This is a genomic window from Nocardia sp. CA-084685 (genome assembly GCF_050955785.1).
Taxonomy (GTDB): Bacteria; Actinomycetota; Actinomycetes; order Mycobacteriales; family Mycobacteriaceae; genus Nocardia.
The window spans coordinates 6,719,288-6,776,958 of the sequence record NZ_CP192094.1 but is presented as its reverse complement, the minus strand read 5'-3'; the positions used below and the strand labels follow the sequence as shown (position 1 = coordinate 6,776,958).

The 57,671-nt window shown below is 63.3% G+C and carries 23 protein-coding genes (2 of these 23 running past the window's edge); 12 read left to right on the top strand and 11 right to left on the bottom strand.

The annotated features are described in order from the left end of the window. Together ACQP2U_RS30155 and ACQP2U_RS30150 are read left to right on the top strand one after the other, a co-directional pair. Positions 1-67, top strand: partial view of a MerR family transcriptional regulator gene (locus ACQP2U_RS30155; RefSeq protein ID WP_433710570.1) — the end only. 668 nt of this gene lie to the left of the window's left edge; the window shows 67 of its 735 coding nt (coding positions 669-735); its start codon lies off the left edge, out of view; its stop codon occupies positions 65-67. A gap of 213 nt (positions 68-280) precedes the next feature. After that, entirely contained in the window at positions 281-862 is a 582-nt protein-coding gene (locus ACQP2U_RS30150; RefSeq protein ID WP_433710569.1) for a hypothetical protein, read from the top strand. 268 nt (positions 863-1,130) lie between these two features. On the opposite strand, the gene ACQP2U_RS30145 is transcribed toward ACQP2U_RS30150, so the two are convergent. The 4 genes from ACQP2U_RS30145 to ACQP2U_RS30130 all read right to left on the bottom strand — a co-directional run bounded on the left by ACQP2U_RS30145 (position 1,131) and on the right by ACQP2U_RS30130 (position 3,925). Further along, a complete protein-coding gene (locus ACQP2U_RS30145) occupies positions 1,131-1,418 on the bottom strand; it encodes a hypothetical protein (protein WP_433710568.1) in 288 nt (95 codons plus the stop codon). 275 nt (positions 1,419-1,693) lie between these two features. After that, positions 1,694-2,116 carry a threonyl-tRNA synthetase editing domain-containing protein gene (locus ACQP2U_RS30140; RefSeq protein ID WP_433710567.1) on the bottom strand — a complete coding sequence of 141 codons (423 nt, stop codon included), beginning with the start codon at positions 2,114-2,116 and terminating at the stop codon, positions 1,694-1,696. A 9-nt stretch (positions 2,117-2,125) separates the two neighbouring features. Continuing rightward, on the bottom strand, positions 2,126-2,659 hold the full coding sequence (locus ACQP2U_RS30135; protein ID WP_433710566.1) for a hypothetical protein: 534 nt from the start codon (positions 2,657-2,659) through the stop codon (positions 2,126-2,128). Between the two features lie 60 nt (positions 2,660-2,719). Then, positions 2,720-3,925, bottom strand: coding sequence for a phosphotransferase (locus ACQP2U_RS30130; protein WP_433710565.1), 1,206 nt, complete (start codon positions 3,923-3,925; stop codon positions 2,720-2,722). A gap of 210 nt (positions 3,926-4,135) precedes the next feature. On the opposite strand from ACQP2U_RS30130, the gene ACQP2U_RS30125 reads away from it, so the two are divergent. Continuing rightward, on the top strand, positions 4,136-6,916 hold the full coding sequence (locus tag ACQP2U_RS30125) for a helix-turn-helix transcriptional regulator (RefSeq protein WP_433710564.1): 2,781 nt from the start codon (positions 4,136-4,138) through the stop codon (positions 6,914-6,916). A 277-nt stretch (positions 6,917-7,193) separates the two neighbouring features. Here the strand turns inward: ACQP2U_RS30125 and ACQP2U_RS30120 are convergent, their stop codons facing one another. Further along, complete coding sequence (locus ACQP2U_RS30120) at positions 7,194-7,784, bottom strand: class I SAM-dependent methyltransferase (protein WP_433716620.1); 591 nt, start codon at positions 7,782-7,784, stop codon at positions 7,194-7,196. A 520-nt stretch (positions 7,785-8,304) separates the two neighbouring features. On the opposite strand from ACQP2U_RS30120, the gene egtD reads away from it, so the two are divergent. Together egtD and ACQP2U_RS30110 are read left to right on the top strand one after the other, a co-directional pair. After that, on the top strand, positions 8,305-9,282 hold the full coding sequence (gene egtD / locus ACQP2U_RS30115; RefSeq protein ID WP_433710563.1) for an L-histidine N(alpha)-methyltransferase: 978 nt from the start codon (positions 8,305-8,307) through the stop codon (positions 9,280-9,282). Beyond that, positions 9,279-10,685 carry an MFS transporter gene (locus ACQP2U_RS30110; protein ID WP_433710562.1) on the top strand — a complete coding sequence of 469 codons (1,407 nt, stop codon included), beginning with the start codon at positions 9,279-9,281 and terminating at the stop codon, positions 10,683-10,685. The genes egtD and ACQP2U_RS30110 overlap by 4 nt, the downstream gene beginning before the upstream one ends. Positions 10,686-10,978: 293 nt before the next feature. On the opposite strand, the gene ACQP2U_RS30105 is transcribed toward ACQP2U_RS30110, so the two are convergent. Continuing rightward, on the bottom strand, positions 10,979-11,707 hold the full coding sequence (locus ACQP2U_RS30105; protein WP_433710561.1) for a response regulator transcription factor: 729 nt from the start codon (positions 11,705-11,707) through the stop codon (positions 10,979-10,981). 716 nt (positions 11,708-12,423) lie between these two features. Between ACQP2U_RS30105 and ACQP2U_RS30100 the strand changes: the two genes are divergently transcribed. The 5 genes from ACQP2U_RS30100 to ACQP2U_RS30080 all read left to right on the top strand — a co-directional run bounded on the left by ACQP2U_RS30100 (position 12,424) and on the right by ACQP2U_RS30080 (position 15,073). After that, a complete protein-coding gene (locus ACQP2U_RS30100; protein ID WP_329411869.1) occupies positions 12,424-12,594 on the top strand; it encodes a hypothetical protein in 171 nt (56 codons plus the stop codon). 92 nt (positions 12,595-12,686) lie between these two features. After that, positions 12,687-12,941 (top strand): tail fiber domain-containing protein, encoded by a 255-nt coding sequence (locus tag ACQP2U_RS30095; RefSeq protein WP_396960191.1) that lies wholly within the window; start codon positions 12,687-12,689, stop codon positions 12,939-12,941. 44 nt (positions 12,942-12,985) lie between these two features. Next, positions 12,986-13,438, top strand: coding sequence for a cupin domain-containing protein (locus ACQP2U_RS30090; protein WP_433710560.1), 453 nt, complete (start codon positions 12,986-12,988; stop codon positions 13,436-13,438). 76 nt (positions 13,439-13,514) lie between these two features. Then, positions 13,515-14,690 carry a PLP-dependent aminotransferase family protein gene (locus tag ACQP2U_RS30085; RefSeq protein ID WP_433710559.1) on the top strand — a complete coding sequence of 392 codons (1,176 nt, stop codon included), beginning with the start codon at positions 13,515-13,517 and terminating at the stop codon, positions 14,688-14,690. Beyond that, complete coding sequence (locus ACQP2U_RS30080) at positions 14,687-15,073, top strand: hypothetical protein (protein ID WP_433710558.1); 387 nt, start codon at positions 14,687-14,689, stop codon at positions 15,071-15,073. The genes ACQP2U_RS30085 and ACQP2U_RS30080 overlap by 4 nt, the downstream gene beginning before the upstream one ends. A gap of 172 nt (positions 15,074-15,245) precedes the next feature. Here ACQP2U_RS30080 and ACQP2U_RS30075 read toward each other — a convergent pair whose 3' ends face one another. From ACQP2U_RS30075 to ACQP2U_RS30060, 4 genes are all read right to left on the bottom strand, one after another. Further along, positions 15,246-15,899, bottom strand: coding sequence for a Uma2 family endonuclease (locus ACQP2U_RS30075; protein ID WP_433710557.1), 654 nt, complete (start codon positions 15,897-15,899; stop codon positions 15,246-15,248). 185 nt (positions 15,900-16,084) lie between these two features. Further along, positions 16,085-16,294, bottom strand: a complete 210-nt coding sequence (locus ACQP2U_RS30070; protein ID WP_433710556.1) for a DUF397 domain-containing protein — start codon at positions 16,292-16,294, stop codon at positions 16,085-16,087. Between the two features lie 33 nt (positions 16,295-16,327). Continuing rightward, on the bottom strand, positions 16,328-16,537 hold the full coding sequence (locus tag ACQP2U_RS30065) for a DUF397 domain-containing protein (protein WP_433710555.1): 210 nt from the start codon (positions 16,535-16,537) through the stop codon (positions 16,328-16,330). After that, positions 16,527-17,411, bottom strand: a complete 885-nt coding sequence (locus tag ACQP2U_RS30060; RefSeq protein ID WP_433710554.1) for a helix-turn-helix domain-containing protein — start codon at positions 17,409-17,411, stop codon at positions 16,527-16,529. The genes ACQP2U_RS30065 and ACQP2U_RS30060 overlap by 11 nt, the downstream gene beginning before the upstream one ends. Before the next feature lie 216 nt (positions 17,412-17,627). On the opposite strand from ACQP2U_RS30060, the gene ACQP2U_RS30055 reads away from it, so the two are divergent. Both ACQP2U_RS30055 and ACQP2U_RS30050 read left to right on the top strand, forming a co-directional pair. After that, positions 17,628-18,344 carry a hypothetical protein gene (locus ACQP2U_RS30055; RefSeq protein WP_433710553.1) on the top strand — a complete coding sequence of 239 codons (717 nt, stop codon included), beginning with the start codon at positions 17,628-17,630 and terminating at the stop codon, positions 18,342-18,344. Further along, positions 18,337-18,603 (top strand): hypothetical protein, encoded by a 267-nt coding sequence (locus ACQP2U_RS30050; RefSeq protein ID WP_433710552.1) that lies wholly within the window; start codon positions 18,337-18,339, stop codon positions 18,601-18,603. The genes ACQP2U_RS30055 and ACQP2U_RS30050 overlap by 8 nt, the downstream gene beginning before the upstream one ends. A 291-nt stretch (positions 18,604-18,894) precedes the next feature. Here the strand turns inward: ACQP2U_RS30050 and ACQP2U_RS30045 are convergent, their stop codons facing one another. Next, positions 18,895-57,671, bottom strand: partial view of a LuxR C-terminal-related transcriptional regulator gene (locus ACQP2U_RS30045; protein ID WP_433710551.1) — the 3' portion only. The gene runs 4,501 nt beyond the window's last position; the window shows 38,777 of its 43,278 coding nt (coding positions 4,502-43,278); its start codon lies beyond the right edge, outside the window; the stop codon is at positions 18,895-18,897.

Below are 57,671 nucleotides of genomic sequence, written 5' to 3'. Positions count from 1 at the left end.
GAACCGATTTGTCGCAAGGTATCTCGAGCAGGACAGCGAACTGACCGAGGCGCTGCCCGACGCCTGACGCGTCGAGACCCATTTTCTAATCTGGCTTGCGGCCGATTTTTGGGTGCCGCATGTCCTCGGCCTGGTCTTTCTTCGTTCAACGTTCCCACGTGTGGTGATACTCAACCTAACGTGCCGTTAAATAGCGTTACATTAGGCAGCGGGAACAGCAGCTCCTGTCGGTCCGTATCGACGTCGGCCGGTGGGCGAGACAATGATGAAGGAGACGTCGATGGTCAACGTCAGCGAACTGCGCGGCACCACTAGACCTACGGAATGTCCCGATCGGGCACGTAATACCAAGGGACGCAATAAGATCCGAGCACTGTCATTGCTTGCGGCGATCGCGGCGGGAATCGGCGGATTCGGTATCGGCACCGAGACGCCCGCGGCCAATGCCGATATCGGCGTGCGCTGCCTGTGGGCCGGTCAGGCGGTGCCGCAGGGCGTTGCGATCGCGGCGGGCGGCTGGATGTTCCGGTGCCAGTCCGATTTCTTCGGCTTCGCGCGCTGGAACCGTGAGGGCTACGCTCCAGGTCGCAGCAGCGTGTACAACCCCGGCACCAACGGCAACCCCGCGGGCAAGTTCAGCCCGGGCGCCCAGCAGCCGGGCACCGACTATATGGACTACTGCGTCGGCAGTCAGCTGATCGAGGGACGCGAAGATATCTACGAAGCCGTTGCGGATGGTCGCGGCGGGCTGTATTGGCGTGCGGCCGGACCGGTTTCGGAGTGGACCTTCGATATGGCCGCGAATCGGCCGGGACCATCGTGGCGGTCGTCGAGTCTGTGCGTCGACGGCAACTTGACCTGAGTGGTCAACCGCGAAACCTCTTATAGCCAATGCCCTTTCGGGCGGCCGTGCAAGTCCGCACAGCGCCGCCCGGAAGGGCATTGAGCTGTGTGGGCATCAATTGGTCGCTGGTGGAACGCAATTGAGTGCGAGATCGCGATTTGCGGTTGCGCGTGGATAATGTGAACGCCGAGGCGGTCGATCGGGGCGGTGCGCATACGAGTACGACCGCCGCTCCGAAAGGAGCGACGGTCGCATTCGTATAATGAAGAGCCGCAGGGGGAGTCGGTCAGCGGCTGCCCTCAGCGGGCACCCAGACCCAGCGTCCGCCGTCGCCGCCACTTTCGTACGTGCCCCGGCTCGAGTTGTTGCCGGAGGCGGCGTGGTCCTGGTCGGCGACGCGGCGGTTACCCGAGTTGCTGTTGCTGTACCCGCCGCCTCGAGCGCCGCCGCCATTGCTGTTGCTGTGGTTACCGGGGGCCGCGATGGTCGACTGAATTGCCATCGCGGCGGGCGTGATCACCAGTGCGCCGGCGACCACACCAGCTATGACGACCTTCTTCGACTTGAGGTTCATGGTTACCGATATCTCCTTCGTCCCGCCGAGCCCGGACTTGGTCGGTAAGTGGGTGTGCCGGGGATGCAGGTTGTCCTGAGATCTATTGTGCCGCTATTCAGCGGCACAATCAATAGTGAGACGTTATTAGATTCGTATTTTTTCAGATTCGAGGGCTCAGGTGGAGGTTCGGCGCATGCTGATTCGAACGCCTGTGCGGCAAGTGGATTCGACCACGCACGCAGAGTAGTGGGCGCCGTACCAGGCTCCTTCTCAGGAGCGGGGACAATCCCGCTTCAGGAAGGCAGGTGCACGACCCGCTGTTCCCACTCGCCGTCGAGGACATCGGCCTGCCAGCGCTTGTTCCAGCCGAACGGCATGAGATGGACGCATGCACCGCGAGCCTGAAGAGAGTCGGCGAGATTCGTGAGCACGTGCAAAGCCGTGGGGACATCGGATCGTTCACCGGGGGTTGCCAAATGGGAGAACCCATTGATGACGATATGCGATGCATCCGTCTTGGCCGCGATCCGTCGCACGATCTTCGCGGCCGCCTTCGCCGAGGTCGAATCGCCGCGCTCCACGCCGACCATGAGCAGTAGACAGTCGGAGAAAGTGTTGGGCACGCCGATCGCCGCCGATTCCAGATCGACGGCAGCCGGACTTGCGGTCGTGACGATGTATTCGAATGTGCGGCAACGACTACTGAAGATCTTCATGCTCGGTGTTCAGCGTCGACCAAGCTCGGGGGTGACGCAAACCTTCCTTACCTGTGCGGCCAGCGCCGAATGCGCCAGGAACTGCGAGCGCGGGCCGGGCCACCGCAGCACCGGCTCGCACGGTCGGTTGTCGAGTGCCGACATATGGATCATGTGCTGCGTGCCGATCCCGTCGAGCGGGTCGACACGGCAATTCTTGTACCAGCCGAACGGCATCAGATGCACCTGATCACCGTGTTCCTCGAGCCGCTCGGTCACCTCGGTGAGCACGTCGAGAGCTTCGGCGAGTTCATCCAGCACATCGAATCCCGATGGCGTGCTGTCTCTTTCGTCGGGCCGGGGCAGACATGCGAAGCCTTCGACGACGATCGGTCCGGCATCGGATTCGGTGACGATGCGGCGCACCAACTGCACGGCGGTGCCCGTCAGTGCCCGATCGCCGCGGTCCACCCCGATCGTCACCAACAGGCAGTCGTGGAAGCATCTGCGTGCCCCGATGACCGACGGTTCGATATGAATGGCGCACGGGCTCGCTGTCGTCACCGTGTATTCGACAGTGCGGCAACGATTACTGACAATCCGCACCGGCTACCTCCCGTCCGTTCATCCGGCCGCCTCGACAGCGCCGGCGGCATCGAGATCGACAACGGCCGTCGCCGTGCGCTCGATGATGCCGAGGCAGATCTCATCGGGCTGGTACTTCGGCTGGATGGCGCTGTGGCCGATGGTCGAGAGCCAGATGAAGTACGGGTATAAGGCCTGCTGGCGGTAGGCCAGCCAGGCCGTGTCGAAGTCGGGCGCTGCGGTGCCGCAGGCCGCCAGGCGTTCCAGGTATACCGTGAGGAGCTCGCGTTCCCAGGCCCGCCGGTCGGCCACGTCCAGACCGGAGGCGACGACATATGCAAAGTCGTAGGCCCAGCTGCCGCGCAGCACAACCTGCCAGTCGGTGAAACCCATCCGGCCCGCTGCGGTGACATAGGTGTTGCCGATGTGGCTGTCGCCGTGCAGGAAGGTCTGCGGTCCGGTGCTGGCGATCTCGAGGGAACGTTCCAGCGCGCGGTACAGCCGATCATGCTGGGCGGGAAGTGCTTCGGGAATTACCGAGGCCGCGCGCCGAGCCCCGACCCGCGACCGTGTGGACATGCCGATCAACCGGTCGAGGTTGGCGAAATGCGAGCGCGGCGCCTTGAGCCACGTGTGCAGCCGCAGTCCTTCGTCGTCCCAGTAGCGGGCGTGCCAGGTAGCCATGGTGCGCAGCAGATCCTCGATCTGCTCGCGTGAGATGGCGGTGGCCGGGGTGCAGAAGCTGGCGCCCTTGGTGCTGACGATGTCCTCGAGCAGCGAGATCGAGCGTCCCGAGCGGCTGTTGACCGCGCTGTGATAGCCGCGTGGCGCCTCGATTTCGAGGTTGGGCCGCAGATGTTTGAAGAAGCCTGGTTCACCGTGCAGGATACCGGCCAGGTCGAGGGTCAGCCGCTGTTTGAAACCCGCTGTCGTCTTGGCGAACAGGTTTTCCGGTAGGCCCGCGACCTGGCCGATCTCGTTGTAGCTGACGGTGAGTTTCCACCGTGTCGAGGTGCCGCTGCTGTTATCGCCGATTTCGAAGGCCTCGACCACCGCCCCCCGATGGTCGTAGCACAGCACGGCGGTCAACCAGTCGGTGGTCAATTCTCGACCGGTCACCGGCACATCGGCCGCACGCATGGCCTGTGGGTGGGTGACCGCTTCCCGCGCGAGATGACCACCGATCCGGGTGATTCCACGCACAACCGCGAGTGCTGGGTGCCTGGTAGCTGCCTCGGACTGCAACGGTTTCTCCTCTGCTCGGCGGCCGATCGGACGCGCTGTAACAGCCGGAACCAGGGTCATGGGCGGCCGCAATCGCCGACCCTATGGCAGCCCCGCGCCGGGAACATCCGTCATAGCGGGTGGGAATATCCGCATCCAATGCCCGAATATTGCGCTGAGCGGGGGATGTGCATTCTGCGTAACAGCGCGCGGACGCCTAGGATCGCCTGCGTGCAGGGTCCCCTTACCTCCGTATTCGTTGGTCGCGATGCCGAGGTCGAGCGTGTGGTGTCGATAGGTCGGCGCGCCGCCGAGGGACAGGGGACGGTGATGCTCGTCGAGGGCGAACCCGGAATCGGCAAGACCGCGCTACTCGATGCGGCAGTTGCCGGACTCGCGGCCGACGGTCTGAGTGTGCGTCGGGGAGCCGCGAAGGAATTGCAGCGGCAGGTGCCGTTCGCGGCCGTATGTTCCTGGCTGGACAGTGATCGCGGATCCGATCCCGTGCGTGCGCTGCTGCGCAGTGGGGATCGAGCCGGTGACGGTGCGGCGACGCACGAGTTCGCGATCACCGAGGCGATCCTCGATCAGATCGATACCTGGTGTGCCTCCGGTCCGGTCGCATTGATCATCGACGATGTGCACTGGGCGGATCGGCAAAGTCTGGCGGTGCTGAACCGGCTCTGCGGCGTCGTCGGCGATGTGCCATTGCTATTGGTGCTGGCGACTCGGCCGCTGCCCCGGAACACCGGGTTGGTCGCGTTGACGGCGGAACTGTTGGAACGCCGCGCGCCGACGATTCGGCTCGGCGCGCTGCCGGAACCGGCTGCGGCGGAACTGGTTCGGCATATGGTCGGTGCGGCGCCCGGTCCCGGCCTGATGCGGCAGGTGGTCGGTGCGGGCGGAAATCCGCTCTACATCACCGAATTGGTGGCTTCGCTCCTGCGTGATGAGGCGATTACGGTGGTTGCCGATACCGCCGACCCAACCGAGCTGGCCGATGGTCCCTCCGCATCGCTGGCCGGGGCGATCGCGCAGCGGCTGGAATTCCTGTCACGGTCGGCACGGCAGGTGCTGCCGATGGCCGCCGCACTCGGTCCGACCGTGTATGTCGCGGAACTCGCTGCGGTGCTGGACAGTCCGATCCTGGAAATCTGGAAGGTGGTCACCGAGGCGACCGACGGTGGGCTGCTCACCCGCGCCGACTCCGAACTGGTCTTTCGGCACGACCTGATCCGTCAGGTGCTGGCCGATCAGCTACCGGATTCGCTGCGCGCCGGATTGCTGCGCCGGGCCGGGCAGATCCTCTTGGCCACCGACGCACCCATCGAGCGGATCGCGTACTACCTGTTGGCGGGGGAGAACGAGCTCGACAAGCCGACGCTCGACTGGTTGGTCGCGGTGGCCGACAAGCTGATCGTGCGCGCACCCGAGATCGCGGTGCAGCTGTTGCGGCGCGCGGCAGACACCGCGGAATTCGGCATGCGTCCGGTACTGCTGCGGCTGCACGCCCAAGCACTGCTGTGGAACGGTCGCGCGGCCGAGGCCGAGGCCCTCGTGCGCACCGCGCTGCTGAATCGTCCGGAGGACGATATCGAACTACGGTGGTTGCTGATGCAGGCCTGCCACGCGCGCGGTGATCTGCGCGAAGTCGTCGCCGTTGCCGAAAAGACACTGGCCGCATCGAATCTCACGGATGCGGATGCGGGGCGGTTCCACGGGTTGAGTGGCTTGAACAATGTCTTCCTCGGCCGGATCGACGCCGCGGAGGCGGCGGGTGCGCAGGCGCTGGCTATCGGGGATGCCATCGAGAATCCGCTCGTGACCGGATACGGACTGCTGACCGTGGGAGCTGTGCGCTACACCCAGGGCTATCTCGACGAAGCACTGGAACTGAGTAGTCGCATCCTGGCCGTCTCCGAGAGCGGATTCGGTTCCTACCAATTCGATCCCTACATTCTCTACGCCCACTGCTTGATCGAGCTCGATCGACTCGACGACGCGGAAGCGGTGCTGCACAAGGCGATCGGACACAGTCGCCGCATCCACGGTATCTATCTGGGTGCCAGTGTGGTCGCCAAGGCGCGGCTCTATGTATTGAACGGACGCTGGGACGATGCGCTCATGGAATGCGCTTCGGGTCAGTCGGTGCCCGACGCCTTCGGCTACACCCCGATCCTGCAGGGCCTGTCCGCGCTGATCGGCATCCACCGCGGCACCTTCCTACCGGATCCGGACACCGTCCCCGTACCCGACGACCAACTGGGCAGCAACGGTAACGGCCAGTTCTATCCGTGGATCAAGGCCCTGATGCTCGAGACCCACGGTGACCCGCGCGGCGCACTGGATCTTCTCGTCGATGCGCAGCAACGGCTCGTGGGTGGCCTGACCGCACCCACGCTGTACTACATCTTCCCGGATATCGCGCGGCTCGCCGTCGATGTGGGTGACGAGAAGGCGGCGCGTTCGGTGGTGGTGGCATCGGCTGAGATGGCCCGGCGGCAACCCACGGCTGCCCGCACCGGTACCGCGTTGCTGTGTCGCGGCGTCGCCGAGCGTGACCCCGCGATCCTGCGCGGCGCCGCCGCGGACTTCCGAAAGGCGGGACGACCGCTCTATGAGGCGCAGGCGTATGAGAACGCCGCCTTATTGTTCGCCGCAGACGGTCGTGGCTCCGATGCGCGCGGCGCCTTGGATGCCGCGGTCGAGCTCTACACTGGCCTCGGCGCTTCTTGGGATACCGCCCGCGCGGTCGCGCGCATGCGCCCGTATGGAATTCGCCGTGGCGTCCGCGGACCCCGCAACCGCCCCAAGTCTGGACGGGCCGCCTTGACCGATACCGAACGTAAGGTAGCCGCCTTGGTGGCCGAAGGCTTCTCGAATTCCGATATCGCGGCCCAGATGTTCCTGTCGCGCAGGACGATTCAGTCCCATGTGTCCAATATCCTGGCGAAGCTCGGCGTCGGATCGCGCCGCGACATTGCTGCCGCCCTATCGGGAACGCACCCCTGACAGCGTCGGCCTTCGCGGTTCGATACTCGCAGTGCGGACGTCGACGTGATCGGTTTATCGCGGCTACAGCGACCAGCATGGATGGGACAACATCACGCCGTCGAGGACGACGAGATCGGTCGCTACCGCATCTTCATCGCGATGTCCAGCCTCACCCTCAACCCAAGTACCCGGTCATCGCCAAAGTGACCGAACGGTGATAGCTGGAGACCGGGCAGTCCGCTGGCGGAACTTCATTGCCGCCACTCCGTCGAGATCACGACCTCGGACTGTGGAACTAGGCCCGTTCGACAGTCGCGAGCCAAGCAGGTGCACCGTCGTCGTGGTATCTCGTGTCGAGCCGATCCGGTTCGATCGTGACCACCTTCCACCCATTGCTCGAATCGAGCGCCGATGTCAGCTCCTCCCGGCTGACGGGGTGAGGGCCGGTATCGGGCCCTTCATCACTAAAGCACAACACATACAGCGTGCCGCCGTGCTCGGTCACCGTCGCCAGACTCTCCAGATACGCTCGCCGCTCCTCCCCGTCGAAGGTGTGGAACAGTCCGCAGTCCAGCACGGTGTCGAACTTGCGCCCCAAACAGTCCAACCGCAGCGCGTCGGCGGCGACGAATTCCACGTCTATCCGACGCGCGACAGCCTTCGACCGCGCCGTTGCCAACGCCGTTTCCGCCACATCGACGCCGAGCACCGAAAACCCCAGCGCCGCAATGTACAGCGCGTTCTCTCCGCTGCCACACCCCGCATCGAGCACCGATCCCGCGAACCCGCCCTGAGCAGCCAGTCGCACTATCGCCTGCTGCGGGCCGCCCACATCCCACGGCGCAGGCCCATCCTGGTACGACGCGTCCCAGGGCAGGCCCGTCATCCGTTCGTGACTCGTCGGCTGCCGCCGCCCGAACGAATCCCCTGACACCTCCATACCCAGATCCTCCCACCCCATCGTCGTGCCCAAAAGCCCCACCGCTCGCACAACAGTACCGCTGGTCAAGCGGCCACCGTACGTTCTGGGCGGTATCGGCCCCGAGAGGCGACAACACCAATGCATGGTGATGATCCGTCCATTTGCGCCGGGAATGCATGTCGCGGCGGCCCCGTGTCGCGACCGTCGGCAGCGAACCGATGCGCGGCCCGCGCAATACCGTGCTGCGCGTTCGGGACTGAGGCCCGGGCGTGCACCAGAAGATGGCCGTGAACCTCGCCGGACTCGGCATTGATCGCAGTGTATGGGGTGAGGGCGACCAATACTTAAGCCGATGTAAATGTGCGAATCGCCGGTTGGCGGGAGCCTGGTCGCTGCGTCAACAATTCCATTGTCGGAGAAGTGGACCGCGAGGTTTGTACTCCACACGTGATCCTGGCGATTCAGCATCGATCGGAGTAAGCCAGTGCGGCCTCACGTCAGTATCGATATCCAACTCACCGAGGACGATCTCGCGGCCGCATTGCGTGCCGATGTTCTCCGGGGGCTGACCGGGAGTCGGAAGTGGCTGCCGTCCAAATGGTTCTACGACGCGCAGGGCAGCAAGCTGTTCGAAGCTATTACCGAGCTGCCCGAGTACTACCCCACCCGCACCGAGCGAACACTACTTCGCGACTCGGCCGATGCGATCGCATCGGCGGCGGCCGAGGCCGGGGAATTGATCGAACTCGGCTCGGGTTCATCGGAGAAGACACGTCTGCTGTTGACCGCATTGCGGGCACATGGAGAACTGAAATCCTATCTGCCGCAGGATGTTTCCGAATCCGCACTGCGCGCCGCCGTGACCTGGATCCGCGAGGAGTACCCGGAGCTCGCGGTGCACGGAGTGGTCAGCGACTTCACCAGCATGCTGCACACACTGCCGCGCGGCGACCGACGGCTCATCGCACTACTCGGGGGCACACTGGGCAATCTGGTCCCCGAGGAACGCGCGGATTTCTACCGTTGCGTCCACGAGGTGACCGAGCCGGGCGAACAGCTCCTGCTCGGAGTCGGATTGGTGATCGATCCCGCCCTCATGGTTCCCGCGTACGACGATGCCGAGGGTGTGACAGCCGAGTTCAACCGCAACATCCTGCAGGTGGTGAACCAGCGGCTCGGCGCGGATTTCGAGCCGGACCGCTTCGCGCATATAGCGGTATGGGATCCGGAAAACGAGTGGATCGAAATGCGGCTGGAGGCCACGGCTGACATGTCGGTCACGGTCGCCGAGCTGGATCTCGTCGTCGACTTCGCGGCGGGAGAACAGATGCGCACCGAAATCTCGGCGAAGTTCCGGCTGACCGAATTTCGGCGGGAGCTGGAAACTTCCGGCTTCCAGGTGCAGCAATCGTGGACCGATCCGGACGATCGGTTCGCGCTGGTTCTCGCCAACAGAGGATGAGCGACCTCGTCGCACCGAATCGGGTCGCGCCCGCACCACCGCGGCTGCGTTCGGTCACCGGAGGCTGGGTTGTCACGGCGGCGGTACTCGGTTCGGCGGTGGTGGTGCTCGATGCGGCGGTCGTCAATATCGCTGTGCCGCGGATCGGTTCGAGTCTCGGCGATGATGTTGCCGATCTGCAGTGGGTGGTCGGTGGCTATACCCTGGCGTTGGCATCGCTGATACTGGTCGGCGGGGCGCTGGGGGACCGGCTGGGGCGACGGACGGTATTCATCTGGGGCAGTGTCGGTTTCGCGTTGGCATCGCTGTTGTGCAGTGTCGCGACCTCGATGGAAATGCTCGTCGCGGCGCGGGTGGTGCAGGGTATCGCGGGTGCGTTCATCACGCCCGGGAGCCTGGCATTGATTTCGTCATCGATCGATCGTCGCGACCACGGTGCCGCGATCGGCTTGTGGGCGGGGCTCATCGGCGTCATCGAGGCGGTTGGACCGATCGTGGGCGGCTGGCTCACCGAATTGGCCGGGTGGCGCTCGGTTTTTCTCATCAACGTGCCCTTCGCCGTAGCCGTGGCTGTCGTATCGGTGCGCTATCTTCCGGAATCGCGAGATCCCGATGCGCGGCCGCTCGACCTCCCGGGTGCGGCGACCGCCGTGGCCGGACTGGGTGCGCTGACCTATGGGTTCATCGGTGCCCGTGGGTGGATGTCGCTGCTCGGCGTGGCACTGCTCGCGATATTCGCGTGGATACAGCTGCGCGGTGATCATCCGCTGCTGCCGCCCGCACTGTTCTCCTCGCGGGTATTCACCGCGGCCAATCTGGTGACCGCTGCTGTATACGCGGGTCTCGGTGGTGTCTATTTCCTGCTGCCGCTGGAATTGCAGGTGGTGGCAGGGTATTCGCCGCTGGCGGCGGGCGCGGCGACGGTGCCGATTACCGGGATCATGCTGGTGTCGTCCGCATCGGCCGGTCGGTGGGCACAGCGGCACGGTGCACGCATTCCGATGATCCTCGGACCTGCGCTCGCCGGGTGCGGTGCGGTTCTGCTGAGCGGGATCGGCTCGCGCGCGAGTTATTTCAGTGCGGTATTCCCGGGGACCGTCGTGCTAGGGATAGGGTTGGCTGTCTTCGTGGCTCCGCTGACGGGTGCGGTGTTCGCCGCCGTGTCCGCAACGGATTCCGGGATCGCCTCCGGAGTGAACAATGCGGTCGCCCGCACCGCGCAGTTGCTCGCGGTTGCCGCGCTGCCGGGGCTGGCCGGCATTTCCGGCGCGAGGATCGCCGATACCGCGGCATTCGGCAGCGGCTTCCGAATTGCGCTGTTGATCTGCGGCGCACTGCTTCTCACCGGTGCGGTACTCGCGGCCACCTCGATGCCGCGACGGTGGGAATCGCCGGTGTCATGATCACGTCTGATGCCACGACGGTTGTGATCGCGGACGTGGTAGTCCGGTCGGGCCTGCGGTTACCGTCGCGGACGTGGAGGTTCGGTCAGGCTGTGGCTGACGACGCGATGATTGGAACTGCCGATCCGGTGATTGATCACGTGACCGAGTGTGGTGCCGCGGTTTGCGATCACCCTGGCCGCGAGTGCTCGGGTATCGAGTCCGATGAGAGGTGGTGGCGAACGCCGATCCGAGGACGGTTGCGTGGATTGCGTCGGATGCCGCGGCGGTGGCGATCACCGATACGCGACCCGTCAGGCGGTGCGACCTGCAAGGGCGCTCAGTGCCATCGACTCGTCTGCCGAATTAACCACGGCCGCAACCGGATTCCATCGATAACCATAGCTATGAATGGTCGTGATCAACCCCGGACGGTTCAACTTGGTGCGCAGTGCATTGACATGCACGTACAGCGAATGCGACACAGCGACGAACGCGTCGCCCCAAATCCGATCCAGCAGCTGCTGACGGCTGACCGCAGCACCGGGCTGCTCGAGCAGCGCCCGCAATACCGCGAACTCTACCCGCGTCAGCTGCACCTCATGCCCGGCGACCTCGACGGTATCGGCCTCCAGATCCACCCGAACATCGCCCGCTACGACCACTTTTGTCGGTTCGAGGTTCGTGGCGACGGGAAGGCGTCGCGTAATCGCGTACAGCCGAGCGGCCAACTCGGCCACGCGAGGTGGCTTCACGAGGTAATCGTCGGCGCCGCTGCGCAATGCGCGCACCACCGAACGCTCGTCGGTATCCGCGGTGAGCACCACCACCGGCACCGAGCTGACCTCGCGCAGCTTGCGCAGCGCCGCGAGCCCGGACATATCCGGCAGGTCGAGGTCGAGGATGACCGCGTGATAGCGGTGATGGGTAACCAGCAGGTCCGAACCCCGACGTTTGCGATCGACGTGATGCCCACGCAGGCGCAGCTTGTGCACCAGTGCGTCGCCCGCGTTGTCGTTGCCGTCGACCACGATCACTCGCATACCCGATCCCTCTGCGTTCGAATGCTCTGTGCCCGGCCGAATCCGAATGGTCGGGCGGTCGCATTTCGGACATTAGGCCAGTCGGGGTGTCGGATCATCCGCCATGTCGGGCGGGAATATCCGTATCCGTGGGCGATGTATCGCCCAGCAGTACATCATCCGGCCGTCGCGCCGGTCGGCGAGCTCGAACCGAGGAGGCACCACGGGCGATGCGGCGAACGTATAGTGCGGATATTTCTGTCCGGTGCGGCGGATGTTCCCGGTGGAGAGGTGCCATAGCGTTCGATTGCCGAGAACTCTCGGTCGAATACAGCGCGATCGAAGCTCGCCGAGTAGAGGAGTCATCCATTGGCGTCCTATGGCTTCGCCCTCCACCGGCAGCCGCACCGTCTAGCGGCGCGAACCTGGCAACTTCTATTGTGCCGATATCCAACGGTACATCAACTGTCGATTCGAAGTCCAGTTGCATGAGTCTCCATGAATGGGAATGGCCTGCAGTTCCGTCGGTCGCGCGTAGGCGAAAATTCACTTCGCTCCGCCGATTTGGCGAAGAGGGCGTTTCCGTCAATGCAGACGCTGTTTCACGAGCGGTACCTCGACATGTCCGGTGGCCAATTCGACAACCCGTTCCGGCGAGTGCCCGAATAGACGCGAGTGAGCACAGATACGTGGATCCGCAGCCGAAGGCTGGGACCTCGAGAGAAAGGAAACATCGGATGAAGAAGATCAGCGCGATGACCACGCACGCGGCTGTGCTGGCACGAATCGCAATTGTGGCCGCCGCCAGTACCGGCCTGGCCACGGTAGCGGCAGGCGTCGCCAGCGCGACCATCGAAAGCGATCGAGCGATAAAGCGTGACCGCGTCGCGGTGGTGTGGGATCGCTGAACGTGTTCGGTCTACCTTGGGGTCGGCGCCATCGGGCGCCGGCCCCGCAGATCCCGTCCGGACCAGCGGATGAACCGGGACATGAGCGAGCCGTGAATGGCTACGAAATCCTCGCCGAAGTCGTGCGGTTGCCGATCAGCACTTGGCGCTACGAATGGGAATCGCCGGATGTTCGACACCTGGGTCCGATGGCACAGGACTTTCGTGCTGCCTTCGGTTTCGGGGACAGCGATAAGAAGATCTACAACGTCGATGCCAGCGGTGTCGCGCTGGTTTGTATTCAGGCTCTGCACAACGAGATCGCCGAACTCCGCGCGGAGCTCGACCAGCTGCGTGCTAAGTCGTGAAATCGAGTATTCATGTCCAATACAATGATGTCTGGGATTGCCGAATGGGAAGTATTGCCAAGGCCGTGCGCGTGGTTGCCGCAGCCGACGTCGCGGAAGTGGTCGGACCGCAGGAGCAGCATCTGCTGCCCTGCATAACCAGGGATACCTGTGGTGCCGAAGGGATTTCGGCGGCGATGGTGAATATGGCGCCGGGGAAGGTGGCGCGGGCGCATCTGCACCAGCGCAGCGAAACCATCGTGTTCTGCGTGACCGGACGGGCGGTAACCCTGATCGGTCCGGAATTGGAGCCGTACGTGCACGGACCGGGCGAATTCCTGTACATCCCGGAGGGGGTGGTGCATGTGGCGGTGAATCTCAGCGACACCGACGGTTTGGTGGCGGTGGATGTGCGTACCGATCCGCTGTTCAGCGATGACCTCGTGCTGACGCCGGAATTCGACGCCGCGGCAGTCGAGATCGCCGCGCGACTGCGGCGGGAGCTGGCTCGGGTATGAGTGAGCGCAGCGAGCGAACAAACAACACAGCCACGAGCGTGCTCGTGCCGGAGCCGAGCGCCAGCGAGGTGGAGGCGTGAGCACGGGTGTCGCGTTCGGCCGGGAAGCGGCCATGCGCAGCGGGCCGATCGACGACGCGTTCGCGACATTGGCGCGCCGACCGGATGTGGTCTCGTTCGCGGTCGGTGCACCGGACCCGGCACTGCTGCCGGGTGAGCTGGTGTCGTCCTTGGCTGCGGCCGCGATCGCGAAGTACGGGAATACCGCGTTGCAGTACGGACTCACCCAGGGTTTCCCGCCGTTGCTCGAGCAGGCACGAATACTGTTGTCCGGCAGAGGAATCGGATGTTCGCCCGAACGGGTGCATATCGCAACGGGCGGATCCGGGGCATTGCACAACATCTGCATGGCGCTGTTGTATCCCGGCGCGGTGGTGCTCGTGGAGACCCCGACCTACGGTCCTGCCGTGAAGGTGTTCCGCAGCCACGGCGCGCTGGTGGTCGAGGTGGCCTCCGATGCGGACGGCATTCTGCCGGAAGCATTGGATAGCGCATTGGCACAACAGGATCCGGCGTTCGTATATCTCTTGCCGACTTTCCAGAACCCGACCGGACGGACCATGTCCACGGCACGGCGTGCGCAGGTCGCCGAGGTGATCACCCGGCACGACGCCTTGGTCGTGGAAGACGATGTGTACACCGACCTGCGGTATCGCGGTGAGTCATTGCCGCCGCTGTGGTCCTTCGCCCCGGACCGCACCGCTTACATCACCTCGCTGTCGAAAACTCTTGCCCCGGCATTGCGGATCGGCATTACGGTGCTGCCGGATGACCTGCTCGAGCCCGTACTGGCCCTGAAACAGGGCATCGATATGCAGACCTCCGCCTTCAACCAGGCGATCGCCGCCGAATTCCTCGGCACGCCAGTGGGATCCGAGCATCTGAGTGTGCTCGTGAAATCTTATGCGGCGAAACTTAATACGGTAGTGACCGCATTGGGAAAGTACTTCCCGCCCGGATTCAGTTGGACCGAACCCGATGGCGGAATGTTCGTATGGGTCGAGGGCCCAGCGGATTTCGACGCCGACATGTTGGTTGCCCCAGCGCTGAACAGGGGAGTCGCATTCCTGCCGGGATCCGCGTTCTTCGCGGCCCCCGACGCACCCCGCAACGCGATCCGGCTGAGCTTCGCCACCGTGCCCGAACATCGGATCGAACCAGGCATCGAACTGCTCGCCGGACTGTGCGGATGAGCATCGTCGGGGTCTGGGAGGTAGTGGCCGACGGCGCACCGTTTCGCTACCACGTCATGACCTTCCACGCGGATGGCACCATGGCGCAATCGAATCCGGATCACGGAAATCGCGCCACCAGTGACAGCAACGGGATGGGTACCTGGAACGCCAACGGCGCAACGGTCTCGGGTGCGTTCCTCGAATTCACCGTCGACCGCGCGGATCCCTCGTCGGTGCAGAAGGGAATCGTGCGCTTCGACCTGACCGTGCGTGGCGACGAATTCACCGGCTCAGCCAGCGCGACCTTCTACGACCTCTCCGGCACCCCACGCCGCGGCCCACTCCCCGCCACCCTCACCGGCCGCCGATTCGGCCATCCGGTGGCGTCGGAAACGGCATGAAAAACTCGTCACCCACTCGCATGATTGGAGGGCTGAACCGGATAACGATCAGCCTTCCCGATGCGATGAGTACCCGACTGCACGGTTCCCTGCGCTGACCAAGATCACCATGTGCTGGTGGCGGCGAACGACGATATCAGCCGCCCACAGCACATGGTGATCTTGGACTTGGTCAGTATTCGAGTTCGGTCCAGGGGATGGCTATGGGGAACGGGAAGTCGATGGCGATGCCGTCGGGGTTCTCGTGGGTCCATTCGCCAGCGAGGATGTAGTTGGCCAGGCGCAGTGGGTGAACACCATCCGGCAATTGCGCGTGCCCGATGTCGAGGCCGTAGGCGCGGACTGTCGCGATGGCGCTGTATTCACGGTCCAAGGTCACTTCCCAGTACCACGGAATGCCGGAGCCCGCGTAGCGGCCTTTCTTCGCCTCGATATCGGTTTGCGTGTTGGACGGGGACAGGACCTCCCCGACCAACACGACGTCAGCACTTCTAAGATCCTGGTACGGGGATCCAAGGCACCGGTGGACGAGGAAGTCCGGTGTCAGGAAATCGGACTTGCCATTGCGGCCGAGGAAGACGTTTGTCTCAGTCGTTACCTGCCAGCAGTGCTCTGTGTGGTCTGACATGTCCTTCCGGGCGCAGCTGCGCAAGCCGTTCCAAAACAGGTTCGAGAAGGTCTGATGTTCCGCAGGGCCGCGCCGCACCCATACCACGCGTCCATTCCACAACTCGATCTGCTGGGCGATCTCCTCGGGGAGTCGCTCCAGTTCCTCCCAGGTCATGTGCTCGGGGAGATCCGGACGCTCGATACGCGGCAGGGACATGCCGCAATGGTAGCGGTCGAATTCGCCGATTGACGTCCAGTTTCGACCCGGGGAAGTCGCAGCGTCCGAGGAGTCGGCTTGCCCATGATCACTGCCCGGCCCGCGAGTCACCTACGACGGCCGCTCCCCGAAACATATTCGGGGAGCGGCCGCATGGTTGCTCCACCTGGGTTCCTGGCTGTTTGTTAGGCAGGGCGGTTGAAGGCTCCAGCTTGGATGTCTGCGGTGAAGGCGTCCCATTCGGTTGGGGTGAAGGTCAGGGCGGGGCCGGTTGGGTTTTTGGAGTCGCGGACGCCGATGATGCCGGTGTCGAGGAAGGCGACCTCCACACATTCCTTGGTACCTCCGCTGCGGCTGCTCTTGAACCAGTGAGCTTCGGACAGATCAATGTTCACGGCTGGTACTCCTTGCCGTTCGGGCATAGGCGATCAGGCGTTGCCGTTGAATTCTCCGTCTTGCACGCGTGCGGTGAAGGCGTCCCATTCGTTCGGGGTGAAGGCCAGGGCCGGACCGGTTGGGTTCTTGGAGTCGCGGACGCCGACGATGCCGTTACCGAGGAAGGCAACTTCCACACATTCCTTGGTCGCTCCGCTGCGGCTGCTCTTGAACCACCGCGCTCCAGACAGGTCAACGTTCACGCTCATACTCCCTCGCTATCTTGCGCAGCAGCGCCCTGCTGGCGACCTCATCCAGTGCTGCTGCTCGGAGCTTTTGGTGCGCCTGCGTGTACCGCTGCACGATACCTACTTTCTCCGAATACATGTCGCCGGTGTAATTCTCGGCGTAAGCGATCGTCGGCTCGATCGGCTCTCCTCGACTGTCCATAGGGAACTCGAGAATCATGAACGGTCCGATCTGGTCACCCGTGGGGTAGCCCGCCGAGAACGGCAGCACATACAAGTTGACATTAGGCAGGGTGCTGGCGTCTGCCAACTTCTTTAGCTGCTTCGCCATGATCGACGGGCCGCCTACCACGCGGCGCAGCACGGCCTCACCGAGAATCACAGTGAGCGTGGCGGGCCTGGTGTTGCGGGTGACGAGATTCTGTCGGCGCATCTTCAGTTCGACGCGCCGCTCGATCTCTTCTCGAGGGACATTCGGGAGGGCGCTCGCCATGAGGATTCGGGCGTACTCAGGAGTCTGCAACAGGCCAGGAACCAGGTCTGGCTGGTAGCTGGTCAGTCTCGTGGCAGCGGACTCCAAGCCCATGTAAACACTGAAGTTCGCAGGAATCAGATCCCCGAACTCATGCCACCACGACTTCTCCGCCGCCTGTTTCGCCAACCCCCGAAGCCCTTCCGCGCGTTCGGGATCGATGCGATAGATATCGATCATCCCGTCGAGCTCACGCATCCGGATCTTCTGGTTCTGCCCCTTCTCGTACCGCTGAAGGGTGCTCTTACTCCACTCCATCAGCCGTGCGGCATCCTCCAGCGTCAATCCGATCGCGTCACGTGCTTCGCGCAGCAATCGCCCGAGCTGACGACGAGTGATGCTGCTATCGCTGTCCACCAATGAATTACCCCCATATTTCGAGCCGACATGTGCTCCAGAATCGGGAAGACCCTCCCACAAACTTCGGCTTTGCGCTGGGCTTTTTCGCCGATTGACAGTGGTTCCCGTTTCCGCCTTCCGAGACGCCCGCGGGCGGTGTGTCCTAGTCGTGGCGGTCGGCCGATCCCACTGGTCGACCGCCACCATCGACCACCAATACGAAGGTTCGCGACGATGACGAACATACAAGCGGGACAGCCGAATACAACCTACGTCCGTGCTCGTCCGGACGAGGATGACGCGCGCAAACCCAAGGCGGTCGGCCTGGTCCGGACCGGCGTGTCCGGCCTGGCCGCGCCGCGACATGCGGCCGAGATCCACCGCCACGCAGAACAACTGGGGTACCACTACCTCTATACGGTCCGTCCACCAGAGCATCCGGACACCGACCCGATCGGCTACGGCCTCACGATCGCCACCGGTGTACGCGCCGCCGCCCTGATCGTCTACGACCTGGCCAGTGTGGACAACACCCCCGCCCGCGTCTGCGAAACCTGCGACCTCGAAACGGTCTGCCCGCCGGTGACATGGGCGCGCGCCATGCTCAGCAGCATCACCCCGGACCACGCGCACCCCGACCATGCGCTCACCGTCGCCGAGTCACATCGAATCATGCAGCAGCACATCACATGCCGCGCCGTCACCTGTCCGACGAAGTCCGCGGCTCTCAGGTGTCTGGTGCGCGCGGGCGCGCTCGTCCCCCCGGCGATGAGCCCGCGTGAACGCGCCGCGTCTCGCGGCTTGCCATTCGAACCGATCGGCAACGAACAGCCGGTATGGTTCGGACCCGATCTCGCGACGCTGCTGGACGTGCTCGACGCGCTCACCGATTCCTACCCCTCGCCGCCCGGGATGTCCGGCGATAACCGCCGCCGACGCCGGAATGGATGAAATCTACCGAACCGAATACGACGGCCTGCAAGCGATATGGCGGCTGAATCATCGTCACGAGATCGCAATCATGTTCGTACACAAATTATCCGACTCGACCTCGATCGTCGCATTCGCGCCAGACGACTATCCGGATCTCGTCCAGGCCCGCGAACGCCTGCCGAAACTCGCGAAACTATGGGATGCCGTCCGCCACGACTTCTGGACCGAAGTCATTCCGGCACACCGCCGTTCCCCACCACCGGAAGCATCGCGATAGCGCGGATCCGGTGCTCGCTCGCTCACGGAGCGGTAACGCCCTGTCAGTGGAAATCCTCGAAGAAGTTGGCCACGTTCAATCCCGGTGGGAGGTGTGACGCCGAGTTCCGGCCAGCGGAAGTCGCTGCGGCCGGCGAGTCGGCTTGCTCCGGCGACCACCGCCCCGCTGGTGAGTCACATGGACCCGATCCAACGGCAGACCGCAGTTCGGCTATTCGGTGGCACCGGAATTGGTATGAACATCCTCATGCCGTGCGTACGAGTTCGATCTCGACCGCGGAGTTGGTGTAATTCATCCCGCCGGGGTTGTATCCGCCTCACGGCGGAGCAGGCGCAGGGTCTCCTGAAGCGCTTCGTCAGCGTCCGCGCGGTAGATGAGACGCTCGGCAACGGCCTCACTCATTTGCTGTCCGCGCAGGCCGGCGGGCAGGTCGCGATGGAGTGTGCTGAGTTCGTTGTGCAAAAGGCGGATTTCGCGCGCGGCCGTTTGTGGTGCCCAGTGCACGGGAAAGCGACGCGCGATCTCGTCGAGTACGTCGGCAGCCTGACCGAAATAGTGGAGTCCGGAGGTGTAGCGGCTTGTTTGATTCGTGACGTACATTCCCGCGAGGATTAGGCTCCACAGGTAGGGTTCGGCTACGGCGGCGAACGCTTTATCATCCTGTGTACAGTATATGGTTACGTTACTGTATGTCTCGGCTCGCTCGCGCAGCGTAGCAAAGATATCTACAAGTTCGGGCGGAAAGCTTCCCTGCGAATGCACCTGCAAGCTGATATCGGCCGATTCGTAACGGGTCTGAACCCGCGGACCGGACAATTCCGCGAATCGCTGCACTGTCTGCTCGAAGTTTGCGATCAAACGCTCACGGCGGGGGTCGTCCCGGCTGACACTGCGGGCGGAAACGACTTCCCTGGCCTCGTGCGCGGCTTCGACAATCTGTTCCAGATTGCGATGAATTTCCCAGAACGGCACCGGGAGGTGGTGTAGTGGGTGCGGCCTGGATCGCGGCCTCTGTACGGTGCCGACGCTGTCGAGTACCAGGCCCGCGCTGAGCCACATTTCATAGGCGACGGGCTTCCAGCCGGCGAGCATGAACAACATCTCGGACAGAGTTTCGTTGTTGAACATTCCCGGGTCGAGCCCGAGTTGGCCCGGGTCGACGAATTGCTTTTCGAGTTCGCGTGCCAGCGCAATGGTAAGTGCGTTCAGTCTCCGCGCCGCGCCGGTCAACTCCGCGATCGGTGGTGGGTCGCCACGATGGAATGCCGCCAGGTGTGCAGTGACCTCTTCCCGTGTCTCGGTCATCAGCAGCCGAGCCTCATGGAAGGGCAGCGCAAAGGCCCACTCCTCGAGTTCGTCGAATGTGGCTGTGGTGAGGTCCGGCATTGCGATCTCGCCTCGCGATGGCAGCGCGCGGGGGGTTTCTGCCGCGTCGGCGTCGCGGCCTTGGGGCGATACCGTGGACAGGTCGCCGGGCGGGCTCCACTGCGCGGGCGGAATCGAAGCACCAAGGGCGTCGAAGATCTGTGTGCTGGGCATATCTGAGGCATGGGCCCATGTTGGTCTGGCGGTCGCAAAGGCACTTCGCAATTCTTTGCCGACGAAGCGGATCTGCTCCGCGGTGAGTTGACCGTATTTCGCTGCCCGCCGCAGGCGGATGAGATCGTGAACGATTCGCTGGATTTCGAAGAAAAGGAAATATACATCCCACACGTTCGGCGAAGCCGATGTCTTCTGCCGCAAGCGCTGCGTGGCCGGTCCGGCCCCGGTCAGGTGATACATGCGGACGAAGTCGATGACACGGTCACCCGGCCTGGCCAGCTCCCAGTCCACCGCGACCACTTTCCCGGCTCGTGCACCACTCAGGATGCGGAGCAGGTTCCGAAAGTGCGCGTCGAGATGTACGACGGCGAACGGCGCGTGAATTTCAGACGACATGACGCCCGAATGGATCCAACGCAGTACCGGTTCGAAGGGCTTTTCCGGAATCCCCAGCGCCGTGAAGCAATCGGCGATTTCGGGGAGCGCTGCCCGGATATTGGACATTTCCTCGGCGACGAGTTCCTCGATGAATTTCCGGCGGTCCCCGATCCCCAGGAATGTCTGCCGGTGGAGAGTATCGAAAAGTTCGATCACCTCGTTGATCAGTTCGTCTGTCAGACCCCCATGTTCAATTGAATCCGCGAGTTGTTCGGAGTGCAGGTATTCCATGAGGACGACTTCATCGACCCGGCTCCCGTCGGGCATTTCGACGTTGTGGAACACCCGGTATACGCGTGGCACTGAGGGCTCATTTGCCTCAGCGAACTTCCGATAGACGCGCCATTCGACGAGCTTCGTCTTATCCAGATCATCCGCAGCGGCCGTGGGAAAGCGCACCATGAACTGTGGCTTTCCATCGATGAAGCCGACGGGAACATTAGCGTTCTTACTCCCCTTCATAGCCGATGCCAGCCTATGAAGTCCTCTCTCGAGAAGTGCCTTGGCTATTTCCTCTGGCATGGCTTCGCCTATTGTTCCGCCGATCGGCTTGTATCGATCGTTGGTACTCAGGCCGGGTATCGGACGCTCGGCTTCTGGTACCGGACCGCTCGCATGCGCGTCGTCATCGGTATCGACTGCGACCGCCGCCGCCAGTCGGCGGAGTGCACGGCGTTCCAACTGCCGTGGTGGCTCGTCGAGCCGCATCCGGTTGGCTGTCTCGGTACGTGTCGAACCATTCCAGAACCGGGCCATGAGGTAATCGCGCTCGACATCGGGAAGGGCCTCGAGACCGCGTTCGACATCGTGCCTGGTCCGTCCGGGAGCTAGCGCGCGAGCCAAGGGGTCGGCGGGGTCGACCTTCACGAATTCGACCAATGCGCGCAGCATGGACTGCCGGAAGAGTTCGAACCGAACGTGTTCGACCGCGCGATTGCGGGCGTGGGCGATAACTACTTCATGGTCGTTGTTCCCGTGCTCCGCGATCGCCTCCGTGGTGATGTCCTCGGCCGCTTCGACGGAGCCTACGACCGCCTTCACCTGTTGAAATACCATGTGGTGCAGGGATTCGGTAGGCGTGCTCGGCGTGCTGGTTGGGCGTCGTCGGCCAATTATTCTTGCCAGATCGTTGGGCGTGAAGCGTACCGATCGGCGGGTTGTGGATGTGTCGGGTGCCGGTGCGCCGGGCACCGGTCCCATCGGCCGCGCGGCAGGTGCCGCAGCGGTTGTGGTTATAAGTTCTTCGGGCACCGGGAAATGGATCGGCTCGAGGCCCCCAGATCTGCGCTGTTCGAAGCTGAAATGCGGTTGCGTCGGCCATATCCATGCGGTTCGGTCTTCATCGTGCAAACCTTCGAAGATCGGGCCGGGGTCGGCCGGGAATTGCGCCAGTTCGATGGCCAACCGACGAAGCGTCTGCGCGAGTAGCGGGCCTTCCGCGGCCGCGGCCAGAACTTCCAGGCGCGCGAGGCTGACATTATCCGCAGCGACACGGCGCACGGTTGCCGCGGATGCTCCGAGCGGGGACCCGTACTGCAGATGCATGGCGTATTCGTCGGGCCACATCTCGAAGATCGCCGGATAACGGGCGCTGTTCGCCACCCGTACCCGCCCTACGGAAAGTGGCCCATCATCCATCGGAAAGAGGGTCCAGAATGCCTGTAGCAGCGGCTCGACAGCAGGATCGGTCCGCACAATGTCGGGAACTGCGTACAACCAGGTCAGATCCATCGTCGCCGCGCCGGACGTTCCTGCTGGCCAGGAGAGTCTATGAAGACGATGCCGTTCGAACAGTTGATGCGTCGCCAACCATTTCGCTGCGAATGCCGCGCGCCTCCACGCAGTGTTGAACTGTTCCAGAGTGAGATCGCTCGGGCGAGTGATGTCGGTAGGAGCGTCAGTTCGTACAGCGGCGCTGTGCGCCGACTCGACCGGGGCGGGGGTGCTCTCGGTCGGCTGCAGCGTGTGTGCTCTCGGCCTGATGTACCGATATGAACCTGAACCAGACGGAGGCTGCCAGTCGTGTACCGCGATCATTTTGGTGGGGAAGCGGGTGTGCAGGGCAGCATCGATCATCTTCGAAATGTCGTCGGCCTGCGGAGGGGCGGTGTACTCGAAGCTGAGATCGGTGCTATCCGAACTGTAAAACCGGATCCATGCATGGGCGTTCCCGTACGGGTCGAGTGCGTACTCGATCCGGCAGTCGACCGGAGGATCACCGGTTCCGGTATCGATGGTGATCAGTCTCGAATGCCGGGGCCCTTCTTCGAGGTTCCGCTGTCGCATCGTTTCGGAGGCGTGCAGAATCAGCACACCGGATCGGTACTCCGCGCTGACGACAACCCCGTTGATGCTGAGCGGACGCCCACGGGTTTCCGGCTGGGACGCCCGCGAATCGACGACGAGCACGCCGGATACCACATCCTCCTCGGGGCTGCCGGAGCGCGGATTTCTCGCGATCCGGGCACCTGGCGGCGGTGGTTCTTCAGGGCCGGTTTCCAACTGGTGATGGAGTTCGAACCAGGCGGAGTGCCGAATACCGCTGTCAGAGTAATCGGTGCCATGGTCATCGGAGAGGGCTCTGAGCGCCACGGTGGGCTGGTGTTCAGACGGCGTCTCGGCGCTGTCCGGCGCGGTGATAGTGACCACCTCGATGCGCGTTTTGCGAATGTCCTGCGCGTCCGTCGCCGTCACGACGGCCTCGATCCGGCTATTCGGTTGCTGTCTCGCTTTCACCACCAGCTGGGTGAACAGTACGTTCGCCGCCGCGACCTGCTCGTCGGTGAGCCAGGTGAACTTTTCACCGAGCAACCGCAATAGTTGGTCGCGTGCCGGATAGGCGGCACTTACTCGTTGGTCCTGGTTCTCGGGTATATCGCTAGCGTCGCGGACGACGAACTGTTCATGAGCATGCGGCGACGGTGCGCTGGGGGGTGCTGACGGAACGTGCTCCACCGCGCTCGCGGTGGGTTCGACGGACGGTGGTGGTGCCGCTGCTGGTTCGCGGTCTTGGCCGGGTTCCCTTGCGCCCGAGGCATTTTCGTTCGGCTGTTGCGGGACTTGCCGGTGTGGTTCGTCCCAGTGCACGGCGTCACCGGGAACATCGTCATTGTGGTGGAAAGCCAGGAACTGGTTCGCGAGTTGCCGCGGCCGATTAAGACCGACCAGGCGGTGGCGTTCGGGGGCGAATGGGTTGTCCCCGGGGTGCTGGAAGGGCTTGGGAACGGCGGCGTTGTGACCGGGGAGTGTTCCGGAGCCGCCGTTAACGGGCTCGGATGGGTCGGTCGGCGGAGCCTGCACCGGCGGATTGCTCATCCCGCGAAGGAGGGAGACAGTCTGATCCACGTAGAGCGGTTCGTCGAGCTCGTCGTCGGGTTCCCGCACCCGAGCAGCAAAGGCGACGTCGAGAACCCGATCATGCGCCGGCAGCACTGGGTGGTTGGGCCACCCCCGGGCTGCCATGGCAAATGCTCGGGACACGTTCCAGGCGAGTTCGAAGGTCTTGCCGGGGTCGGGGTCGGGGTCGGGTGCGGCCGCTTCGTCCGTAAGGCGGATCGTGTCGTGCAGAACGCGCACTCGGTCCAAAAGGTGGAAATAGGGGACCAGATGAGACGGGAGGCGCTCGAATGCGTGCACGGTGCCAGGACTGCGATGCCGCATGATCGCCGCTTCGAAATCCGGTGGGCCGTACATGGCCAAGCCGAAGTCCACCAGCATCACGCCGAGCGGCGTCTGCAACACATTTGCCTGTGTGATATCTCCGTGCAGGATGCGGAATGGCTGGGAGCGAATGTAGGGCAGTTCCGACTCCAACCCAGCGGTCAGCGACTCCGGAAGGTCGAGCTCGTCGAACACGGCCCGGTACGCCGGGATCGCTCGGTACCGTTGATACAGCTGCTCGAAGTGGTCCATCAGCATCCGGAAGAACCCCACCGAGTCGCCGGATTCGGGATAACCGTCAGGGAGTGGAAGTAAATCCTGTGGCACGGGCACCTGCGCCAGCTCCCCGGCTATCGAGTAGATCGTATTCATTACCTCGTCTTCGCGAAGGTCACGAACCGGTGTGCCGTCTATTCGCCGTTGAATCTCGAAGATGAGATTGTCCCGGTCATCGACTTCCGCGTGTAGTACCTGCGGTGTCCGCCGCCGGAGGCGCGGCGCGTGCTGTGCGATCGCCTGCAACGTCCGGTACTCCTTCGGCCAGAGCACGAAGTCGAGTTGGGCCGTGCCTGCCCGCGGAATGCGGATAGCGAATTCACCCAGCAGGTAGATGTCGTTGGAGTGACCAGTGGTCACCTTACGGCCGAGTCGCACCGCGGCGTCGCGCAGCGCCGAGGCCACATCTCTCGGCATCACCTCGCCTTCATCGCTACCGAGCGACCGGTAATCCTCGGCCGAAAGCAACAGGTCCCGCAAGATCGGATACTCGGCAAAGACCGGCTCGAGAGTAACGACAAGGCTCGCCGAATCCGGGTCGTCGCCGACGCCGTCTTCGGAGTCCGACGGATGTCGGTTTCCAACGACCTGCTCATTACTGGTTTTCGACTGCGCTGTTTTCTCGGTATCCGCGATATATAGCGGACCTTCGAGATCGACTGGTGGCGCTGCAATGTAGAGCGGTCCGTCGAAATCGAGTTCCGCTGCTGGTTGGTTGTCGTCGATCGTCCGGTCGGTGACCGGTGTCGGTTCGGGGACATCGATGGGCGAGTCCGCGGAATTGTCTATTGGCAAGGGCGGCGGGGCCGCGTCGCCGCGCACGGTATTGGGGATCCAGTCGCCGGCGTGGTGGGCGGGAGTGGCGAATCCGTCTGGGCGGGTGAGCGGTACCTCCGGCCCGAAGTGGTAGTAGCCGAGGATCCGCGATCCAGTGATTCCACCGATGAGTTGGACGGATCGGTCGGGGTCGGCGCGCAGGAATCCGGCCTCGGGGCGTGCGACGTAGACGCGTCCCGTAACGGACCAGCGGCGGGCTTGGTCGATATCGCGGTATGTGGTGAGGGGCCCTTCGCCTCTCGGCGTGATGCCGGTCGTAAGTATTTCGGTCGGCGGGTGACCAGGATCGGGGATATACACGAGTCCGGGGTCGGTGGTGTATTCGACCGGGAAGTGGTCGTGGTGGCGGGCGAGAAATGCGAGATTATGCTCGACGTCGACGTTCCGGTCGGCCGCTGATGGCATCGGATCCGCGTCGGCGGGCAATCCGATCCGTTCCCGCGCGGTTTCGGTGGGTGCTGATTCAGAGTCATCGGGCTCGGACCGCGGGTTTGCGGCTTTGTCGATGTCTGGTTGCGCCGCGGAATTGGATCCGGTCGACGGCTGCGCGGCGGTCTCGACCGTCGCCGCATCCGATTCTTCCGAGTCCTGGTGCGGCACAGCTTCTTCGAGCACAATCCGCATGGTCAGCGCATCGGGGTGGGTCGGCTCTTCCGCCGTATCGGCGGACTCGTGCGGTCGCTGGGCTGAGGGACTCGCCGCTTCGGTGCCGATTTGCTCGGGCTCGCTCGGCGGAACGATGTCATCTGGGCCTTGTGCGACGCTCCGGCCCGTGGGTGCGTCCTCTGGTGGTGTCGGTGGTTTGCGCTGTTGTCCAGGTGGGCCGAATGCGTGTCCCTCGGGGTTGGGGCCGATGGCGTTGATTACCGGGTTGAGGTGTCCGCGGGCGAGTCGTCTGGGATGTTTCGGGGCAGGAAGGTCGAGCGCCGCGGGGTCGATGCGGCCGTCGAAATGCAGCTCTGGTCCTTGGGGGTCGCCGAGTCCGGGGGCGCCTGTGGTGCCCCGCGGCCGCTCGGGGTTGGTTGCCGGCCCCTGACGGTTCTCGCGCGACTGGTCTGGCACCGGTCCGGCGGGAGCATCGTCTAGCAGTGATTCGGTTGTCGCACTTTGGATTTCGCGGTCGAAGCGGGTCTGCCATTGCGCGTCGGTCTCGCCATTGGCATCGGGGTAGTGCGCGCCTTGCGCCAAATCCTCGAGTCGCAGCGACAGGCCTTCCAAGTACGCGTCGACCAATTCGACCCGGGTATCGTCGATCGGCTCCTCGGTTTCCCAGGTGCCGTCGAGATCCTCGGCGCTAACCTCCTTTATCTGGGCGTGCAGGTGCAGTTTGACCAGCCCGTCCAAAGTGTCTACATAGCCGAGCATTTCCGGGTCGGAATTATCGGTGTACGTCTGTCGCAGCTCGGCGACCGCGCGACGCCATTCGCGTGGTGTCCGTGTGTCGTGTGGATATGGCAGGCCGAACCGGTCGGCCAGATCGTCGCGAAGCTGTTCGAGAAGCCGCAGCACATCGATGGGTTCGCGAGTGGGCGGCACCGCGTCTTCCGCGTTCGCGACTATCTGCTCGAAGATCCGGCTCACACCCGAGTACCAATCCCAGCGGCGGAGATCGCCGTACTCGGACTCCGAAGCACGGATTCGCTCGCGGATGTCATTCAGTTCCGAGCTCGGAAGATGATGCTTGATGTATGTGGCCAAGCCGTTCTTGATCGCCCAGAAATGATCGCTGAACCCCTTCGGTTGCGGCCACTCCGCCTGGTATGCGTTGCTGTTATCGATCGGCACTATGTGGAATCCGTGCGCGAGCAGCCAATTGCCGCCCTCATGGCGATCCAATGGGCGGATCAGCATGTCGCCCAAACCTTGGCGCATTGCCGCGGGTGTCGGGAAATGCTCGCGCCACCCGTCTTTCCCGTGCCAGAACAGCTTGTTCGCCGGAATCCCCGGCACATATTCCACCATCAGCGTGAGGTCGTCGAGGCGCAGCACCTCCGGAGCCCGCGTTCCGACATCGCGGAGTGTCCGCGCACCCAATTGCTCGGCATCGGCGTGGTCCTTTTCTCGGACCTTCTTCAGGACCGCCCGATAACCATTCCGGTAGATGATCAAGTAGACCGATGCCGACGAGGTGTGATGATCTCTAGTCTCCAGACGGATTCGTGCGACCTCACCCCAGGCTTGCGCTTCGGCCAACTTCTCGGCGAACGATCGCTCATCGGCGAGGTCGTTCAGCCATGCCTTGGCTTCCCGGTCGGCCTCACGGGAGTCCGGACGGTCGACGTAGTACTGCATCGCCGACTCCGGCTCAGTGTGTTCGCCGGATATCGCTTCCACGGTCAGCTGGGCACTATCATCGATCAATACCTGAAGGTATTCGATCGGGATCCCTTCCTCTGCCATTCGTTCCCGTAGCCCCGGTATCAGCTCGTCTGCCAGGTTCTGTTGACCGAGTAGCGGCGATGCGACCACGATGCCCTGGCCAGGCACTAAACCGAACCCCTCGATCCGGTGACCGTCATCATCCAGAATCGGTTCCGCCCCCAAAGCCGTAAGCACATCCCTGGCGGCCAGCACCGCCAACGCGGTCCGTACCTCGTGCACGTAATTCCGGGCGTTCTTGATATGCGGTTTCAGCAATTCGAAATGCTCGGCCGCCTTGGGCACCAACTCCTCGTCGCGCAGCACCAGCGTCGCGAATCCGTCGACCACAAGCCCCCGCAAAGCGGCATCGAACCGCCGACGCTGCCTGGCCTGCAGATCCAGGATCACCTGCTCGACGCCCTCGACCTCCGCCCGGTGGGCGTGCTCGGTTTTCATCCCGAGCTTCCGAGCCAGCCGCAGCCCTTCCGCAGCCACCTGCGCCGCCTCGTTCTCGGCGGTCTCGAGCGCCCGGCCCAACTCAGGTGCCAACTCTGGCGCAGCGATGACCGTTTTCGATTGATCGGGTTGGTCCGCGCGTGCGTCCTCGCCGGGGACTGCATGAGCTGGCGGTTGTGCCGGCGGTGCAGTCGGGCCCCACTGCTGGCCGTCATCGGGGTTGTGGTGGAAAGCGACTCCGCCGTCGGGAATTCCGGCGAATCCAGGCCGACCCATGCGCGGTCGGCGAGGTCTGCGTCGGGCGGGCAGATCAAGCGCGTCGCGTACGTCGAACTCATGGAAGGGGACCACCGGTCCGGGCGGGGTAGCGCCGCCAGCTCCACGCGGCTTCGTTGAGGTCGGCTTCTGCTGCCGAGCTGCGGCACCGGGCGCGGGGGTGCCCTGGGCGGTTTCGGTCGCGGGATCCGCCATACGGCGGAGCAATGCGAGCGTCTCGTCCAACTCCTCGACGAGAACGGTGTGACGTCCGATTTTTCCGGCCGCGAGCTCGCGCATTGCGTCACGGCGGTAGTGCACGGTGTCCTCATGGAGATCTGTGAGCTCGAGATGCAGCTGGCGTATCTCGCGACGAACGTCTCGCACTACTTGCCCAGGCGAGAGTCGAGCGTCGACTGCGCGCAACACGTCTGTGATTCGTCGCAGAAGGTCCAGTCCATTGCCGGGGTCGTACGCGCGAGTCAGGTAGTACCGCGCGGCTGTCAGCAAATCCGACAGGTAGTCGGCTGCTGCCGAAGCGAACGCATCATCCGGGCCTTCCTGGATATTCGAGAATGTTGCATCCCGGTGCGGCATGGACCGCAAGGCATCGAGCAAGGTTGTGTCGAATTCATGTTCCAGCCGCTCGAGCAGCAAATCATCGATATATTCGGACCACCCCTCCAAGACGTCCGGCCTTGGATTGAGTTTCAGGTATTTGGCAGCGGATTCGGCGGGACCGCGCTCCTCTGTGGAAGGCTCGGCATTCGGAGGCACCGATATCTCTTTCGCCCACGGTGTGAGCCGAACGGCCCGCTCCGCGTAGTACGCTGCGCGGCCGAGGAACTGCGCCTGCCAGTCGGCGTCCGCGAGTCCATCGGCGGAGTCGGCCAAGATTCCCACGCTGTCGAACACCGCGATGGTGGCGGCGGATATCTCGCGCAAAACCGGGGTGCGGACCTCGATGTCTCGCGCTAGGGCGAATAGCGTCGAATAGTCGGTCACCGGTCCCGCAGGTGCCGCGTCGCGCATCCGCTCACGCACCTCGTTTATCGCCACGTTCAGTGCTCTTGTCGCGCCGATCAACTCCTCGATCGGCGGCGTCTCGCCGCGGCGGAAGGCCGCCACGTGGGAGGTGACCCTGGCGTGCATATCGACCATGAAGGAACGAACGTCGTCATCGGAAGCGCTGTTCAGTTCGTCGAAGAGGCCGCCCCAGCTCAGCCCGATCAGCTCGGAAGTCGGGAGCTGGACGGGCGAAGGGTGCGGGGGAGCCACATTCGCGGTAACGGTCGACGGGGGGAGCGATACCGCGGCCGTGCGTAGGCGCGCTCCGGATCCTGGCGTCGAATGATGCGCACCCGAGAGGACCCCGGCAGGTTCCAGTGATTCGCCGTTGCCTGTCGGCGCTGGCCCGCCGACACCCGTCGCTCGCGCTGGGTGCGGATTGCCGACCCGGAGCGCATCGAAGATCGTGTGGCTATGCAGTGCGGTGGGAAAGCCCCACTCCGATCTGGCGACGCCGAAAGCCTGCACTAATTTCGTCTTTACGAATTGGATTTGGTCAGGGGTGAGAAGTCCGAATCTGGCCACGCGAGTCAGCCGGATCATATCGTTGATAACTCTGCTGATCTGCTCCAATGCATGATAGACATACCCGCCGGATGGCCCGACCCCTTCGAGTAGGTCGAGGCGAGCCCAATCATAGGCTGGGTCTCCCTCCCTGGACAGCTCCCAGTCCAGCAGAATAATCCGGCGATCGGCGATCCGGAACAGCACATTACCGAAGTGCGGGTCGACGTGGAGGACTCGATACCGGGTCGGGTCAAACGTCCATGACATTGCGACAACTGGTGCGAATGGGTCCGCTGGAATTTCGACCTTGGCGAAGTTGTCGCCGAATTCCGCCATCGCCTGCTCGTATTTCTTGGTCCTTTCGGCGACCAGTTCGCGGATGAACTCGCCGGGGTCACGTAGCCGACCCTGCGGATCATCGGTGGTCGGAGCTCCCGATGTCACCGGGATCGCGCGCATTCGACGGAAGAATTCCTCGAGGTCGGCGACGATTTCATCGACCGGTATATCGCCCATATCGGCAACCCGCTCGGCACCGTCGACGAACCCCTGGATTTGGACCCCGTCGACACGGCGGCCATCGGGCAGGACGACGCCGTCGATTACCTTGAAAACTCGTGGCACATCCGGTATCCCGTGTCGGGCCAGCCTTTCCAGTATCTGCCATTCGGGCTCCACCTTTGTGTCCAGATCGTCGGAATCCGGGTTGGGTATTCGGATCATGAATTTACCGACGCGGATATTCCAGTTGTAATTTCCGGAATGGGCCGCAGCGAGGTCGACCAATGCCGAGTTCAGCAGAGCGCTGACCATATCGTCGGGCATGTCCACGCCGGCGGTTCCACCGAGATACCGGCATTCCTCGATAGCGAGGTGGCCGGGCATGGTTTCCTCCCGGGGATCGTCCGGCGAATCAGATCGGTCGGCGTCGGTGTCGGCATTGCTGGTGTTCGGCCTTTCGGCGGCGAGCAGCATTGCCAGCCGGCGAATGGTGCGGGGCTCCACGTCGGTAGTAATTTTCGCGCCGCGATTTCCGTCCCAGAAACTTCTTACGAGGAGATCGCGTTCGTCGGAGTCGAGAGCGTCCAGGCAACGCTCCATCTCCGATCTGCTCGCCTGGAACAGCGCACGGATCGTGAACTCAGCCTGAGCCGAGCTGAAGGGTGCGATGCGAAGCATCATTTGCTGGCGGAACAGTGCGAACCGTAATTGCTCCACCGCCAGCTCCTTGGCGGCCGTTAGCGTCGATACCGGATCTTCCGCACCGGCCCGAGCGACGGCCTGCGCGGTGATGTCGTTCGCGACCTTCTTGTCGCCGACGATAGCCAGTACCTCGTTGAACACTGTCTCCTTGATGGGTGGCAATGCGCCGGCGCCTCCCGCAGTGGTGTGTTGGGTGGCTGGTTCCGGGGTGTCAGACGCTGCCGGAGGTGGTGGTTCGGGTTGCGCGCCCTTGGCGAAGCCGCCGCCGTCGGCGTGGGGTGCCCATTGCTGTTCTATTCGGTGACGTCCGCGTGCTCGTCCGAATCCGGGGCCGTCGTCGAGGACGTTGCCGCCGTCGCCGAGCGGGTTGTCGGGGTCGAGGAGTCCCTGGGGGTGTGCGGGTTTGCCTTTGCGCGGCGGGGAGTCCGCGTCTGACGCAGGCTTGGCGGCGGCATTGTCGGTCGCTCGTCTGGGTGCGGATGTCGACTCGGGCTCGGCGTCCGTCCGCGGCGCCGGGTAGACGTGGTCGGCCGCCCAACCTGTCGCGGCGCGTACTGCGCCTGCGATCCTGCCGGTGATGCCCCCGAAGATGTGCTGTCCCGTCGCCAGGAGCATCTGCCCGGATCGTCCGGGAAGCAGACCGGCGATGCTTTCGACGATGTCGTTCGCGGTGCCCAACACGATCTCCGTGCTTTCCCGCTGGACGGTGCTCAGCAGGTACTTGTCGGTCACCGCCATCAGGTATTCCTCAGCCGGGCGAGAACCGATTCTCGACCAGATGAACGCGCAGTCGACCCGAGCCCGCAGGTATTCGTCGCTCTGTGCCTCTAGCCAGCGGCATCCCGGGTAGAACCCTGCGGACCAGAGGTCGTCCTTCAGGTGCTGGATCCAGAACGCGTACTCGTCATCGGTGATCACCCCCCGCGCGCGTGCGTCGTCCATCAGCTCGATGTCGTCGTCCAGCATCGGCCTGCCGGAGAAGTACTGCATGATGCCGGCCGCGATCAGCAGCACTTGCGGGAGTTCATCGTTCGAGGTGGCGCGCTGCCAGCTCTGCCACCTTGTCTCGTCGGTGGAATCCCGGCGGCTGGCCTCTTCGGGGGCGCCTACCGGCTTGGTCCGGAACTTCCAGACCGGGATGGTCTCGCTGTCCCTCGTGATCTTCACCTGCGTGAAGAACAATGTGCGCCAGTCGATCTTGTGCTCATGGACAAGTTGATCGACCGACGAGCCGGTCACGTTGATCAGCGCAAGCGTCATGTACACGGGGAAGCGCTGGATGAACCGGGCAAGCTCCAGGAGATCCTTCTCGGTGAGCTCCACGTCCCGCAATCTGTCGATGTCTTCCTTGAACAGTGCGTGGAACCAGTCCCGCCGATTGCTGACCCAATCGGCCCCGAATGGTGCCCCGTCTCGGGGCATCGGCATCTTCAGCAGGTATTCGAATCCCTCAGGGTCGATCGCCACCACTCGCTTGATCGCGTCCTGCACGGGGCGCCAATACTCGGGTCCGGGCGCGACGTTCTCCGCGCCGGGATCCATGATCGTCAGCTGGGCGCTGGTTGGTCCGTGGTTCGGCTGGTCGGTGTCTTCGTCGTGCTGTGCACCCGGATCGGTGGTGGTTGCATCGTCAGTCGTGTCCGGTGCGGCTGGCGCTTCCGGAAGTGGCTGGGCGCCAATGTCGTTCGACGGTGCGGCTGGTGTTACGTCGGTCGGTGGCGGCGGTGGTTCGTCGCCATTGCCACCGCCGCCACCGGGCGGTGCGGGTGGCGCGGTCCGAACCTCGAACCAGGTGACCCGTTGCGCCGTATCGTCGAGAACGTATGTGCCGCTGTCGTCGACGTCGATCGATCCGGTCAGCTGCGGGCCCCGGTCAGCGGCCTCGACCATTTCCACCCGCACCGGATCGTGTGGTCCGGTGACTGCCACGGTGATCTGTACCTCCGTGTCGCTGTGCTGCAGCGGCTCCAGAACCACCGCGCCGAGCGCGGAGGCCGCACGCGACACTCCTGCCGCGGTGCCCCATCCGAATTCGCTCAGCCGGTCGACCAGCCAATCCGCCGCGTTCTCGCCGTCACGCATCCGAGCGGCGCGCGAGGAAACGGTTTGTCCGATCGTCAGGTCGGCTCGCCAGCCACTCTCCATCCGTCGCCAATACGCGTGTCGCGACGTCACCCGCGTGACAACGCGTGCGGCCGTGGCGGCGTCCGCCTCGTAGCTTTCGGTGATCAAGAGTTCCGCGCTGGAGCTGCGCTCGAGGAGAGCAGTGTCGATTGCTCCGCGTATCAGGCGGAAATCGTTGCCGGGCAAGGCAGGGTGGTTGTACATGACGTACGCATCGATCGACCCGTCGTGGTGGACGACATATCTGATGCGGCATTCCGCTGTCACGTCGCCGGCCCGTAGTTGGAGGTAGGGCAACTCGAGGGCTTCTTCCACCTCGTCGTGCCACGCGGGTGTTTCGACCGTGTGCAGGGACAGTGACGTCAGCGGACGCCCGTCGGAGCCAGTCCGGACCGAAAGTGTCGCCGACACGGTCGTCGCTGTGCCGACCGCGAAGACGACGCCGGAAAGCTCGCCGTTGGGGCGTCCAGGCTCCAGATCGGCCAGCTCGTCGAATTCGTCCACATCGTGCACCACCACCGCGCCTGTCGGTTCGGGTGGAGGTCGATGCGGCACAGCCTGTTGCGCACCGGTGTCCGGTGGTAGGGGTTCGCCGGCGCCCCGAGGCCAGCCTTCGCCGGTTGTGTGGGGCTGCCTATTGCGAACCCCGTTTACGGGGTCGTCCGCGATGTTGTTGCGTTGGACGGCCAGGATCGTGTTCATGCGGCGGGCCCGACGGTTCCAGCCGGCGGCGCGGAAGTGTGTGGGGGCGAGCGGATCGCGGTCAGTGCGATTTGTTGCGAGGTGTTGTGTTCGTCCCGGTGATATCGGTGCTGTCCCCTCCGTCTCGGATTGCCGGCCCCGCGGAGCTGCTATTTCGTGCGGCGATCCGCTGCCGGGCGGCGCCGGAGGGTGCCGGAGACGCGTGTCCTGCGGGTCGGTCGTCGGAGGGATCCCCATGGCGGTCGGGGCTGCCGTGCGAACGGGTCGTTGGCTGTGCTGCGCGGCCTCGGAGGCCGGCTGTCCAGGTTCCGCCATCGAATTATCTTGTCGCGCAGCCGCTTCCGGAGCCGATTCGGGACTGTCGGAACCGTGCCGTATTGCGTCGGTGGCGGTGGGAGCACTGTCGGTTGTATAGACCGGTGCTTGCTCGACCGGGCCTGCTTCGTCCTCCGCCGATGGCCGCGCTGCGTCGGTTCCACTCGGTCCGCCGGTGGGCGATTCGGGGTCCGATGGCGTTACGGCGGTGCCATCGTCGGGCTCATCGTCGTCGTCGTTCGTCTCATCGGGTCCCCGGTCTTCGACTGTTCCCGAAGCCGTTTGCGTCCCGGCGCTGATCGACGTGGCGGTCTGCCTGCGTGGCTCGGCGTCACCGAGCAGTAGTGCGGCAAGTCGCTGTATGGCCTTGTAGTAGGTGTTTCTGTGGTCTGGACCTAGTATCCGTGCGACCTCACGCTTCGGTTGGTTCTGTATGAGCCGCAGCGCGATTGCCGTCTGCTGTTTTTCGCCGAGTTCAGCGAAGTGCTGGTCGAATGCCGCTCGATCGTGGAGCAAGGCATTCTCGACCACCTGCAAGGGCTCGTTACCCGCATCGGCTTCCAACAATTGAGCAAGGCGGAGAAAGGCAGCCCGTTGCATCACCTTGACCGCACTTACGTTGCTGCCCAACGCCTTCGCAGTGATCTCGAGGCTCTCCTCGCGCCGGAACCGGTGATCGAGGCAGGCCCGCTGGGCCTCGGTGAGCTCATCGATGCACTCTTCCAACGCGGGCCGATCGTTGTCCAAAGCTTCCCGCACGACCGTCGGCAGTCTGTCGAGAATGAGGCTGCGGGCCAACGCCGACGCGATTTCCGCGGCGGGTACCTCATGGACCACCGGCGGTTCAGCCGGGCGCGGTTTCTTCGGCGTAGCGGGCGGATCGTCATCACCGATGATGTGTCTTTGCTTGGCCTCTGTGACAAGCTCCGCCCGATCGCCACGGGTATCGAGCTTGCCCCGGATGCGTTCGATGTGGGAGTACACGGCGCGGGTGGCTATTTCGTGAGCGTCCGCGATCTCAGCGGTGGTCCAGCCCGCCGCGACCATACGGAGCACTTCGGTTTCGAGTTCGGTCAGGTTCCCTTGCGTCGGAATACGGTCCTGGTGCGCCCCCGGCGCTTCGCCTGGGGCTGAAGCTATTGTGGGCGTGCGTTTTTCGACCTTATCAGTGGACTCTTTATGCGGCTGCGGTGAAGTGGGTAGCTCCGCGTGGATGCCTCCTGCGGCCGCAACCCGGACAGCCCATTCGCGGGCCGCGCCCCATACCATGCTCGGCGGAATCGGCCCGACCGATTTCTCACCGGCCGCGGCCAATGCGAATCGAGCAAGGCGACCCCTGCGATCGGTTGTAAGGGCGTTGAGGCAGCGCCGGACGTCCGAGGTAGACGCCTCGGCCCAGACCTGGATCAGTGGATCGGACTCCGCCAGCCCTGCGCCCCGGATGACGAAATTCCGGACCGTGTGCCAGATCGCGGCAGCTTGGCGATGCTGTCCCACAATGTTTCCGGCGACGATGGTAACTACCCATTCCTCGATGCCCATGGCGTTGTTGATCTGGGAGAACCGCTTGATCGCTGTCGCGCATACTTCGTCGGCGATGTCGTGCGCCGATGAGCGTCCGACGACCCGATCGGCAAGCTCGAACACCTCCGCGCCGAACTGCTTACGAATGAGGTCGACCGCCTGCTCCGGATGGCCTTGCGCGACATGCTCTTCGACCAACTGCCTGAGTTGCTCCGGCGTCACGTTGCCGGTAGCGGGCTGGTCGTCTCGATGGTGTGCGGCCGGTTGGCTGTTCGCGTGTTCTTCGCTGCCGCCGGGCGGCGTGGCAGAGGGTTCGTCCCACAGCCGGTGGTCGGCTGGGTCGTGGTCGTTCTGATCGGTATGGAAGGCGAGCGTTCGTTTCAGTGCTTCCCGTGGCCATTTCGAACCGGCGAGGCGATGGCGTTCGGCGCCGGGGTCGAAGGGGTTCAGGCCTGCGTGGTCGAAGGTTTCGGTCCCCATGGTCGGTCCATCGGTCTGGCGCACGCCACCAGCGGGTTGCGGTGGAGGGGGGCTGGTAGTGCCTGATGCCGGGCCGCGTGAATCGGCTTGGTTGGCCGGCCAGGCGGGTGGTGGGGTTCCCGGCAGCCACAGGCGCTGTTGGGTTTGCGGCTGACCGCCTAGGGGGAATAGAGCATCCTTTTGCCATTCCACATCCGGGGTCCAGTTGGGGTCGACGGGGATACGCACATGCATGCCGTAAGCGCAGGGTGCCAGCCTCGGCGCGTGGGTGGACGTCGGCGTGTAAAGGGTGTGCTTGCCTCCCGGAGAATCCTCGAATTCGTGTACCTCGTCCTCGAATTCGTATCCGAAATGTTGATGGTCGTGTCTGACAGCGGGTTTGACCGGAAGGTCCGTCAGGGACGGGCCGCGCCATGCGTCGGGGGTTATTTCGACGATGACCTCCGGCACGAGCGGGCGATCGGTCACGTAGACCTGCTGTGCGGTGGCTTTGCGCCACAGTTCCTCTCGGAACAAGAGAACGTACCCGCGGTTTTCCGGAGCCGCCAGCACTGCGTGCGTGCCCGCGGGCAGGCTGTAGCTCACGATCATCTGTGATCCATCGGGCGAGTAGTGCGTGCATGAACCGCCTTCGACAGTGGGCCGCTCGCACAACGCGAAGTAGAACACTCGATCGGACCGACTCGTGGCCCACGCGAGTGGCATCGGCCGTCCCATCCACGTTTCCCCGGGGCGGCGCGGGAACTGCGGTACGAGCGTTCCGAACGGGTGATAGGTGCCATGTGCGACATATCCGTTGGCGAGGTACTCCTCGACCACATCCCGATTGCCATCCGGCTGTGCCCCGGCTCGAATCACCCGCGGCACGGGACCGGGTTGTCCACTACCATCGGAATTGCGCTTGAACTCGTCCAATTGCCGCTGAGCGGACAGTATTCGACGTGCCTCGGACTCCGACAACAGGTTGAACGTCACGGTTTCGGTCCGCGGCGCAGCGGTGCCGGAATCGTCGTTATCATGCTCGGCTCGGCTGCTGCCGGTGGCCGATGCCGAGCGGCCCCGTTGCCAAAGGGGCGGTCCTGAAGTCGTCGGTTGGGCGCGATCAGTGCGGTGGCCGGAATCAGGAGTCTGCTCGGCGTCTTGTCCAGCGACTGTGCCATCGAGCAAGTCCGCCTCAGCCGGATCAGTAGATGGCACGCCGCTCGGGTGCGTTGCAGTGCCGTCGGGTTCGGAATTCCTTGCGCCGGCCGGTAGTGCGTGTGAAGTGTCTTCCGCAGTGGTTCTCGGCTCTCCATCGGCGGTGTGCGTTGATTCGGCGGCTGGGGGAACCTCGGCGCGGCCTGCCGCTCCGGGTGCGTCTTCGGTTCGACGTCGCCGTGCCGCACCACCGCCGTCGGCGTGGAACGGCGCGAGGCCGGGCACTTGCTTGTTGCGCCCCATCCCCAGCTTTACTTCTCCGCCGTCCCAGGGGTCTCCGACGTTCCCGTAGCCGACGAAGATGGCGCGTTGTGCCTTCGGTTGTCCGGTAGCAGTGCTGGCGTGGCCGTCGGATTCGCGATCAGACGGCGTTGCGGGTTGGTCTGCTGTTGGTGGCTGCAGAGCGACGGACCCGCCTGTCGGCGCGTTTGGAGGTGGTTCCGGGTCCCGTTGTGGCGTCGTGGCGTCGCCGTCGCTGTCGCTGTCGTCACCGTCGTCCGTCTCGTCGACCACCTGTGCTTCGGTTGTGAGACCGAGCCGTGCGGCTTCGGCGGCGGCCTGTTCGACGAGTGCGTCGTGCACCACGCGTTCGCCTGCTGTCGGCGTCAGACCGTCGACTTCACCGGCGACGGTTGCTTCCGCCACGACTTCCTCGAGCTTGAAATTCGTGGTGGTGGATCCGTAAGTGCTGAATTCGCCCGGCGGCAAATGCAGGAAACCGTCGTCGGTCGCTCCGGGAATTCCCGGGAAGTGTGCGCGCAGTTTCGCGGAAATGTCCGACTCGGTATTGCCCGCCATGATCTTGCGCAGCCGGTGCGTCAGCTCGTGGATGGTTAGGCAGTACCACACCCGATCGGGGTCAGCCCGCCAACTCCCGTTGGCCACCATCGCGGCCATCTGGCGCTGTAGCAACTCTGGCGCGGTGGCCCACTGTTCGTTGAATTCGATGGCCTTGCTCGGCACCGTGTCGGCGAATGTATCCTCCTGCAGCGGGATGACCAGGAACTCGGGTTTGCCGATTGCTGGGAACCTGGCGATCATATGAATAGTGCCGTCGATTATTTCGCGAACGGTCTGCGCCCTGATTCCGGGGTTATCGAAACCGATCATCTCGACCCCACGCTCCGCGCGCACTGTTGCGATCATCGCGTTCTTGATCGCCTGTTCGGCGGGGGGCACGGGGTGATATTCCGCCGCCAGTGCGCGCCGTTGATTCCGCAGGTTGGCCTCCGCCGCGGCCGCGCGCACCGACGCGTGATAGAGGATCGATTCCGGCATTGTCGCGTCGGCCGGATCGTGCTCCATCGCCGCGAAGGATCCAGCCTTGGCGTTGGCCATGTCGAACTCGCCGCTCTTATCCTTGCTGTAGGCCCGGAACTGACCATCCCGCCATGCCCGGAACCCTTCGATCGGGGAATATTCGTTATTCGTGACTCGATAGTGATCGACCAATACGCCAATTGCGCGATTGCCGTCGCGTATTCGGCCCGCGTTCTCGACGATATAGCCGAATTCGCGCAGGATCAGTCCGCGTTCCGGTTTATCGACCGAACCGACTGCCTTCCCGCCGCGCACCATATATCCCCAGGTGGTTTTGAACCATGCGGGGTCGCTGATGATCGATTCGCTCAGCGTAATCGATCGCGTATAAGGTGAATATCCTTCGTCGCTCCCGGCGATATTTTCGCTTTCCGCGAATATTCGCTTGGTAGATCCGAATTTGATCTGATGTAATTCGAGGTGAGGGTACTTGGTCAACATCGCATGCACCGCCCGCGCGAACTCTCTGGCCGACTCGACACCGAATTCCGGGTTGTCGAACCCGAGGACCCGGAGTCCATACATGCGCGTCAATACCGCGCGGACCTCAGCGGCAGTGGCGCAGTCCTCGAACGGGTCGGACACCTGTGCATCCAGACCGAGGGATATCGGCCGGTCGACTGTGACGAGGTCGACCGCCGCGCGCACTACCTCCCGATCCAGTTCCCGCTGCTCCTCGGAGAAGCCGGGATCTTCGTACGGCAGCCGCTGTTCGTCGGTGGCGGTCCGCCAGTTTCGCTGGACCCAGCCGTCGTGAACCTTGCCGCTGGCCCGCTCGAGGAATTCGGCACCGGCGACATCGACTCCGGATCGCATTGCATCGAGCACCAGCGACAGCGCCACCTCGGCCGATTGCAGGCCGTCCCACTGCACATCCCGAGGCAGATCGAAGAAGTCGGTGCCGAGGAACTGCTCGGGGACACGCAGAGCCTCGCGCAGCCGCGACGCCACCATGACGACACACGATCGCGGGATGGGAGTATGCGACAGCGTGGTCAGGTCGGGGTGTGTGCCGTCGGTCGCTGGTTCCGTTGTGCTGGAGGCTGTTTCGTCAGCGCGAACCTCGGGAGCATCGACAGCGGCCTCCGGTGACAGCGGCACAGCCGGGACGGAGGACTGGGGCCCGCTGTGGGGCATATCGGATGCATCCGCGCCCCCGATCGCGAATGGGAGACCGCGACCTGGGGAGGGGCGCTGTGAGGTGGTGTCCGGCTCGGGCGGTGTCGTGTCCATCTCGGGGTGGGCCGCGACTTCGCCGTGCGGGTTGACCAGCGCGGATTCGTCAGAGGGATCGGGGGGCCACTGTGGCGTTAGGAAGCTCATGCCGTCGATCGGGGTCAGGAATCTACCATCCGGACGATCGGTGCGATAGAACTCGATATTTCTGCCATACATTCGAACAGGTTCGTAGACACTATTCCTGGTCACATTGAGTATGCCGTGTTTGGAGTCCGCGAAAATGTCATCTGGAGTAACTAGAGAGATGACGCCCGAATGTGTTATTCCGCCATCTTCGCCTCGATATATCACAATGTCGCCGGGCGTGACATCGCTGGGATCGGTGACTTGACGGAATCCGTTTTCCCGCAAGATGAGATCGACTGTACTTCCGGTCATGAATCCCGCTTCGCCATTGCGCGAGAATGTGTAGCCATGGCAGTTGAAATGTGGATTGATCGGACCGATCGACTCGTAACGGTCCAGTCTGACCCCGGATTCGATGTTTAATCTGACCTGTTCCTCGATCCCGGCTGGACTCCGGTAAAATGCTGAGAACGGTTCCGGGGCCCCAGCTCTCGAGTCCACCCAGGTTCTCGGCGGAATCTCCGTTCCCGCATCGGTCATATGTGTGCGCACGGTTATGGATTCGGTCGCCCATCCGGCTTCGGCAATGCACGCTGCTGCTACATCGGATTCCGGTCCGGTCGGGGCTGCGGTGCGAACGGGTCGTTTGCTGTGCTGCGCGGCCTCGGAGCCCGGGTGTCCAGGTTCCGGCATCGAATTATCTTGTCGCGCAGCCGCTTCCGGAGCCGATTCGGGACTGTCGGAACCGTGCCGTATTGCGCCGGTGGCGGTGGGTGCACTGTCGATTGTATGGACCGGTGCTTGCTCGACCGGGCCTGCTTCGTCCTCCGCCGACGGCGGCGATGCGTCGGTTCCGCTCGGTCCGCCGGTGGGCGATTCGGGGTCCGATGGCGTTGCGGCGGTGCCATCGTCGGGCTCATCGTCGTCGTTCGTCTCATCGGGTCCCCGGTCTTCGACTGTTCCCGGAGCCGTTTGCGTTCCGGCGCTGATCGACGTTGCCATGGTTTCGTCCGCTGCAGGCTGCGGTTCGCTGTGTTCGGCTGGCAAGTCCACCGCACCGACCGGCGGTGCGTCTGTCGAGGTGTCCGTCGGAGTCCGGGGTGGCTGCCCGCCGCCCGGAGGAGCTTGTGCCGGCGACGCTTGCGGAGTCGCAGGTCCGCCGACGGGGTGAGTCTCGTCGGCGGCGTCGGTCTGATGCCGCGGCGTCGCGGTCCCGTCAGGGATGCGCAGGCGGTGCGCGAATGCCGTTCGGAGCCGGTCGATGGCCTGGTCACGCAGCCGCTCTACCCGGTGTGGTGCGATCTTCAGACGTTCCGCCACTTCGTTGACTGGGCGGCCGTCCACGAGTAGGAGCATTACGAGTTCCGCAGCGCGAGCGGACTCGGGCAGGTCCGCAAGCGCGTCTGCGATGGACTCCTCGAATTGTGAATTGTCGTCCTCGTCGAAGTGCGGATTACCGAAGGACGGCGGGTTACTACCGGCAAATATCGACTGACTCGGTAGATCGTCGAGGGTGATTCCAGATGCATTTATCGGTTGTTCTAGTGATTGCATTCCCCGTCTCAGGATGTCCCTTGCCTCGATGACCTCGGCCATCGTGAGACTTGTTGCCGCTGCTATCTCGTCGTTGTCCGGATTTCGGTGATTGTCGCGTACATAGTTATTGATATACGACGTAACCGTGCGGAGTAAGTCGCGGGATTCCCTGTTCGCATCCGCTTGCTGGCGCTCGACATAAGCGTCGCGCATATCGAAGTTCACATGAGACCAGGCGAGCTTCGGGAAGCTGGTTCCGGGAATGATGTATCCCGTAGCAACAATGATCGCCTGAACGCCGCGTTGTACAAGGTCGCCGTACTCGTCCGCATTCCGCCAGCGGTTTGCGGCGGCTGCCGCGATCCAAGAATACTTTTCTACGAGAAGATTGCGGGCCGCCGCCTCCTCCGGTGATCCGACGGGTGTCGCGATGAGATCCCATATGAGCTGGTCATCATCGGTATTGCCCGGGGGAAGATCTGGACGCCGGTATAAAGTCGTGATTACGGCCATGACCGTTTCATTTGGGATGCCCAGTTTATCGCGAATTTTCCGTATGGTGAGGAGGCGTCGGGTGTATCCCTTTGAGTCGATATTCTGCCAAAGCCCGGTACTGCCAACCGCTGTGTCGAACTCTGTCAATGTCATCCGACGGTACAAGCGTTCGGCTCGGATCCACTCGTACATCGTTTTAAACTCAGCGGGGTCGGGATCTGTTTCCCCCTCCGGGTTCATTCGATAGCCATACCCCCACGCCTTGGCGAGATCGTTCCAGGGCCCCGCCTTGTGCAGCACACGATCGTAGAGATATAGCATCCGAAGCTCTTCGATCTGCTGAGTTCCTCCGGTCTGGTGCCTATGTACGGTGCCCCTTGCGAGGTCGAAAATATCAGCGGCTTCCCCTCGCGTCAGATTGTTGATCGACCGAAAGTACCTCAGATACTCCCCGAAAGATTCGGTGGCGGCTGTGCCCGGGAATATCAACGATTCTCGCGGTAAGTGTGAATAGCATTCAGAAAGGTCGTCCCTTGTAATGCCGTGCGGCGGTGGTATTACCGCCATCAAGCTGTCAACAGTATCTTTCGGAGGGTGGACCTTTCCGTGCTTGATAAGGGAATACTCGTCCGAGGTGATTGAGCCCAGAGTGGCAACGCCTGCCTGCGTATATGTCTCGGGTTCATAAAATCCGCTGGTTTCCAGAAAGAATTCTTCGATTGCGCTGTTATGGTAATTGTGGAGGAATTGGAAATATTTACCGATATGTTCATATCCCTCGGGGTAGCCTGGCTGCCCGTCCGCTGCCAGTAGTTCTGGGTAGAGTTGCGCGGCGGCCAGGTACACCTCGCGGCCGCCCGGTACGCGGCGTAGCAGTGCACGGATATAGGTGATCTCGATCGCCCGCCGCCCGCGTTGGGCCAATTGCCAGGTTCCGGTGGGTGCCCCGATCAGTTCGTCCATCTGTTCGGGGGAGACGCCGAGATACCGGCGCACGGCGGCCAGCCAAACTGCTGGCTGGTTGTCGACGATGGGGCTGGGGAATTGCACCGACGGTGCGGAGAATGGCTCGGTCGATTCGAGTCCCGCGTGCGAGAGCCACCGGTTGACCTGCGAAGGCAGCAAATGGTGCATCTGCATGTAGTCGGCCAAGCTCTGTCCCTGACCTGCTTTTCGTCCTTGGAACCACGCCACGAACCGCTGCTCCGCCGAGGGAGTCGGCGAGTCCGGTCGCGAATGTACGGACGGATCATCGGTCGGTGACTCATCGGAGACGGATGCTTCTGTCGGCGGCTCGACGCCGAGATCGATACCTCTGTTGAGTGCTGCCTCCACCAGGTTCTCGCCAGCGGCGATATCGAGTCTCTTGCGGATTCTGATAAAGGAGATTTTGACGGCGCCGACGGTTATTCCCTGGTCGGCGGCGATATCGTCGTGCGTCATACCTCTCGCCGCCAAGCTGAGCAACCTGACTTGTCGACCGTTCAATACGGGGCGGCGGTACTGCGGGACATCGCTGATCTCGATGCCATTATGTTGCGCAGCGGACTTCAAATCTTCCCGAGTCGAAACCCCGAGCTTCCTGTATATCCTGATTCGGTAGGTCTCGACGACGTTCGTAGATATTTGTAGCCGGTCCGCAATCATCGGATTCGTCATGCCATTGGCGAGCAATTCCAAGACATCGATTTCGCGGCCGGACAGTTCTTTTTCGGCGCTATCCGGCGCATCCCAACTCGACCACTCGGAGCTATTGAAGTCAACGATTCCTTCTCGCAGCGCGACCGGTACGATAATTCCTGCCCCACCGCGAGTACCGAAAGCCCGACCGATTCTGTCCGTGATGGCTTTTACCTGTCCTGGAGAGACCTGCCGCCCCCATGACTCTGTCAAGGCCGTCGCAATCGATTCGCCGGTCATGCCCTTCGCGTTCATGATCAATACGGTGATCTCGCTCGATGACAGTGCAATGGGACTCTGACGATTAGCCACCGGCAGATCGAGGATGTCCAGAACTCCTCTGCGGATACCCTCTACCACGGCTGCTACCCGGTTCGCCGTACCGAACCTCATGAGAATTCCGTCGGTTACATTGTTTATGGTTCTCGGAGAACTTCCGACTAGCTCGGCTATTTCCGTGGTTGTCAATCCCTGCGCCAGCAGCTCGAGAATCTTGGTTTCATTCGGGGTCAGCTTGTCGTCCGTACCCAGCACACCGTGTTCGGCGGCCACTGATCGGGCCAATCGTCGTAATGCGCCCGCCGTCAAGGTCCGCATCGCTAGCTCCCCCAGAGGCTTGGGGGGTGCCGCCACGGTGTTCAGTATGTGAGCAGTCTCGGCTACCGACCGTCCTCGTCGGTAGCGAAGGAGGAGAGCTGCCTGCTGGGTCGGCCGGAGTTCATGGAAAAGTGCTCCGAACTGCGCGGTCGGTGCTCGAGTCAGCGCCTCGACGATAGGGTCGGACTCCGCGACGCCTTCAACCTCCATATATGCGGCCGTGACGGCTTTCTGTAAATGCCGGAGGATGCCGTCGATGCCACCGGCGACCGGCCGAGACTGGTTCGGCTGTGGGGATTGGACCTGCGCGGCCTTTTCACCGGCCGTTGTGCTCGATGAAGTGGTTTCGGTTACCGAAGGGGTAACCGGCGTCTTCTGGTGTTCTTCGCTGTCGCCGGGCGGCGTGGCAGAGGGTTTGTCCCACAGCCGGTGGTCGGCTGGGTCGTGGTCGTTCTTATCCCGTACCTGCGGCGCCGCTGACTGATCGCCGGTGGGCTCAGCGGTGTCCGCTGTGGTCGAGCCGGTTTCGTCACTGTCGGGTGCTGTAGGTGTTTCGGACCGTAGGTCGGGCTGACTGTCGTCCGTTCCGGCGCCGCCGTCCGCGGCCGGCTTGTCCGCCTCGGTCGGATCCAGTACCGCCGCGAGCACGGGATTGGTCGCGGGATCCAGCTCGTCCGACCCGACATCGGGCGGGGCGAGTTCGGAGCGCCCCTCGTCGCTCTCGGGCTGGGACTGCGTGGAGGCGTTGGGCGCGGGATCGGAGGTCGCGGGTGTCGGCGCGCGGTGCGACTGTTTCGGGTCGTTCCATGGCGCGTGGTCGCCTGGGACCTCGTCGTTGGTGATATGTCCAAGACCCTGGTTCAGCAGGTGTTTCGGCGGTTTCGGACCGACGAGGCGGTGGCGCTCGGGGGCGAAGGGGTTGTGGCCTGGGTGATGGAAGGCCATCTCGGCGGGAGGCTCGTCGATTGTGGTTCCACCGGTCGGGGGCACAGGATCAGGTTGCGCCGACGCCTCACCGGTGGGATCGACCGAGGCCCGCGTATCGGCGGGGTCTTGTGGATATTCGGTTGCTTCGAGCCACTTCTGATAACTGTAGACCGGCGCGAGCCGCTCCATGACGGCGGCGGCGGAATCGTCGGCCGTGCTAATTCCAAGACTATTTCCGGTAAGAATTGTCGACCGCAGGTTCAACGCGTATGAGTACTGGTCGAGATAACCGGAGTAACGATTGTGTGATGGCCAGGCTAGTGCATTTTCGCTGCGACTCGGATCGTCGCTCTGCAAATTGAAGAATACCCACAGTATTTCGTTATCGGAAAGATCTGTGTACTGTTCGAGTATCGTTTCGTATCGGTCACGTTGCCGGTCCGACATCAATTCTCTGCGTACATGGAAAGGTGTCCATGCGGGGTCGGCCATGCTGCTTGTGAGTACGACCGCGTCAGGGTAGTTTTGACGGTCTTTCCACTCCGCCAGTGGCATCGGCCGCGTCGGTTCGAACGATGGGTCGATGACCATTGTGGTGAGCTGTCCATTGGCGTCGACCATCTCGATCGTAGCGGCTGTGTGGTTGGCGAATGAATCGTAAAAAGGATTGTGATAATCGCCTGGTGCTGGAAGCATCCATTGCTCGCCGGTAGTTATCTGGTCATCAGTGGTCATCGCGCTGACGACGATCACTTCGACCGGACCGATATTCCATCCGACAAAGCGTGCCCCCTCGAATTCGACCACGCGGTCATTGAGGTCAACAATTCCAACCCCTGCTGCGATTCGGTCCGAAAAAGAGGCCGTTGTACGTGCATCCTTCTTCATGACTGCACTGCTGCGATATGCCTCCTCCAGCCCGTCGGCCGAAAGATCCGGCACGAATGATCGCGCTATCCCCAAGGCATTCCGATGCACTCCGATTCTCAGAAATTCGGACAGGATGGCTTCCGCCTTCTTCGTGCATGCCGTATTTATATCGAACGGTAGGGGGAGTTGGGCAGCATAAGTGACCAGCGACCGCACTTCATCCGGACCGTAAGGCGCATTCGAAATCGGCTTCCCACCGGCCGATAGGGGTGGTGTGCCAGGTGTAACGATTTCGTCGATGTCATCGGTGGGCAACCCAAAACGGGGGGGTGCCTTGTCGATCTCTGGCGTGCTCATGTCGGTGTCGGGCGCTGGAGTCGGCTCGGTTGGGGGCGAGTCAGTGTTCGGTTGCGGGTGCTGTGGTTCCGGTTTGTTCCACGGCACGTGGTCGCCGAAGACCGCGTCGTTGTCGATGTGGCCCACGCCCTGGTTCAGAAGGTCGTTCGGTCGGTTCGGGCCTGCGAGGCGGTGTCGTGCGGGGGCGAAGGAGTTGAGTCCGGGATGGTGAAGGGCCATAGCGGCGGGGGGCTGGTCGACCGGGGGCCCACCGGCGGGCTGTGCGGTCCCCGGCTGCGCGATCGTCTCGGAACTGCCTGCCGCCGAATCGGTTTCATGGGCCGATTGCGTGGGCGCGGAACGAGGCGGATTGCCGTCGATAGAGGGAGTCGCGTCCTTCGCTACGCCAGGACCGGCATTGCGGACATCATTTATCCGCTGTTTCGCCTCCGCAACCGTCGCGGCGCGACCACGGGTGCCGAATGAGCGACCCGCGCGCGTCAGGCAGTCCTCGACGGAATGCGGTGAGATTCCAAGCCTTTCACCAATGGCTCGGTTCGACATACCCTGCACGGCCAAATCGACCACTTGGATCTGCCGTCCAGACAGTCCTGGATAGGCGGATAGCTCCTCCGGTGTGGGCTGTCGGCGCGACTCGGCGGGGGACTGCTTGATCGATTGAGGGGCTCTATCGCGCGGAGCCTCGTTGTCGGAGTTCTGCGAATCGGAGTCGTCATCGATGACGCCACTGCGTATCGCTATCTCGACGATCTCGTTTCGATCGCTGACACCGAACTCTCGAACGATAGCGATCTTCTGCGCCTTCACCGCAACCTTGGAAGTCCCCATGGCCACCGCGATTTCCGGGTATGTCATGCCCTTTGCCATCAGACGAAGGATCTCGATCTGGCGGGGAGTCAACCTGTGGCTGACACTGGGTGGTACGACACCACGGGGGAGCAGGGTCTGAGAGGTGTACAGCTCTTCCAACCGGTTCAAGACATCGACCAGCAACTCGCTTCCCGCGTGGACGATGCTCTCACCACTGATGGAGTCCTGGGAATGCGTCTGCGCGGGCCCGAGTTTTCCGGCAAGATAGCCGGCCATCCTTCGGATGGCACCTTCCGCCATGATCTTGATCGTCGACTGGTCGAGCCGCATTGCCACGGCCAAGTCGGCTGGCGGAATTCGCTCGCGGAACAGGCTGAGGACGATACGTTGCTGACTAGAACCGAGCTCGGCGAGCGCTTCCTGCAACTGTGCTGGATTCGCCTCCGCCAATGCTCGCGTCAGTGCGGCAAGTTTAGTGCGTTCGGCACTCACGATCGCCTTGACCAAGTTGTCAGCCGCTTCGACTACGAGGTCGTCGATTTCGTCGGGATCAGACTGTGGTTCCGCGGCGAAAAGTCGCCCGCTATCCAGACCCCGCAGGGCAGTCCGCTGGTCGAGTGGAAGCCTGTCGATGGTCTTCAGAATCTGCTCGGCGGTGGCCTCGGCAAGCGCTCGAACCGGATCGGTTGCCTTGATAACGGCTGCCAGCGTCGCACAGAGCCCTGCCCGAAATTCGACGAACCTAGCTGCTCTCCGCGGGCCGGCCTTAGCAGGACGGGCAGATGGATTACCGCCTTTGCCGCCAGTCCAGGGGGTCGGCTTGCTGGGCTTGCGATGACCGTTCCATGGTGTTTGCCGGACGGAAGCCGCTGATTCCGCGTCGCTGAAACTTTTAACAACTATTGGCGGAGCCGCATCACCGTCGCTCTGCGCGCTCGGCAAGTCGATGGCGGCATCGCCAAATGTGTCCGCTCGGTCGTCGTTCGCGATATCCGCGACTGGTTGCGCTGAGATGTCGCTGGTTTCATGTGGTGCGGTGCGCATGGCGCGCAACGCCTCGGAACCCGGTCCCAAGGTCGTCGGGTCGATGTGGTGTTGCTCGGCGAGCGCGTCGCGGTGCGTCCGCGCCTGTTCCCGCTGGGCAACGAGACGCTCGCGGGTATCCAGCTGCCTGTCTTGCCTGGTCGTCGGCGAGCTGGCAGTACTGCCGGATGTCGGATCCGCGGGCTCGGTGGTGCCCTGTGGATCCGGCGCCGCTGATTCATTCGGCTCTTCGGAGGCTGGTTGTTGATCGTCAGGGAGGTTGTGGAAGAGGACGAACGGGTCCGGGTCTTGGCGGGTGCGGCGGTTGCTCACCGCGTCGTCGAGCCCTGCCATGGCAGCCCGATGTTGCGCCACGACGTTGTCGATGATCGCGAGTAGTCGTTGGTTGGTGGCCTCGGTTCCGACCGCAGGTTGTTCAGCGGCGGCGCGAGCGTGGACCCTGGCGGCGAGGTTCCGTGCTATCAGTAGGTTGCCGACCTGGGCCATCAGCAGGTCGTAGGCCAGGCTGTTTTCCGCAGGTACTGTGGGCTGGTCGGAAGCCTCGGCGGGATCGCCGGAAGCTGTTGCGGTGTGCGTTGATTCGGTCCAAGTGGAAACGGCGTGCTCGGCGACGAAGAATTTCTCGATCGCCTCGACGAGTTGCCGGACCTCCGGGTCGTTCGTCGCATCGGCCAGCGCGCGTAGCTCCGTCAGCGGATCGTCGGCGGATGGGTTTTCCGCCGGGCCGGGTTCGGATAGTCCTAGGCGGCTCCCCAGTCCGCGATCGAGCTCCTCGCCCGGATCAGCGAGCTGCTGCTGTCTCAACTGGTCGGCCTGCGCCGCATTCGCCGCTTCCGCGTCGCGAAGAATGGGCAGACGCAATGCCATCCAGTCGACGAGTTCTTTCAGGTCATCGGCCGAAGCCACGGCAGCCCAGCCTGTTTCATCCAGCCCTCGGATCCACTGCTGGGCGATGGTCACCGCCTGCCGCACCCACCGCATTCGCACCAGCTCCGCGGGGACACTCAGCACCCCGGCCAGTTCGGCCCGTGCGGCTTCCCGGCGAGTACGCAGTTCTTGCAGTTCAGCGCCCGGATCGCCGGTCGCGCTGTCGGCGGGGGCATCGCTGCCGGTAAAAGTGGCACCCGATGCGGTCAACCATGGATCCGCGACCCTCGTGTGGAATTCGTCGATCGCGGCGGCTACTCGCTCGGCATCTTCGCCGAGGGCGATATCGGTGTATCTCGCTGTGATTACGCCATTTTCGCGGGTAAGCACCAAGGTCATCCGGCCTGGCTTACCGAGAACCGGGTTGATCGAGAACACGATCGACAGCGAATCGTCTGCCGCGATAGTGGCCGTGACATACATCCAGAACTGGGCGGTGGCTCCGGGGAACATGCTGTGAGCGCCGGGAACTGTCGGGCCGGTGCTTTCGCCTCGGTGATCGATCAGGAGACCGGCGGTTGGTACGCCGACCGGGCTCTGCTTTCGCCAGAGCTCTCCCAGGATGCTGTCATCGAATTCGACCGGTACCCCGCGCTTGGCCATCTCGAATAGGCCCTGGGCAACGTACTTCAGGTCGGCTGAGGCCGTTTCGAGCATCTGACTGCCGAAGATGATTTTTACATCCCGGCCGCGGTTCATGAACCAGTGCCCGAATGAAAACAGTTGTATCCCGGGATCGGGAAATGAGTTCAACAGCAGGGCATGTGTCCCTGGGCGCGATGGCATCGTCCGGTAGCAGGTGGCCGTCAGGAAAAAGACATCACCTTTCGGTGCGGTGGTGTAAGGCGCGTTTTCGTCATGGATCGAACCCCCATCGGTGGGATGCACATCCGTGTAGACCAGCGTTGCGGCCGCTTCCGGCCTGTAGTTGTACATGCCTGACGGAATCTGCACGGTGTCGTATTCCGTGCGAGTTCCGGTCTCGTGGGCGGTTGTGGTCGGAGCGGCATGGGCGCCGGATCGCTCGGAGGACGCATCGCTTGGCTGTTGCGCTGGTGCTTCGCCGAAGGTCATCGTTGCCGGCTCGGGCCGTGGCCCCGCAGACATGTTCGCCGGTGCGGTGCCGGCGGGGTCGGCGGTGGTCGCCTGAGCGCCGATCTCGCTTGCCACGCCATCTGACAGGCCTGCCGCCGCATCGGTGGCAGTAACCGAGGGGCTGCTGGCGGGGGTGTCTGTCGGCGTGGGTTCGTTGGGTTCGGGATTCCTCGCGCCCGATTGGCGCCCGCGGCCTCCGTGGGCACCTGTTGGGCCGTTTGTTGAGTTGTGGTGGTACCGCATGTGCGGGTCGAATTCGTCGAGTCCGATCCCGCCGGTGAAGCGGTGCCGTGGCATGCCTGCATGGCGGTGCCGAGGGCCTGGATCGGCGTGGCGGCCGTCGGTGGCGGCTGTCGACGCGGTTGTGGTGTTGTGATTCGTCACCGTAGTGCCGCGCGGGGTGCTCACGACACAGCCTTCGGCGGCCAGGGCTCTATACGCCGCGCTCAGAGTCGAGTCCGATAGACCGAGATAGTCGGCGAGTGCCTTGGCTGAGGGGAGTCGCGTGTCTTTCGGTATTCCGCCAGACCGAATCGCCTGGTGCAATAGCGTTTTCACTGCGTCGCGCCAGCCGATGCGTCGTGCCGTCTGTGCCAGGTCTTCGGTCGGCGATTCCGCGGCGAGCTTGTCCAGCAGCTGCTGTGGGGTCAGCGGTACAGCGGGGTCGGGTGCCGGCTCGCTTGGCCATTGGCTGTGGTCGGCTACCGTGGTGCCGCGACTGTGGCTACTTACGCAATAGCCGTCGATGACTAGTCCCTGGTATGCCGCTTCCACAGTCGACGACGACAAATCGAGTTGTGTGGCGACCACATCGGCGGCTGGCAGCCGCGTGAGTGGTCGTATTCGGCCCGACCGGATCGCCTGGCTTAACGCCAATTTCACGGTGTCGCGCCAGCCGATGCCTTGCGCGATCTGCCTCAGCTCTTCGGCCGACGAGTCCGCCGGGAATATTTCCAGCAGCAAGTCCGCGCGGTCCGTCGACTGCTCTTCGACGAGCTCGGTTGGCCGCGGCGGCGGAGTTTCGGAGGGCTGGCGCGGACTGGTCCGAGTGTTTTCGAGCAGAAACAGGGTGGTGGCATCGGCAGTCGCGAGTACTCGACCGATATCCATCGTGAAATCGGCATCGTCAGCGATGACAAGTGTCTGCGTGGTGATGTCGTGAGCCAGCCGCTGCTGTTGGTCCGGATCGAGCTCGACAATGCCGCGTTCGAGTGCTCGCGCCACCGCCGCTAGGGCATGCTCGAAGATCTGCTCCTCGGGCCATTGATCGTGGCTCGCCACCGTAGTGCCGTGGGTGCTGGTCACGACGTAGCCTTCGGCGGCCAGTTCCGTATATACCGGGGGCAGAGCCGATTGCGGCAGACCGATTTTGTCGGCGACTGTCTTGGCCGGAGGCAGGCGTGTCTGCTCGGCAATTCGGCCTGACCGGATTGCCTGGCGCAACTGCAGTTTGAATGCAGTGCGCCCGTTGCGCCGCCCGGTCTGGGGCGGTGATTCTGCGGCGAGTTTGTCCAGCAGCTGCCGGGCGGTCAGGGGGTCCGGTGCCGGGTTGATCGGCCATTGGTTTTCGTGAGTTACCGTGGTGCCGAGCTTGCCGCGGCTCACCAGATAACCATCGGCGGCCAGCTCCTGGTAGGCCGCTCCGACACTCGACGGCGGCATACCCAGCAGCTCGGCGACTGCTTTGGCCGCGCGCAGGCGCGTCCCCTCTGGAATTCGCCGTGACCGAATTGCCTGGCACAAGGCCAATTTCACGGTGTCGCGCCAGCCGATGCCTTGCGCGATCTCCGTCAACTCTTCGGCCGACAAGTCCGCCGGGAATACTTCCAGCAGCAACTCCGCCCGGTCCGTCGATCGCTCTTCGACGGACTCAGTCGGTCGGGGCGGGGGACTGGGCTGAGTGTATTCGAGCAGAAACTGGGTAGTGGCATCGGTAATCGCGAGTATGTGACTGATATCCGTTGTGGTACCGGATTCGGCAGCGATGAGCAGCGTCTGCTCGGTGATGTCATGAGCCAGCTGCCGCTGTTGGTCCGGATCGAGCTCGACGACGCCGCGCTGGACCGCCTGCGCCACCGCGGCCGATGCGTGCTCGAACACTTGACCCGCCAACTGATCGCGCAGCGGATCCGACGGGCGCTGTGCCTCGTTCGCATCGTCGCCCGGTTGGTCTTCGGTTGCCGCGGTATTCGGCGAGGTCGGAGTATCGGGAATGGGTGTCGCGTTGTTTGCCGGTGGATCCGACTGCACGCCTCGGGGATTCGTGTGCGCCGCATCGCTGATCTCCGGCCCCGCCGTGGGCGAGTGGTTGGGCCTGGAAAACGTCACATCGACGATGAGGTGTTCGCCGACGGGACCGATCAAGTGATTGACGGTCACGTCGGTGAACCCCATGTCACCGGCCATCTTGCCGGTGAACGTCCCGCGTGCCGCATCCTCGGGAGAAAACCCCAGGTCCTGTCTGTACGCGTTGAAGGTGTCGATATTGTCGGAGAAACTATCGCCCACCGACCATGGAGCACGGATCGCGCGCACGTGGGATCCGATCTCGGCCATCAAGTCTCGGAACATCTGTTGGCCCGAGGGCGTACCCTCCGCCGCACCGATCTGGAATAGGAGGACACCCTCCTGATCCACCCATCCGTGGACGCCGTCGTTCTCGCTGGCGCTGTAAGTGTTCGAGTACGTGGCGATTGCGTCATCCGCGTGGCGAGCCAGGTATTCGGCGGGTGTTTCGGATGCGGGAACGGGTTGCCGGGGGAAGTATCTGTCGCCCCACACCTCACGTGCCTCGACGCGGGCCGATTGCGGCGCTCCCCGCGATCCCGACACCTCGTTGGGATACAGCTTCGCCAAGGCCGACCATTCGTTTTCCTGCAATGGTCCGTCGATGGTGCGGGGCGGATCGAAGTCCAGTGCCATCGCCGCGCGGGTGGGCCGGTCGGGAATGCCGTCGGGAAAGTTCTCGGGGAACCTGTCCGAGTCGTGTCGGCCGAGCAGCCTGCCCAAAGCCTGTTCCGCCGCGACCCGATCCGCCGCCGCCACCGGCGAATACACCAGTGCACGCGTCTGCTCCGCCGCACTCGACCCTGGAACGAATTCGTGAATCATGCCGTCGTCGGTATCCGGATCGCGCACCTCGACGACTCTGCGGCCGTCGTAGACGAGCGTCCTGGCGTGGTCCACACCATCGATGCGTTCCAGCACCACCGCGGTCTGTCCGGGAAGTCCATCCCGCCTCAGCTGCTCGGCGATCTGGTCGAGCGAGCCGAGGTCGCGCAACTCGGCGCCTTGTGTGTCGAGTGCCGCGTGTGCTTCCTTGGACTGCGCGCTCAGATCCCGCGGAGGTTCGCGTTCGAAATTCTCGCGCGACGTGTCTGCCGTGGGCTCTTGCGGGGAAACGAGATTCGGCGCGGGATCGTGCGCGGGTGGCGTTTCGCTGGGGTGTGCTGTGGTGCTGTCGGGCGCGGTGTTCCTTGCGCCCGACTGGCGCCCGCGGCGTCCATTGGGTCCTGTTGGGTCATTTGTCCGTGGGCGGTGGTGCCGCAGGATTTCGAAATCGGCAGGCGCGATCCCGCCGGGGAGTGACAGGTGCGGTCTTCCTGCGTGGTGGCGCCGTGCACCTGGACCGGCGGCCGGGCCTGGGCGCGGACCGCCACCGGATCGCTTCGGCGGGGAGAGGCCGGGGGTGTCGTCTAAGGTGGGACCGTCCGGTTCGGCCTCGTCTTGGTCCGTTGAGTCAGGCGGGTCGAGTGCTGTTCGCAGTTTGCTGCCGACCTGTGCGAGCATGTCGCGTGCGGTGTTGACGTCGATATCGACGTCCAACTCTTCGACGGCCTGCTCCACCGATTCGCCCTGAAGGAAAACGAGTTCGACCAGACGTTCGGCGGTATCGCTGTTCGGCAGGTCCGCCAACGCGTCGCGGACTCTGCTTGCGATTTTTTGGTCGATCGTCGCCAGGGTGGCGTCGGCAGTCCTCGGTCGAGGGGTCGGAGATTGCTGGGCGCTGGCCAGATCGTAATGGTCTGTCCCGGATTCGTCATTGATCGGAGCATCCAAAGACGTTGGTTGCCCAGAGAGCGTGCGCGCCGAGCGGATCTCAGCAGCATCGAGATCCAGGTGATCAGCGGCCTCAGCATCATCGGGCATTACTCCGGTTTCGCGGTAAATCCTATTCCGATACGCGTCGACTTTGATCAGCAGATCCTGTTCTCGTCTGCTTCTATTCGGATACTTCCAGTCGAAGTACGCTCTGATCATGGTGAATCGAGCGTGTGCTTCTGCAAAAGACTTGAAATCTGCCCCCAGCGGTAAGAATGCGGGAGCTGCGTCCGTAATCGCCAATATGGCATCGTTTACGAGATCGCCGTGATCATGACCGGGGACGCGCCAAGCGCGGGCTTCGGCCTCCGCTACCCGAGCGTATTCCGCAGCGATCCGACTTGCCAGCCTCTTCTCTTCATCAGACCCCACCCGCGTCGCGATCAAATCCCAGAACTGGCGATCCGCAGTCATATCCACTTCGGATGGTTCGAGGTCGGAATAAAAGCGTATCAGCGCTGCCACGAGTGTGTCGTTCGGAATATCGAGCTTGTCGCGAAGCTCTCGGAGAGACTTTATGCCCGGCCGGTTGCGAATCTCTGTCTTGATGACGCCTTTTCTGGTTCTTCCGATATGTGGGGCAAATTCCGCTTGAGACATTCTCAGATGCAGCCGTATCGCCTTCGACCATTCATGCACGGATCGGTAATCGGCGCTGCTCGGCCAGGTCTCAGCGCTCGGATCCATACGATAGGAGTATCCCCACGCGTGGGCCAAATCGTTCCACGGACCCGCGCGGTGCAGGGCATGGTCGTAGACCTTCAGCATCTTGAGGTCGTCGGGCTTTGTTGCACCGTCTTCATAGAAAGTTGCGGTTTCTGCGGACAAGCCGAAGAAGCGGGCTGCGGTCGATATATCGAGGTTGTTCAGCCGTCGGAAGTATCGCAGATACTCGCCGAATGACTCAGTGGCCGCCGGGCTCGGGAATACCGGCGATGACTTTGGGAGGTTCGTGAAATTCTCGGCGAGCTCATCTATCGTCACATCGGATTGGACATACAGCTCTTCGAAAATGGTATCTATGTCCTTCTTTCGCGGCAATCGAGTCCCGCGCTCCCAAACTTCGACAGTGCTCTTCGACTTTCTGATGCGCTCGGCGAATTGCGCCTGACTCAGGCCGTTCGATTCGCGAAGGTACCGAGTGTACGTGCCGATTCGGGAATATCCTTCCGGATATATCGAAGTCCCGAATCGAGAAAGTAGGGCTGGATAGTGTTGTGCCACGTTTTGGTAATTTTTCCGAGCACCGGGAATCCGGCGCAGCAAGGCTCGCACCTGTGCTGTTTCCAATTCCGAGTCCCCCTGCTCGGCTGCATGCCATGTGCCGGGTGGTGCGGAGACCAATTCATCCATCTGTTGGGTGGGCACACCCAGATAGCGTCGCAGGTCCGAAAGCCATGCCGTTTTCGCCGCATCCCCTGTGCTTGGAAACGCCCCGGCTGATTCCACCGTGCTGCTCGCCTCGAGTCCCGCGCCTGCGAGCCACCGCTGTATCTGCCCCATTTCGAGGTGGTGCATTTCCATGTACTGTGCCAGCCCCTGTTTGGGCAACTCCGACTCATCGGCGAGTCGGGCCCGATACCACTCGACAAACCGCTGTTCTTCGGGCGACCGCGAATCTTTCGGTTCGGCGTCGGCTGTGTCCGGGGTCTGATCGTTCGCCAGGGCCCGCGTTGGGTCCCCGGGGGTGGATTGGGGAGCCAGTGGTGTAGCGGACCCGGCCGGTACGGACCCGGGATCAGCTGATGCTTGGGGGCGAGTGGACTGTCCGGGTTCGGGTGCAGCTCGGTCTTCGGTTGCCGCGGAATCGATTGTCGGAGTTGGCTCGGGCGGCGACGGTCGGGTGGCTGAGTCGGAACCCGAGTCGTCGTTATCCGGAGCGGCGCTCGGCACGCCGAGGCCCGATGGGCCGCCGTGCGGCTGATGTATTTCGAACCAGGTGGATTTGCCGGTGTCCTGCACAGTGGTTCCGTGGTCGGCCGAGAGCATATCTACCAACGGGCCGCCGCGGCCGCGTTCGGCGTCCCAGTCGGGCATGTCGGTGCCTTCTGGGACGACTGTGCTCTTGTCGGTGACCGTGAACCGGACCTTACGGACGTCGTCGGTATCCGTAATGGTGAAGATGACCGCGACCTCGTGCGCGGTCCAGCGTAGTGAATTCGCCACCGTCTCCGACACCAGCAGCTCTGCGGTATCGACCAGATCCTCAGTGAGCCAAGGGAACTTCTGCGGCAGCGATCGCACCCACGCGCGGGCCCGGCCGGCGGGTAGGACTCGCTCTCCTTCTTCACCTACTACGCCGGTATCTTCGCCGTCTCGGCGAACGATGAAATGTTCGAGGACGCGGGGATTAGACGGGCTGCTGCGCTTACGTGGTTGTGGGCGTGGCGGCGGGGTCGGTGCCGGCGCAGGTGGTGCCGGTGGCGTCTGTGGTGGTGTTTCGAGGGGTGACGTTTGCCGTTTGCGTTTGCCTTTCTTGGGGTCGTCGGCTGAGGCCTGAGCCATCGGGACCGGGCGTGCCGGGACCACTGGCTTTGGAAGCGGCCCGGCCAGAGTGGTCGGGGGGACGCCGCCGCGGGTCGGTTGGACGGTGGAGTCGGGGATGTATTGGGTGCTGTCGGGGTGTAGTTGCGGGGTAACGGTGGGATCGGTTGGGGCGCCGGGTGTTTCAGGGTTCGGTGCCGTGGCGTAGTGGGCGGGTGGGGTGAGTTCGGTTGGTCGGTCGGCGGGTGTTGCGGGTAGATGTGGTGCCGGGGTGTTGGCGTGGCGGGGCAGGGGTGGTTCGGAGTCGCGTACGCGGGGTTTCTGCCCGTCCTGATCGTTTTCGGCGGGTGCGCCGGGTGCAGCGTGGTCCGGGATCGGGACCTGTGGTCGGTCGGTGAGGGGGACAGCAGGTCGACTTTCCGGCACCACCGGAGTGGATGGGCGTGGGAGGATCGGGATTGCGTTGGGGGGTGGGCCGTTTGGTGTGTCTGGTTGGCCGGGGATTTTGTAGGTGGTGCCCTGGGGTTGGGTGTATTCGTCGGGTGCGTTGTTCGGGTATTCGTCGATCTGTGGTT

What these genes read in the sequence shown, in the direction of transcription:
- ACQP2U_RS30150 (WP_433710569.1), top strand. Translation starts at nt 281, where the DNA reads ATGGTCAACGTCAGCGAACTGCGCGGCACCACTAGACCTACGGAATGT.
- ACQP2U_RS30145 (WP_433710568.1), bottom strand. Translation starts at nt 1,418, where the DNA reads ATGAACCTCAAGTCGAAGAAGGTCGTCATAGCTGGTGTGGTCGCCGGC.
- ACQP2U_RS30140 (WP_433710567.1), bottom strand. Translation starts at nt 2,116, where the DNA reads ATGAAGATCTTCAGTAGTCGTTGCCGCACATTCGAATACATCGTCACG.
- ACQP2U_RS30120 (WP_433716620.1), bottom strand. Translation starts at nt 7,784, where the DNA reads ATGACGGGCCTGCCCTGGGACGCGTCGTACCAGGATGGGCCTGCGCCG.
- ACQP2U_RS30110 (WP_433710562.1), top strand. Translation starts at nt 9,279, where the DNA reads ATGAGCGACCTCGTCGCACCGAATCGGGTCGCGCCCGCACCACCGCGG.
- ACQP2U_RS30105 (WP_433710561.1), bottom strand. Translation starts at nt 11,707, where the DNA reads ATGCGAGTGATCGTGGTCGACGGCAACGACAACGCGGGCGACGCACTG.
- ACQP2U_RS30100 (WP_329411869.1), top strand. Translation starts at nt 12,424, where the DNA reads ATGAAGAAGATCAGCGCGATGACCACGCACGCGGCTGTGCTGGCACGA.
- ACQP2U_RS30090 (WP_433710560.1), top strand. Translation starts at nt 12,986, where the DNA reads ATGGGAAGTATTGCCAAGGCCGTGCGCGTGGTTGCCGCAGCCGACGTC.
- ACQP2U_RS30080 (WP_433710558.1), top strand. Translation starts at nt 14,687, where the DNA reads ATGAGCATCGTCGGGGTCTGGGAGGTAGTGGCCGACGGCGCACCGTTT.
- ACQP2U_RS30075 (WP_433710557.1), bottom strand. Translation starts at nt 15,899, where the DNA reads ATGTCCCTGCCGCGTATCGAGCGTCCGGATCTCCCCGAGCACATGACC.
- ACQP2U_RS30055 (WP_433710553.1), top strand. Translation starts at nt 17,628, where the DNA reads ATGACGAACATACAAGCGGGACAGCCGAATACAACCTACGTCCGTGCT.
- ACQP2U_RS30050 (WP_433710552.1), top strand. Translation starts at nt 18,337, where the DNA reads ATGGATGAAATCTACCGAACCGAATACGACGGCCTGCAAGCGATATGG.